This is a genomic window from Citrobacter sp. CK180 (assembly GCF_030333655.1).
Lineage (GTDB): Bacteria > Pseudomonadota > Gammaproteobacteria > Enterobacterales > Enterobacteriaceae > Citrobacter_B > Citrobacter_B koseri.
In genome coordinates this window covers 228,475-286,145 of sequence record NZ_JAOWFM010000044.1, presented here as the reverse complement: position 1 = coordinate 286,145, position 57,671 = coordinate 228,475, and the positions used below count along the sequence as shown (strand labels likewise).

General features: G+C 54.4%; 52 protein-coding genes (2 of these 52 only partly in view). 28 read left to right on the top strand and 24 right to left on the bottom strand.

The window, feature by feature from the left end:
- Positions 1 to 340, bottom strand: partial view of an efflux RND transporter periplasmic adaptor subunit gene (locus OGV50_RS10330; RefSeq protein ID WP_047460889.1) — the start only. The gene continues 818 nt to the left of window position 1, outside the view; only the first 340 of its 1,158 coding nucleotides appear in the window; it begins with the start codon at positions 338 to 340; the stop codon falls past the left edge of the window.
- Between the two features lie 406 nt (positions 341 to 746).
- On the opposite strand from OGV50_RS10330, the gene envR reads away from it, so the two are divergent.
- The gene (envR, locus tag OGV50_RS10325; RefSeq protein ID WP_286458944.1) at positions 747 to 1,409 is read left to right on the top strand and encodes an acrEF/envCD operon transcriptional regulator; all 663 of its coding nucleotides are present in this window, start codon (positions 747 to 749) and stop codon (positions 1,407 to 1,409) included.
- A 52-nt stretch (positions 1,410 to 1,461) separates the two neighbouring features.
- Here envR and OGV50_RS10320 read toward each other — a convergent pair whose 3' ends face one another.
- From OGV50_RS10320 to acuI, 14 genes are all read right to left on the bottom strand, one after another.
- The gene (locus OGV50_RS10320) at positions 1,462 to 1,626 is read right to left on the bottom strand and encodes a DUF2556 family protein (RefSeq protein ID WP_047460895.1); all 165 of its coding nucleotides are present in this window, start codon (positions 1,624 to 1,626) and stop codon (positions 1,462 to 1,464) included.
- 82 nt (positions 1,627 to 1,708) lie between these two features.
- The gene (gene yhdJ / locus OGV50_RS10315) at positions 1,709 to 2,593 is read right to left on the bottom strand and encodes an adenine-specific DNA-methyltransferase (RefSeq protein ID WP_047460898.1); all 885 of its coding nucleotides are present in this window, start codon (positions 2,591 to 2,593) and stop codon (positions 1,709 to 1,711) included.
- An 86-nt stretch (positions 2,594 to 2,679) separates the two neighbouring features.
- The gene (fis, locus tag OGV50_RS10310; protein WP_000462905.1) at positions 2,680 to 2,976 is read right to left on the bottom strand and encodes a DNA-binding transcriptional regulator Fis; all 297 of its coding nucleotides are present in this window, start codon (positions 2,974 to 2,976) and stop codon (positions 2,680 to 2,682) included.
- A gap of 23 nt (positions 2,977 to 2,999) precedes the next feature.
- Positions 3,000 to 3,965: a tRNA dihydrouridine synthase DusB gene (gene dusB / locus OGV50_RS10305; RefSeq protein WP_047460900.1), complete on the bottom strand. Its 966-nt coding sequence runs from the start codon at positions 3,963 to 3,965 to the stop codon at positions 3,000 to 3,002.
- Positions 3,966 to 4,257: 292 nt separating this feature from the next.
- Positions 4,258 to 5,034 carry a carbonic anhydrase gene (locus OGV50_RS10300; RefSeq protein WP_286488531.1) on the bottom strand — a complete coding sequence of 259 codons (777 nt, stop codon included), beginning with the start codon at positions 5,032 to 5,034 and terminating at the stop codon, positions 4,258 to 4,260.
- 141 nt (positions 5,035 to 5,175) lie between these two features.
- Positions 5,176 to 6,057, bottom strand: a complete 882-nt coding sequence (prmA, locus tag OGV50_RS10295) for a 50S ribosomal protein L11 methyltransferase (RefSeq protein ID WP_047460904.1) — start codon at positions 6,055 to 6,057, stop codon at positions 5,176 to 5,178.
- An 11-nt stretch (positions 6,058 to 6,068) separates the two neighbouring features.
- Positions 6,069 to 7,520 carry a sodium/pantothenate symporter gene (gene panF, locus OGV50_RS10290; RefSeq protein ID WP_047460907.1) on the bottom strand — a complete coding sequence of 484 codons (1,452 nt, stop codon included), beginning with the start codon at positions 7,518 to 7,520 and terminating at the stop codon, positions 6,069 to 6,071.
- Entirely contained in the window at positions 7,510 to 7,752 is a 243-nt protein-coding gene (locus tag OGV50_RS10285) for a YhdT family protein (protein WP_012135393.1), read from the bottom strand. The genes panF and OGV50_RS10285 overlap by 11 nt, the downstream gene beginning before the upstream one ends.
- Before the next feature lie 106 nt (positions 7,753 to 7,858).
- A complete protein-coding gene (accC, locus tag OGV50_RS10280; protein ID WP_012135392.1) occupies positions 7,859 to 9,208 on the bottom strand; it encodes an acetyl-CoA carboxylase biotin carboxylase subunit in 1,350 nt (449 codons plus the stop codon).
- Positions 9,209 to 9,218: 10 nt separating this feature from the next.
- A complete protein-coding gene (gene accB, locus OGV50_RS10275) occupies positions 9,219 to 9,689 on the bottom strand; it encodes an acetyl-CoA carboxylase biotin carboxyl carrier protein (RefSeq protein ID WP_012135391.1) in 471 nt (156 codons plus the stop codon).
- Between the two features lie 22 nt (positions 9,690 to 9,711).
- Complete coding sequence (aroQ, locus tag OGV50_RS10270) at positions 9,712 to 10,164, bottom strand: type II 3-dehydroquinate dehydratase (protein ID WP_058668166.1); 453 nt, start codon at positions 10,162 to 10,164, stop codon at positions 9,712 to 9,714.
- A gap of 235 nt (positions 10,165 to 10,399) precedes the next feature.
- Positions 10,400 to 11,020 carry a protein-methionine-sulfoxide reductase heme-binding subunit MsrQ gene (gene msrQ / locus OGV50_RS10265; protein WP_012135388.1) on the bottom strand — a complete coding sequence of 207 codons (621 nt, stop codon included), beginning with the start codon at positions 11,018 to 11,020 and terminating at the stop codon, positions 10,400 to 10,402.
- Positions 11,021 to 12,022: a protein-methionine-sulfoxide reductase catalytic subunit MsrP gene (gene msrP / locus OGV50_RS10260; RefSeq protein WP_391511487.1), complete on the bottom strand. Its 1,002-nt coding sequence runs from the start codon at positions 12,020 to 12,022 to the stop codon at positions 11,021 to 11,023.
- A gap of 77 nt (positions 12,023 to 12,099) precedes the next feature.
- The gene (gene acuI / locus OGV50_RS10255; RefSeq protein WP_047460914.1) at positions 12,100 to 13,074 is read right to left on the bottom strand and encodes an acrylyl-CoA reductase (NADPH); all 975 of its coding nucleotides are present in this window, start codon (positions 13,072 to 13,074) and stop codon (positions 12,100 to 12,102) included.
- A 203-nt stretch (positions 13,075 to 13,277) separates the two neighbouring features.
- Between acuI and csrD the strand changes: the two genes are divergently transcribed.
- The 8 genes from csrD (at position 13,278) to tldD (ending at position 25,701) form a co-directional block, all read left to right on the top strand.
- Positions 13,278 to 15,218 (top strand): RNase E specificity factor CsrD, encoded by a 1,941-nt coding sequence (csrD, locus tag OGV50_RS10250; RefSeq protein ID WP_286488530.1) that lies wholly within the window; start codon positions 13,278 to 13,280, stop codon positions 15,216 to 15,218.
- Positions 15,219 to 15,525: 307 nt separating this feature from the next.
- The gene (gene mreB / locus OGV50_RS10245; RefSeq protein WP_000913396.1) at positions 15,526 to 16,569 is read left to right on the top strand and encodes a rod shape-determining protein MreB; all 1,044 of its coding nucleotides are present in this window, start codon (positions 15,526 to 15,528) and stop codon (positions 16,567 to 16,569) included.
- Between the two features lie 64 nt (positions 16,570 to 16,633).
- Positions 16,634 to 17,653: a rod shape-determining protein MreC gene (mreC, locus tag OGV50_RS10240; RefSeq protein WP_012135384.1), complete on the top strand. Its 1,020-nt coding sequence runs from the start codon at positions 16,634 to 16,636 to the stop codon at positions 17,651 to 17,653.
- Positions 17,653 to 18,141 (top strand): rod shape-determining protein MreD, encoded by a 489-nt coding sequence (gene mreD / locus OGV50_RS10235; protein WP_012135383.1) that lies wholly within the window; start codon positions 17,653 to 17,655, stop codon positions 18,139 to 18,141. Before mreC ends, mreD begins: the two co-directional genes overlap by 1 nt.
- 8 nt (positions 18,142 to 18,149) lie before the next feature.
- Positions 18,150 to 18,743 (top strand): Maf family protein, encoded by a 594-nt coding sequence (locus OGV50_RS10230; protein ID WP_012135382.1) that lies wholly within the window; start codon positions 18,150 to 18,152, stop codon positions 18,741 to 18,743.
- Positions 18,733 to 20,202, top strand: coding sequence for a ribonuclease G (rng, locus tag OGV50_RS10225; RefSeq protein WP_012135381.1), 1,470 nt, complete (start codon positions 18,733 to 18,735; stop codon positions 20,200 to 20,202). The genes OGV50_RS10230 and rng overlap by 11 nt, the downstream gene beginning before the upstream one ends.
- A gap of 67 nt (positions 20,203 to 20,269) precedes the next feature.
- Positions 20,270 to 24,070, top strand: coding sequence for an AsmA2 domain-containing protein YhdP (gene yhdP, locus OGV50_RS10220; protein WP_200092967.1), 3,801 nt, complete (start codon positions 20,270 to 20,272; stop codon positions 24,068 to 24,070).
- A gap of 185 nt (positions 24,071 to 24,255) precedes the next feature.
- On the top strand, positions 24,256 to 25,701 hold the full coding sequence (tldD, locus tag OGV50_RS10215; RefSeq protein ID WP_012135378.1) for a metalloprotease TldD: 1,446 nt from the start codon (positions 24,256 to 24,258) through the stop codon (positions 25,699 to 25,701).
- A 102-nt stretch (positions 25,702 to 25,803) separates the two neighbouring features.
- Here tldD and aaeR read toward each other — a convergent pair whose 3' ends face one another.
- Positions 25,804 to 26,733 (bottom strand): HTH-type transcriptional activator AaeR, encoded by a 930-nt coding sequence (gene aaeR, locus OGV50_RS10210; protein ID WP_049010571.1) that lies wholly within the window; start codon positions 26,731 to 26,733, stop codon positions 25,804 to 25,806.
- Positions 26,734 to 26,916: 183 nt separating this feature from the next.
- Here aaeR and aaeX point away from each other — a divergent pair, with 183 nt between their 5' ends.
- The 5 genes from aaeX to OGV50_RS10185 all read left to right on the top strand — a co-directional run bounded on the left by aaeX (position 26,917) and on the right by OGV50_RS10185 (position 31,877).
- Entirely contained in the window at positions 26,917 to 27,120 is a 204-nt protein-coding gene (gene aaeX / locus OGV50_RS10205; protein ID WP_000051840.1) for a p-hydroxybenzoic acid efflux pump operon protein AaeX, read from the top strand.
- Between the two features lie 7 nt (positions 27,121 to 27,127).
- Entirely contained in the window at positions 27,128 to 28,060 is a 933-nt protein-coding gene (aaeA, locus tag OGV50_RS10200; protein WP_012135375.1) for a p-hydroxybenzoic acid efflux pump subunit AaeA, read from the top strand.
- Positions 28,061 to 28,065: 5 nt separating this feature from the next.
- Complete coding sequence (aaeB, locus tag OGV50_RS10195; RefSeq protein ID WP_012135374.1) at positions 28,066 to 30,033, top strand: p-hydroxybenzoic acid efflux pump subunit AaeB; 1,968 nt, start codon at positions 28,066 to 28,068, stop codon at positions 30,031 to 30,033.
- Between the two features lie 90 nt (positions 30,034 to 30,123).
- Positions 30,124 to 31,572, top strand: a complete 1,449-nt coding sequence (locus tag OGV50_RS10190) for an NAD-dependent succinate-semialdehyde dehydrogenase (protein WP_115625961.1) — start codon at positions 30,124 to 30,126, stop codon at positions 31,570 to 31,572.
- 29 nt (positions 31,573 to 31,601) lie between these two features.
- On the top strand, positions 31,602 to 31,877 hold the full coding sequence (locus OGV50_RS10185; protein ID WP_012135372.1) for a barstar family protein: 276 nt from the start codon (positions 31,602 to 31,604) through the stop codon (positions 31,875 to 31,877).
- A 61-nt stretch (positions 31,878 to 31,938) separates the two neighbouring features.
- Here the strand turns inward: OGV50_RS10185 and yhcN are convergent, their stop codons facing one another.
- The gene (gene yhcN, locus OGV50_RS10180; RefSeq protein ID WP_012135371.1) at positions 31,939 to 32,202 is read right to left on the bottom strand and encodes a peroxide/acid stress response protein YhcN; all 264 of its coding nucleotides are present in this window, start codon (positions 32,200 to 32,202) and stop codon (positions 31,939 to 31,941) included.
- 377 nt (positions 32,203 to 32,579) lie between these two features.
- Positions 32,580 to 33,050: a transcriptional regulator ArgR gene (gene argR / locus OGV50_RS10175; protein ID WP_012135369.1), complete on the bottom strand. Its 471-nt coding sequence runs from the start codon at positions 33,048 to 33,050 to the stop codon at positions 32,580 to 32,582.
- A 436-nt stretch (positions 33,051 to 33,486) separates the two neighbouring features.
- On the opposite strand from argR, the gene mdh reads away from it, so the two are divergent.
- Positions 33,487 to 34,425 carry a malate dehydrogenase gene (gene mdh, locus OGV50_RS10170; protein WP_012135368.1) on the top strand — a complete coding sequence of 313 codons (939 nt, stop codon included), beginning with the start codon at positions 33,487 to 33,489 and terminating at the stop codon, positions 34,423 to 34,425.
- Positions 34,426 to 34,528: 103 nt separating this feature from the next.
- Here mdh and degS read toward each other — a convergent pair whose 3' ends face one another.
- The 3 genes from degS to zapG all read right to left on the bottom strand — a co-directional run bounded on the left by degS (position 34,529) and on the right by zapG (position 37,622).
- A complete protein-coding gene (gene degS / locus OGV50_RS10165) occupies positions 34,529 to 35,596 on the bottom strand; it encodes an outer membrane-stress sensor serine endopeptidase DegS (protein WP_012135367.1) in 1,068 nt (355 codons plus the stop codon).
- Between the two features lie 91 nt (positions 35,597 to 35,687).
- Positions 35,688 to 37,055 carry a serine endoprotease DegQ gene (gene degQ, locus OGV50_RS10160; RefSeq protein WP_058668160.1) on the bottom strand — a complete coding sequence of 456 codons (1,368 nt, stop codon included), beginning with the start codon at positions 37,053 to 37,055 and terminating at the stop codon, positions 35,688 to 35,690.
- A gap of 168 nt (positions 37,056 to 37,223) precedes the next feature.
- On the bottom strand, positions 37,224 to 37,622 hold the full coding sequence (gene zapG / locus OGV50_RS10155; RefSeq protein WP_042292056.1) for a Z-ring associated protein ZapG: 399 nt from the start codon (positions 37,620 to 37,622) through the stop codon (positions 37,224 to 37,226).
- A 192-nt stretch (positions 37,623 to 37,814) separates the two neighbouring features.
- Here zapG and zapE point away from each other — a divergent pair, with 192 nt between their 5' ends.
- The 11 genes from zapE to nanQ all read left to right on the top strand — a co-directional run bounded on the left by zapE (position 37,815) and on the right by nanQ (position 47,159).
- On the top strand, positions 37,815 to 38,939 hold the full coding sequence (gene zapE / locus OGV50_RS10150; RefSeq protein WP_049010584.1) for a cell division protein ZapE: 1,125 nt from the start codon (positions 37,815 to 37,817) through the stop codon (positions 38,937 to 38,939).
- A gap of 302 nt (positions 38,940 to 39,241) precedes the next feature.
- Positions 39,242 to 39,670 carry a 50S ribosomal protein L13 gene (gene rplM / locus OGV50_RS10145; RefSeq protein ID WP_000847556.1) on the top strand — a complete coding sequence of 143 codons (429 nt, stop codon included), beginning with the start codon at positions 39,242 to 39,244 and terminating at the stop codon, positions 39,668 to 39,670.
- Positions 39,671 to 39,685: 15 nt separating this feature from the next.
- Entirely contained in the window at positions 39,686 to 40,078 is a 393-nt protein-coding gene (gene rpsI / locus OGV50_RS10140; protein WP_000829818.1) for a 30S ribosomal protein S9, read from the top strand.
- A 315-nt stretch (positions 40,079 to 40,393) separates the two neighbouring features.
- Positions 40,394 to 41,032, top strand: a complete 639-nt coding sequence (gene sspA / locus OGV50_RS10135) for a stringent starvation protein SspA (protein WP_012135361.1) — start codon at positions 40,394 to 40,396, stop codon at positions 41,030 to 41,032.
- A 5-nt stretch (positions 41,033 to 41,037) separates the two neighbouring features.
- Positions 41,038 to 41,538, top strand: coding sequence for a ClpXP protease specificity-enhancing factor (gene sspB, locus OGV50_RS10130; protein ID WP_012135360.1), 501 nt, complete (start codon positions 41,038 to 41,040; stop codon positions 41,536 to 41,538).
- Positions 41,539 to 41,653: 115 nt separating this feature from the next.
- Positions 41,654 to 42,442, top strand: a complete 789-nt coding sequence (gene nanR, locus OGV50_RS10125; RefSeq protein ID WP_012135359.1) for a transcriptional regulator NanR — start codon at positions 41,654 to 41,656, stop codon at positions 42,440 to 42,442.
- 137 nt (positions 42,443 to 42,579) lie between these two features.
- On the top strand, positions 42,580 to 43,473 hold the full coding sequence (gene nanA / locus OGV50_RS10120; protein ID WP_200092966.1) for an N-acetylneuraminate lyase: 894 nt from the start codon (positions 42,580 to 42,582) through the stop codon (positions 43,471 to 43,473).
- 120 nt (positions 43,474 to 43,593) lie between these two features.
- Positions 43,594 to 45,084, top strand: coding sequence for a sialic acid transporter NanT (gene nanT, locus OGV50_RS10115; protein WP_012135356.1), 1,491 nt, complete (start codon positions 43,594 to 43,596; stop codon positions 45,082 to 45,084).
- A 49-nt stretch (positions 45,085 to 45,133) separates the two neighbouring features.
- A complete protein-coding gene (locus tag OGV50_RS10110; RefSeq protein WP_049012039.1) occupies positions 45,134 to 45,823 on the top strand; it encodes an N-acetylmannosamine-6-phosphate 2-epimerase in 690 nt (229 codons plus the stop codon).
- A complete protein-coding gene (nanK, locus tag OGV50_RS10105; RefSeq protein ID WP_130028153.1) occupies positions 45,820 to 46,692 on the top strand; it encodes an N-acetylmannosamine kinase in 873 nt (290 codons plus the stop codon). The genes OGV50_RS10110 and nanK overlap by 4 nt, the downstream gene beginning before the upstream one ends.
- Positions 46,692 to 47,159 carry an N-acetylneuraminate anomerase gene (gene nanQ, locus OGV50_RS10100; protein ID WP_142502781.1) on the top strand — a complete coding sequence of 156 codons (468 nt, stop codon included), beginning with the start codon at positions 46,692 to 46,694 and terminating at the stop codon, positions 47,157 to 47,159. Before nanK ends, nanQ begins: the two co-directional genes overlap by 1 nt.
- A gap of 130 nt (positions 47,160 to 47,289) precedes the next feature.
- Here the strand turns inward: nanQ and OGV50_RS10095 are convergent, their stop codons facing one another.
- The 3 genes from OGV50_RS10095 to gltB form a co-directional block, all read right to left on the bottom strand.
- The gene (locus OGV50_RS10095; protein ID WP_200092964.1) at positions 47,290 to 48,375 is read right to left on the bottom strand and encodes a PDDEXK nuclease domain-containing protein; all 1,086 of its coding nucleotides are present in this window, start codon (positions 48,373 to 48,375) and stop codon (positions 47,290 to 47,292) included.
- 209 nt (positions 48,376 to 48,584) lie between these two features.
- On the bottom strand, positions 48,585 to 50,003 hold the full coding sequence (gene gltD, locus OGV50_RS10090) for a glutamate synthase subunit GltD (RefSeq protein WP_071257730.1): 1,419 nt from the start codon (positions 50,001 to 50,003) through the stop codon (positions 48,585 to 48,587).
- 11 nt (positions 50,004 to 50,014) lie between these two features.
- A complete protein-coding gene (gene gltB / locus OGV50_RS10085; RefSeq protein ID WP_047460959.1) occupies positions 50,015 to 54,475 on the bottom strand; it encodes a glutamate synthase large subunit in 4,461 nt (1,486 codons plus the stop codon).
- Between the two features lie 673 nt (positions 54,476 to 55,148).
- On the opposite strand from gltB, the gene mnmL reads away from it, so the two are divergent.
- Complete coding sequence (gene mnmL / locus OGV50_RS10080; protein ID WP_047463893.1) at positions 55,149 to 56,078, top strand: tRNA modification radical SAM protein MnmL/YtqA; 930 nt, start codon at positions 55,149 to 55,151, stop codon at positions 56,076 to 56,078.
- 198 nt (positions 56,079 to 56,276) lie between these two features.
- Positions 56,277 to 57,671 carry the 5' portion of an aerobic respiration two-component sensor histidine kinase ArcB gene (arcB, locus tag OGV50_RS10075; protein WP_012135343.1) on the top strand. Its footprint extends 942 nt past the window's final position, so the window shows 1,395 of its 2,337 coding nt (coding positions 1-1,395); it begins with the start codon at positions 56,277 to 56,279; the stop codon falls past the right edge of the window.

Here is a 57,671-nt window from a genome sequence, read left to right as displayed (position 1 = left end):
TTTTTGCCAGCTCGCCTTTGGCGCTGTCGTAATCAGCCTGATAAGTCGCCGGGTCAATCTGATAAAGCGACTGGCCTGCTTCGATATCGCTACCTTCGGTGAAATTCCTTTTCAGTACAATGCCGCTGACCTGAGGCCGGACTTCCGCAATACGAAATGGCGTCGTGCGCCCCGGCAGCTCGGTCGTCACCGCTAAGGGAGCAGATTCGACTACGTGGACGGTGACTTGCGGCTCAGCAGGGTGAGCTTGCGTATCTCCCTGATCGTTACAACCGGCGAGTAACGCTGCGGAGATTATGATGAATGAGGGCAGGAGTGCAAACCTGGCATGTTTCGTCATTACTGTTCCTTAGAAAACCGAAGCTCGTTATTTACCGGATAACGGTAAGGCGTTAACGCGCACAAATAAAATAGCAGTTGGCTATCCTACAAATTATCAGCTCGTGATGTAAGCAATACTTATTTCTGGTCGTCATGCACGGCACGTAAAAGCAAAAAAAGATTAATATCCCGTCGTTTCATAATGCGGTGGAAAAGTAAAACCCTGTCTTTCATTAACACAAATAGAAATATACATTCTTTTGGTGAATAGTTTTATTTGATTCATTTGTATTTATTATTTATTTGGATGTATTGTGCGTAATAATACACGAGGACTCTCGTTTAAATAAAAATGAAGTGATACATTTGCGCGTTATCCCTGAACAGTATTTACTGTCATCCTCCGGTTTCAGACACATTTCATTATGGCCAGGAAAACAAAAGCGGACGCCCTCAGAACCCGACAACACTTGATTGAAACAGCGATCGTACAGTTCGCCTTGCACGGGGTCGGCAGCACCACGCTAAACGACATTGCAGACGCCGCGAATGTTACGCGGGGCGCTATCTATTGGCATTTTGAGAACAAGACGCAGTTGTTTAATGAGGTATGGGGTCAGCAACCGCCGCTACGCGATCTCATTCAGGACAGGTTAACAACGTGTGGGGGCGATAATCCGCTACAGAATTTGCGTGAAAAACTGATTGCCGCTTTGCAATATATTGCTGAGGTGCCCCGACAACAGTCATTGATGCAGATTTTATATCATAAATGTGAATTTCATAATGATATGATATCAGAGCAGGATATTCGGGAAAAAATAGGTTTCAGTTATCAGATAATGCGTGAAGCATTACAGCAATGTATGAATAAAGGACTGATTGCGACCGGTCTTGATGTCGAAGTTAATTTAATTGTGCTTCATGGCAGTTTTAGCGGGATTGTAAAGAACTGGTTAATGAATCCTTCCACTTATGATCTCTATAAGCAGGCGCCACAATTAGTGGATAATGTATTAAAAATGTTAGTTCCGAATGGCAATGTGATGGTATTAACGCAGAATAATAACCCGATCGGGGAAGCGTAACGGTTATCCCCAACTGTGCGTCGGCATAATTTGCATAGAATTGGCTGGCGTGCTACTCAAGGTCGGCGCAGTTGACGAGTTTGAGCGGGTTAACCGAATTCATGTTGCGGCATTTATCGTATTCCGTTGTCATCAGTTCGATCCACTGCATGAGTAATGCGTCAAAAAGGAAAACGGAGACTGCGAAAACAACCAGCCACCAATACTTACGAATCATTGCCAAATCCTGTGTATTCATGCCCAAGCGTGCAAGGAATATACACGAAACAACGCGGCAGAAAAGCAGACTTACAATGCTTTTACTTCACCTGAGACGTATCCGTCATTTCGGTCATTCGGCTCTTTTTGGACAGGTTTGTTGTCTTGCGCTTTTTCACCTTTGCCAGCTCGTTTTCCGCATAGTGAGAGGTGACGTTCAGCCTTCTGATGCCCATTTTTACGTATTCATTGTTGATTTCGATGCCGACAAATTTTCGTCCGGTTTCCACGGCTACGGCGCCCGTCGTGAAGCTTCCGGCGAAGGGATCTAACACCGTGTCGCCCGGGTTTGAGGAGGCCAGGATGATCCGGCTCAACAGCGCTCTGGGTTTTTGCGTGGGATGGTTCTCATACTCATCCATTAAGTAGCGGACGCGGGGAAAATCCCAGACGTTTCCGGGGACTTTTTGCGTGTTGTAGGGCTGGGGCGGATTTTTGCGGTAATCGATCAACGCTCTTTTTGCGCCGGTTTTGGTTTCAACCAGGATGTCATCACGATTAAACGTATAGTTCTTCGCATCTTTTACCATCATCAGAATGGGTTCATACATTGAGCCAAAATACTTTTTGGCCTGCACGCCTGAGCTGTCGTACGACCATATGATGCGGCTTTTGATATCGAACAGTTTCCTGCATTTGAGGTCGAGATAGGGCATGTTCTCTGTGCTGTTCATGATGTACATCGTGCCGTGTTTTTTCAGCACCCGATGGCACTCATCAATGCATTCAAACAGCCAGGCCAAAAAGGTCTCTTCGTCCCAGGACTCCACCAGACCGTCAAAATTTTTTCCGATGTTGTAGGGCGGGTCGGCAAAAATTAAATCGGCACTTTCCGGGGGCAGTTTTTTCAATTCTGAAAGCGCATCACCGTGAATGATCTTCTTCGATTCATCGCCAAAATATTGCGGCTCAAATCCGACATTCATGAACAAACTCCTGTCTGACGCGAATAAAAAAGGCGCTTCCCCATGCCGAGTAGCGCCTTTTTAAACAAGCAATTAGCTAATCGAAATTAGTTCATGCCGTATTTTTTCAATTTTTTACGCAGCGTACCACGGTTGATGCCCATCATCAGGGCAGCACGGGTCTGGTTACCACGGGTGTATTGCATCACCATGTCCAACAGGGGCTGTTCTACTTCAGCCAGTACCAGCTCATAGAGGTCATTAACATCCTGACCGTTCAGTTGAGCAAAATAGTTCTTCAGTGCCTGTTTAACCGAGTCACGCAGGGGCTTTTGAGTCACCTGATCCTGAGAGTTAACGGTAGAAACGGTCAGTACGTCAGAATTTACGCGTTGTTCGAACATAGTTCTGTCAGCTCTTTATTTCATTACGCAAAATTTTCGAAGTATGCCTCCAACGCCTCCAGCTGTTCGCTGGCATCCTCAATGGCGTTGAATGTGCGCCGAAACTGGTCATTTGGAGCGTGCTCCTGGAGATACCAGGAGACGTGTTTACGTGCAATTCGGTACCCTTTTGCCTGGCCATAAAAGTCATGCAGTTCCCGAACATGCGCGCAAAGCAAGCGCTTAACCTCTGCCAAAGGCAGGGGGGGTAGCAACTCCCCAGTGTCCAGATAATGCTGGATTTCCCGAAAGATCCAGGGTCTTCCCTGAGCTGCGCGGCCTATCATCAGGGCATCCGCCCCCGTATAGTTGAGCACAGCTCTGGCTTTATGCGGGTCAGTAATGTCGCCATTCGCGATAATCGGAATGGAAACTTTCTGCTTAACTGCCCGAATACTGTCGTATTCAGCATCTCCATTGAACAAACAGGCGCGGGTGCGTCCATGAATGGTCAGAGCCTGAATGCCACAGTCTTCAGCCAGTTGGGCAATCTCTACGCAGTTACGGTGTTCCGGGGCCCAGCCGGTGCGAATCTTCAGGGTGACAGGAACGTCCACTGCACTCACGACCTCGGTTAGTATCGACTTCACTAAATCCGGGTACTGCAAGAGGGCTGAACCTGCGAGCTTGCGATTCACTTTTTTAGCCGGACACCCCATATTGATATCAATAATCTGGGCGCCGCTTTCCACGTTAATACGTGCGGCATCGGCCATCTCAACAGGGTCGCTACCGGCGATTTGCACCGTGCGAACGCCTGGCTCATCAACGTGCACCATCCGTAAACGAGATTTGTCGCTTTCCCAAACCTGCGGGTTAGAAGACATCATCTCGGATACCGTCAATCCTGCTCCCATCTCATAGCACAGCGTCCGAAAAGGTCTGTCAGTAATGCCAGCCATGGGCGCTGCGATCAGGCGATTTCTAAGCTGGTATTGTCCGATGCGCATGAGTTAAGAAATGACCATACTGTGACTGCAAGGCGGCGTATATTACGCATTTTTTGCACGAGATGAAAGGCCAAACTTTGACCAATCCTCTGAGGTGGATCAAAGAATCGCAGTTAAGATGAACGATGAGAATTAATTAACTTTATAAATCATTGCGTTATAAAATGAGGCCGAATTTTTATACGCTTACAATTTTGCGTAACTTCTCATTTTTTCTTCTATGGCTGACGGCTGGACAACATAATCTGCTGATTTAACCAGCAGATTATCGTTTCATAGTGTGATCGTCGCCTCATTTCAGGACAGGATCGCGAAGCGTCGGTATCGACCATTCGTTAATGACGCGGCCATTCAAAGGCTGGACAGGGCGATTGTTGGCAGGGTGTATCGTATGGCGAAATTTTTCCAGTTGACCGGCAGAAAGCGTCATAGGCTGTTTCAGGACAATCCAGGTTACGCCTTCGCTACAGGGAGGCGTCGTTAATGAGCCGCTAAAGCGCCAGTAGGTTCTGTCTTCCGGCAACAGCAGATTGATATCGACGGGGGAAAGCAGCGGTATGCTGTCGCCCGGAATTGCCGGGATGGATTGCCATAAACGTTCAATTGCCTCATTTGGCTCACCGATATCAAACATGACGGCAACGACGGCAATCTCACCTTCCTGGTTTTTGTGCGTCAGGTGCAGCTCCATCGCATAGTGTTTACCATTGATGGTATTTTCACTTGGGGCATGAAAATGAAATTCTGCTAAAGCATAAGGCTGATCGTCAATCTGAGCGAAAGCAGAAGAATAGGGGGGCATTGTTGCCTGAAGAGTGTGGTCAACGTTCAGGAGCATGTCGGCGCGATCGATGTACTGTACGTTAAGCGGCGGGAGCTGGATTTCATTCGTGGTGAGAATATCAACAGGGGACTGGCTCATCCCGGTCTGGCACAGTTTGTATGCTTTATTGATTTCACCCCAGTGCGCGGGAGAGGTGTCGCCTTCATAGCTCCAGTCAGTTGCCGAACCGGAGACGGGCATCATACAGATTGCCAGAAAGGCAGTGGCCAAAGAAATTAACTTCATGCATTTACCCGATGAATTGAAAACAACATAACATTATATAAATCAATCAATTATAAAGAATATTGTATCGGTGACGAGCAGGAGAGGAAAGCGAATCGTGTGAAAAAGGCGTGGCCAGATGACCACGCCGGAAAGGACTGATTATTTTTTACGACCGGTAATGCGGCACCACTCTTCTTTCTCTACCACCGGGTCGAGCGTAAAGAGTTCGGTATAGGCTTCGCATACGCTTTCCGCCTGGCTGGCCAGGATGCCGGAAAGCCCCAGTAAACCGCCCTCAACGGGCAGTACGCTGATTAACGGGGCCAGTTCACGTAATGGGCCAGCCAGGATGTTAGCGACCACCACATCGGCTTTCATGGCTTCTGGCTGGTCTTTGGGGAGATAGAGCTCCAGACGCTCAGATACGCCGTTGCGCTCTGCGTTATCACGGCTGGCCTGGATCGCCTGCGGATCGATATCGATCCCGATAGCTTTCGCAGCGCCCAGCTTTAATGCGGCAATTGCCAGGATGCCGGAACCGCAGCCAAAGTCGATCACCGTCTTACCGTTCAGATCAAGCCCGTCGAGCCATTGCAGGCAGAGGGATGTGGTGGGATGCGTGCCGGTACCGAAGGCCAGACCCGGGTCCAGCATGACGTTGACGGCGTTCTCATCCGGTACATCGCGCCAGCTCGGGCAAATCCACAGACGCTCGCCAAAGCGCATCGGGTGAAAGTTGTCCATCCATTCGCGTTCCCAGTCTTTATCTTCCAGTTGCTCAATCTTATGCGCGAAACCCGCGCCCAGCAGCGGATGATGCTCAAGGATTGCCACCACCTCTTTCATGTCGGTTTCGGCATCGAACAGGCCGATAACGTCGGTATCGCCCCACAGACGCGTTTCACCTGGCAGCGGCTCAAATACCGGCGTGTCGTGCGTGTCCTGGAAGGTCACAGAGACCGCGCCGGTTTCCACCAGCGCATCGCTAAGTTCTTCGGCGTTCGTACCGGTCGTATTCAGTTTCAGTTGGATCCACGGCATGGCAAAACTCTTTATTTATCAGTAGTCAATAAGGTGGCTTGCTGGGCAGATGAACCAAAACGGTTTCCGGCCAGAAAAGCCAATAAACTGAGCAGTAGCGAGGGCACGATGGGGTGAAAGCCCAGGTACTGAACGTTAAAGGTGGCGAGCACGGCATACAACACGCCGCCAATGATCATGGCGCTTAGCGCGCCTGTCGCGTTTGCACGTTCCCAGTACAGACCCAGCACCAGCGGCCACAAGAACACTGCTTCCAGGCCGCCGAAAGCCAGCAGGTTAAGCCAGATAATCATTTCCGGCGGTTTCCAGGCCGCGAGCAGCAGCAACGCGCCTAACAGCAGCGTGATGATGGCTGACATCCGCTTCAGGCGAGTTTCGTTATGCATTTGCTCCGGGCGAATATTCAGATAGAGATCTTTAATGATCGTAGCGGAACTTTGCAGCAACTGGGCATTGATTGTCGACATAATGGCCGCCATCGGCGCGGCGAGAAAGATGCCGGCGGCAATCGGCGGCAGAACCTTAACCATCAGCGTTGGAATGACCAGATCCGGTACGGTCAGGTCAGGAATCACCGCCCGCCCCAGCGCGCCCGCCAGGTGCATACCGAACATCAGGATCGCCACCACAATCGTGCCGATGATAATGCCGCGATGCACCGCTTTACTGTCTTTATAGGAGATGCAACGCACGGCAGTATGCGGCAGGCCGATCACGCCAAAGCACACCAGCACCCAGAATGAGGTCATAAAGGTCGGTGACAGAATGTCATCCGCGCCCTGCGGCGTCACCAGTTTCGGGTCTATCGTTTGCAGGGTTTCGACCGCGTGTCCGAGGCCGCCTGCCGCATGAACCACGCCGACCAACAGGACGATGGTGCCAATTAGCATGACCATGCCCTGCATCGTATCGTTGAGCACGCTGGCGCGAAAACCGCCAAATGCGGTATACAACGCGATGCTGACGCCAAAGATTAACAGCCCTGTTTCGTAGGGGATGCCCGCTGCGGTCTCAAGCAGACGCGCGCCACCAATAAACTGTACGGTCATCGCCCCGACGAAAGCCACCAGCAGGCTGAGGCTTGCCAGCCAGACCAGCAGACGGCTTTGATAGCGGGCAAACAGCATATCGTTAAGAGTGACGGCGTTGTAGCGCCGCGCCAGAATAGCGAACTTCTTACCCAGAATACCCAGCGAGAGCCAGACGGCGGGTAACTGGATCATCGCCAGCAATACCCAGCCCAGGCCGTATTTATAGGCCGCGCCCGGGCCGCCGATAAATGAGCTGGCGCTGATGTAGGTGGCGGTCAGCGTCATCGCCAATACAATTCCGCCCATCGAACGGCTACCGAGGAAATACTCATTCAGGAAGGTGCCCGTCGTCCTTTTTCGCATGGCATAGACCGACAGACCAAACACCACCAGCAGATAGGCGATAAGCGGCAGAATGACTTCAAGCTGCATCATCGTCCTCCAGAGGAATGTCGCGATAGATAAATTTCACCATAGCCCAGCACAGTAAAATGAAAACAAGCGGCGTCAGCAGGCAGGCCATTTCAAACCAGTGCGGAAGGCCCGTTATGCCGGGTGCCGCGCCTGGTAAGTAAGCAGTCACCAACCACGCAGCCAGATACAGAAGGGTCAGCCACAGCGCCCAACGCGCCTCTTTGTTGGCCTGAACAAAACGCGTGTCCATTTTTTGTCCCTTGTGGATGAAGAAAGCGGGGATTGTACCTTATGGGATGTACCGGAGGGAAAAAAACAAAAGGCCGGAAAACCGGCCTTTTTTAGTTAACGCACGCTTATTTTTCCTGAAGACCGAGTTTCTTCTCCAGATAGTGGATGTTGGTGCCACCGTGCTGGAAGTGCTCGTCGTTCATGATGCGGGTTTGCAGGTCAATGTTGGTTTTGATGCCATCAATGATCAGTTCCTGCAATGCGTTTTTCATACGGGCAATCGCCACGTCACGGTTTTCACCGTAGCAGATCAGCTTGCCGATCATGGAGTCATAGTACGGCGGTACGGTGTAACCCGCGTAGATATGGGACTCCCAGCGTACGCCAAAGCCGCCCGGCGCGTGGAAGCGCGTGATTTTACCCGGGCTTGGCAGGAAGGTGTTCGGGTCTTCGGCGTTGATACGGCATTCTACCGCATGGCCTTTCACCACAACTTCTTCCTGCTTGATGGACAGCGGCTGGCCCGCAGCGATACGCAGCTGTTCTTTGATCAGGTCAACGCCGGTGATCATTTCAGTAACCGGGTGTTCTACCTGAATACGGGTGTTCATTTCGATGAAATAGAACTCGCCGTTTTCGAACAGGAACTCAAACGTACCTGCTCCGCGATAGCCGATATCGACACACGCTTTGGAGCAACGCTCGCCGATGTAACGACGCAGTTCCGGGGTAATGCCCGGCGCTGGCGCTTCTTCGACCACTTTCTGGTGACGACGCTGCATGGAGCAGTCACGTTCTGCCAGATAGATAGCGTTACCCTGACCGTCAGCCAACACCTGAATTTCGATGTGGCGTGGGTTTTCCAGGTATTTTTCCATGTACACCATGTCATTGCTGAAGGCTGCTTTCGCTTCCGCTTTGGTCATGGAAATGGATTGCGCCAGTTCGGCATCGCCGCGCACAACGCGCATGCCGCGACCGCCGCCGCCGCCGGACGCTTTGATAATAACCGGGTAGCCGATGCGTTTTGCAATGGCGCGGTTTTTATCCATATCGTCGCCCAACGGGCCGTCAGAACCCGGTACGCATGGAACGCCAGCCTGCTTCATTGCGCTGATTGCGGACACTTTATCGCCCATCAGGCGGATGGTGTCGGCCTTCGGGCCAATGAAGATAAAGCCGGAGCGTTCAACCTGCTCAGCGAAGTTGGCGTTCTCAGACAAGAAGCCGTAACCCGGATGGATTGCCACCGCGCCGGTGATTTCAGCGGCGCTGATGATAGCCGGGATGTTCAGATAGCTTTTTACGGACGGAGCCGGGCCAATACAGACCGTCTCATCCGCCAGCAATACGTGTTTTAAATCGCGATCCGCGCTTGAGTGCACAGCCACGGTCTTGATACCCAGTTCTTTACAGGCACGAAGAATACGCAGTGCAATCTCGCCACGGTTGGCGATGACAATTTTATCCAGCATGTTCGCCTCGTTATTCGATGACGACCAGCGGCTCGTCAAATTCTACCGGCTGACCACTTTCGACCAGAATTGCTTTCACCACGCCGGATTTATCGGCTTCGATCTGGTTCATCATTTTCATGGCTTCAACGATGCACAGGGTATCGCCCGCGTTAACTTTCTGACCGACTTCGACGAATGCTTTCGCATCCGGGCTCGGGGTGCGGTAGAAAGTACCAACCATTGGGGAACGTACGATGTGACCACTGATTTCCGCTGATGCAGCAGGCGCTTCCATTGCTGGAACAGCCGCCGGAGCGACAGCGTTAGACAGAGCTGGCTGCTGCATTGGCGCAGCATAAGCTTGTTGCATCACCGGAAAACCTGCGTTTGGCGCGGTGCGGCTGATGCGCACAGACTCTTCGCCTTCAGAAATTTCCAGTTCGGAGATGCCTGATTCTTCAACCAGCTCGATCAGTTTTTTAATCTTACGAATATCCATGAGTGGGTTCCGTACTCTTTGTTTAGTGTGATTGTGACAGGCGTTTTACCGCCGTCTGTAAAGCGTATGAGTAACCGTCAGCGCCGAATCCGCAAATGACGCCAGCCGCAATATCGGAAAGATACGAATGCTGGCGAAACGGTTCCCGCGCATGTACGTTGCTCAGGTGAATCTCGATAAACGGGATACTCACCGCGAGCAGCGCATCGCGAATCGCAACACTGGTGTGCGTAAACGCGGCCGGATTAATCAGGATATAGTCCACAGTGTCTTTAGCCTGATGAATACGGTCGATGAGTGCGTACTCCGCGTTAGACTGCAAATGATCCAGCGTCACATTCAGCGCGTCGGCCTCTGCATTCAAACGGTTAACAATTTCCGTTAGTGTCAGGGTGCCGTACTTATCGGGTTCACGGGTGCCGAGCATATTAAGGTTCGGACCGTTTAAAAGCAAAATGTGTGATTTGTCGGCCATCGTGCAGCTATCTCCTGCGATTCTCCGGTAAAAAACAAAATATACCTTTGATGCGCGATTGTCACCCTTTCAGCGGCTTAAAAACCCTGTCCGGGAAACCAAGGTCGCACATTATAACGATTTCGTAGCATTTGGCAGCTAAATACTGGTCTTATCAGGGAAGATTATCAACTGCTAACACGCAAAGACCCAAGGCGAGTCCTGGTTTTGCAACAAACCGCACATAACGGAGGCGTTACAGCATTTTGCCCGCAAACGACCGCCACCACTGGCGAAATGTCTTGTAGCGCCAGGCTAAAAGCACCAGCGCCAGCAGGGCATAAATGACTGGCTGCGGCGATAAAATTTTTACCGACCACAGATAATGAATGGGAGCCAGAATCGCGACAAGATAAACGAAGTTATGCAAACGTTGCCAGCGTTTCCCCAGTTTTCGTTGCGCCGCCTGCGTGGAGGTCAACGTAAGGGCGAATAAAATGAACCAACTGATAATGCCCAACGTTAAATAAGGACGAGTGATTAACTCCTGGCCCAGCAGCGCCAGATTATTTATGCCCAGTTCAAGTAGCGCATAGCTGGTTAAATGCAGCGTGGCCCAGGCGAAGCACCATAACCCTAACAAGCGGCGGGTGCGGATCAATAATGGCTGTTTAGCGTAGCGCGCCAGCGGTGAAACCAGCAAGGTGGCGAGCAAGAATTTCAGCGCTGTCCTACCGGTAAAGTGTTGAATATCTTTGACCGGATCGGCGCTGAGCCCTCCCTGATTCACCGCCCAGACGAGCCAGAGAAACGGTAATAATCCGGCAAGATGCAGCAGTACTTTTAGCCAGACGATCTGTTTTTGTGTCAGACGCACTTAGAAATTCTCCCGCAGATCCAGACCTCGATATAAAAACGCCACTTCACTGGCATAGCCGTTAAACAGCAGCGTCGGCTGTCTTTGTACATCCAGAATGCCGCCCGCGCCAATAAAACGCTCGGTCGCCTGTGACCAGCGCGGATGATCAACGTGCGGATTCACGTTGGCGTAAAATCCGTATTCGTTTGGCGCGGCCAGATTCCAGGTGGTCGGCGGGCGTTCGCGGGTCAGTTTAATACTGACGATCGACTTAATCCCCTTGAACCCGTATTTCCACGGCACCGTCAGACGGATGGGGGCGCCGTTTTGCGGCGGCAGCGCTTTACCATAGACGCCGACAGTCAGCAGCGTGAGCGGGTGCATTGCCTCGTCCAGACGCAATCCTTCGACGTAAGGGTATTTTAGCCCGCCGCCGATAAAGCGGTCTTTTTGTCCCGGCATATCATCGGGCGCGTAGATCGTTTCGAACGCCACATAGTTGGCATTGCTGGTGGGTTCGACCAGTGCGAGCAGTTTATGTAAGGGGAAGCCAATCCAGGGAACCACCATCGACCATGCCTCAACGCAGCGCATACGATAGATTCGCTCTTCCAGCGGGAAACGCGTCGTGAGCGCATCGTGATCGAGCGTTAAGGGTTTCGCTACTTCGCCGCTAATTTTCAACGTCCAGGGATCGGTTTTCAGGCTACCCGCGTTGGCGGCCGGGTCTGCTTTATCGAGGCCGAATTCATAGAAATTATTATAACCGGTGACTTTGTTTTCCGGCGTTAACGGGAGGTCGTTTTGCCAGGCTGCGGGTTTGCTGAAATCAAGCGGCTTACCGGCAGGCGCAGGGGGACGATCGTTGCCTTTAAACCAGCTCAGCAGGTCGGCCTGGGCGGTGGCAGGCAGAGAAAGGGCGGCCGCGCTGATACCTAAAGCTTTCAGTACCTGGCGGCGCTGCAACATAAAAACGGACTCCGCGGTTACGTCGGCTTCCGTCAGTTTTTTCATTTTCATAGCATCCTCCGTCATGCGTTTTTTTAAGCATGACGGAGGCGAAACGTTAACGCGAATATGTCACGAAAATTTGAAGATTAGGCAATCTTCACCAGCGTACGGCCCTGTGCCTGGTTATTGATGATGGCATCGGCGAATTTCGGCGCGTCTGCCAGCGTGATTTCTGTTGCAGCCTGCGCATAGAAAGAGGCTGGCAGGTCGTTGACCAGGCGTTTCCAGGCTTCTGCGCGGCGGGCAGGTGGGGTCATCACGGAATCCACGCCCTGCAAGCGGACATTACGCAGAATAAACGGCATGACCGTGGTGGGGAGTGCGAAGCCGCCCGCCAGACCACAGGCCGCAACGCAGCCGCCGTAGTTCATCTGCGCCAACACTTTCGCCAGCACTTTATCGCCAACGGTGTCGATGGCACCGGCCCAGAGTTGTTTTTCCAGCGGGCGGGATTCGGCAAACTCATCGCGCCCCAGAATGCGGTTGGCGCCCAGGCTACGCAGGTAGTCGTGAGTGCTTTCGCGTCCTGACACGGCCACAACCTGGTAGCCCAGCTTATGCAGCAATGCAACGGCAGTGCTGCCCACGCCGCCGCTGGCGCCGGTCACGACAATCTCGCCATCTTCAGGACGAATGCCCGCGTCTTCCAGCGCCATCACGCACAGCATGGCGGTAAAACCGGCGGTGCCGATAATCATCGCATTTCGGCTATCAAGACCTTTCGGGAGAGCAACCAGCCAGTCGCCTTTTACGCGGGCGCGCTCAGCCAGACCGCCCCAGTGGTTTTCGCCCACGCCCCAGCCGGTCAGTAAAACCTCCTGACCGGCATGGAAGCGGGGATCTTCACTGGCGCGTACGGTTCCGGCGAAATCGATGCCAGGAATCATCGGAAAGTTACGGATGATTTTCCCCTTCCCGGTGATGGCCAGAGCATCTTTATAGTTCAGGCTGGACCAGTGGACATCTACCGTTACATCCCCTTCCGGTAGCCGACTTTCTTCAAGGGTCTGAACGGAAGCAAGGGTTTTACCGTCCTGCTGTTCTAAGATCAAAGCCTGCATAACCTGTCCTCAATTTGCATAGTGGATTGGAAAAATATTTATGAAGACTATACTCGCTAATCAAAACGTGATGCCGATTCAACGCAATAAATTGCCAGATAGACCTGATTTGGTAGTATGCCCGCTTAGCTGTGCAATTTAACGGACTTCGCGTTCAGAGTTGCTCTTTCATGTCGTTTATAACTGTCGGAGTTAACACACGGATGCGATTAACGACGAAATTCTCAGCCTTTGTCACGCTGCTTACCGGGTTAACGATTTTCGTTACGCTCATCGGCTGCTCGCTGAGTTTTTACAATGCCATCGAGAATAAATTCACCAGCCGCATTCAGGCGGTCGCCACCGCTATTGACACGCATCTTGTCTCCTCTGATTTTGTCACGCTAACGCCGCAGATTAATGAACTGATGGTATCGGTCGATATCGTGCGCGTCGATTTGTTGCAGGATGGCCGCCAGGTGTATAGCCATTCGCGCAACAGCAGCTATCGGCCAGCGGGAAGCAACAACCTGTATCGTGAGCTGACGATTCCGCTGGTAAAACATCCCGGCACCTCGCTGCATGTGGTGTTTCAGGACCCGATGGGCAACTATTTTCACTCGCTCGTGACCACCGCGCCGCTCACGCTGGCGATCGGCTTTATCGTTCTCATCCTGTTCTTATCGGTACGCTGGCTACAGCGCCAGCTGTCCGGGCAGGAGCTGCTGGAAATTCGTGCAACGCGTATTCTGAACGGCGAACGCGGGCCGAATGCGCGAGGGTCGGTCTATGAATGGCCCGCGCGCACCAGTAGCGCGTTGGATATGCTGCTGTCTGAAATTCAGTTTGCCAGCGAACAGCGCAGCCGTTTGGATACGCTTATCCGTTCTTATGCGGCGCAGGATGTCAAAACCGGGCTGGGCAATCGCCTGTTTTTTGATAACCAACTGGCGACGCTGCTGGAAGATCAGGAAAAAGTGGGATCGCATGGCGTGGTGATGATGATCCGCCTGCCAGACTTTAACCTGCTTCACGACAGCTGGGGGCGCGATCTCGCGGAAGAACAGCTGTTTGCGCTGATTAATCTGCTGTCGACATTTATTATGCGCTACCCGGGTTCGCTGCTGGCGCGCTACCACCGCAGCGACTTTGCCGTCCTGTTGCCGCACCGCACATTGAAAGAAGCGGAGAGCATCGCCGGGCAGTTATTAAAAGCGGTAGATGCATTACCGGTTAATAAAAAGCTCGATCGTGACGATATGGTACATATCGGCATTTGCGCATGGCGTAGCGGTCAGTCAACGGAGCAGGTGATGGAACATGCCGAAGCCGCGACCCGAAATGCCGTGTTGCAGGGAGGGAACAGTTGGGCGGTGTATGACGATTCGCTGCCGGAAAAAGGCCGTGGCAATGTACGCTGGCGCACCCTTATTGAGCAGATGCTCAGCCGGGGCGGGCCGCGGATTTATCAGAAACCGGCGGTAATGCGTGAAGGACGCGTACACCACCGGGAGCTGATGTGCCGTATCTTTGACGGCGCCGAAGAGGTGATTTCGGCGGAATACATGCCGATGGTATTGCAGTTCGGTTTATCGGAAGAGTATGACCGCTTGCAAATTAGCCGTTTGATCCCGCTGCTGAAATACTGGCCGGAGGAAAATCTGGCGATGCAGGTAACGGTAGAATCGTTGATCCGCCCACGGTTTCAGCGCTGGCTGCGTGATACGTTGATGCAGTGCGAAAAATCGCAGCGAAAACGTATTATTTTTGAACTTGCCGAGGCAGATGTTTGTCAACACATCAGTCGGTTACAGCCTGTTATTCGTTTAATGAATGCGCTTGGCGTTCGGATCGCGGTGACACAGGCGGGTTTGACGCTGGTGAGTACCAGTTGGATTAAAGAACTTAATGTGGAATTACTGAAACTTCATCCGAGTCTGGTAAGAAACATTGAGAAACGAACGGAAAACCAGTTACTGGTACAGAGCCTGGTGGAAGTCTGCACGGGAACGCATACGCAGGTTTACGCGACAGGCGTCCGTTCGCGTAGCGAGTGGCATACGCTGACGGGGCGCGGAGTGGCGGGCGGACAGGGGGATTTTTTTGCCTCCTCCCAACCACTTGACACCAACGTGAAAAAATATTCGCAAAGATACTCGGTTTAACCTGCCGTTTAATTTGTTTTCACGTAGAATAACGCGCGCTGTGCCTCATGGGGGTGTGCTTGTCTGCTCGCCAGATTGTTGCAGCAAATATGCAGGTAAACGACCTTTTACAGGTTGCAAATGAAGGCCAGGATTGCTGCTGATGTATTCAGTTCTGATGGACCCAGACAGAGATTTGTAACAAAGGAAACGTACTGCGCTAATTTTCACCGTAGCAGATGATTTTTGCGCCTTGTCGCTGCTGCGTGTGGTTGGTAAAGTAAGCGGATTTTGTTTTCCGCCCCAGCTTTCAGGATTATCCCTTAGTATGTTGAAAAAATTTCGTGGCATGTTTTCCAATGACCTGTCCATTGACCTGGGTACTGCGAATACCCTCATTTACGTAAAAGGACAAGGCATCGTATTGAATGAGCCTTCCGTTGTGGCCATTCGTCAGGATCGTGCCGGTTCACCGAAAAGCGTGGCCGCAGTAGGTCATGATGCGAAGCAGATGCTGGGTCGTACGCCGGGCAATATCGCTGCTATTCGCCCGATGAAAGACGGCGTTATCGCTGACTTCTTCGTGACTGAAAAAATGCTCCAGCACTTCATCAAACAAGTGCACAGCAACAGCTTTATGCGTCCAAGCCCTCGTGTGCTGGTGTGTGTACCGGTAGGAGCGACCCAGGTAGAGCGTCGTGCGATTCGTGAATCCGCACAGGGCGCTGGCGCTCGTGAAGTGTTCCTGATCGAAGAGCCGATGGCTGCGGCAATCGGCGCCGGTCTGCCGGTGTCTGAAGCAACCGGTTCAATGGTTGTCGATATCGGTGGCGGTACGACGGAAGTGGCCGTTATCTCTCTGAACGGCGTGGTTTACTCTTCTTCTGTGCGTATTGGCGGCGACCGCTTCGACGAAGCGATCATCAATTACGTGCGCCGTAACTACGGTTCTCTGATCGGCGAAGCGACCGCAGAGCGTATCAAACACGAAATCGGTTCTGCGTATCCGGGCGACGAAGTGCGTGAAATCGAAGTTCGCGGGCGTAACCTGGCGGAAGGCGTTCCACGCGGCTTTACCCTGAACTCCAACGAGATTCTGGAAGCGTTGCAGGAGCCGCTGACCGGTATTGTGAGCGCGGTGATGGTTGCGCTGGAACAGTGCCCGCCGGAACTGGCGTCTGATATCTCCGAGCGTGGCATGGTGCTCACGGGCGGCGGCGCGCTGCTGCGTAACCTTGATCGTCTGTTAATGGAAGAAACCGGCATTCCTGTCGTTGTTGCTGAAGATCCGCTGACCTGCGTGGCGCGCGGCGGCGGCAAGGCGCTGGAAATGATCGATATGCACGGCGGCGACCTGTTCAGCGAAGAGTAATCGGATACCGGCAGGGTGATGGTTTGATTACCCTGCCGACTCTGATACGAGAATACGCAAACTTATGAAGCCAATTTTTAGCCGTGGCCCGTCGCTACAGATTCGCCTTATTCTGGCGGTGCTGGTGGCGCTCGGCGTGATTATAGCCGACAGCCGTCTGGGGACGTTCAGCCAAATCCGCACGTACATGGATACCGCCGTCAGCCCTTTCTACTTTATTTCCAATGGTCCCCGTGAATTACTCGACGGCGTGTCGCAAACGCTGGCTTCGCGTGACCAACTCGAACTTGAAAACCGGGCGCTGCGCCAGGAACTGTTGCTGAAAAACAGCGAATTGCTGATGCTGGGGCAATACAAACAGGAGAACGCGCGTTTGCGCGAGCTGCTGGGTTCGCCGCTGCGTCAGGACGAACAAAAAATGGTGACTCAGGTCATCTCCACGGTTAACGATCCTTACAGCGATCAGGTGGTGATCGACAAAGGAAGCGTGAACGGGGTCTATGAGGGGCAACCGGTCATCAGCGACAAAGGCGTAGTGGGCCAGGTCGTTGCGGTGGCGAAACTGACCAGCCGCGTTCTGCTTATTTGCGATGCGACACATGCGTTGCCGATTCAGGTGCTGCGTAACGATATCCGCGTCATTGCCGCCGGTAACGGCTGTACAGACGATTTACAGCTTGAGCATTTACCGGCAAACACCGACATTCGCGTTGGCGATGTGCTGGTAACGTCGGGTCTGGGCGGCCGTTTCCCGGAAGGGTATCCGGTGGGCGTGGTTTCGTCCGTCAAGCTGGACACCCAACGTGCTTACACCGTGATTCAGGCGCGTCCGACTGCGGGTTTACAGCGTTTGCGTTATCTGCTGCTGCTGTGGGGAGCCGATCGCAACGGCGCTAATCCGATGACGCCGGAAGATGTGCATCGCGTCGCTAACGAACGACTGATGCAGATGATGCCGCAGGTTCTGCCTTCGCCAGATGCGATGGGGCCGCCAGCGCCAATGCCGGACCCTGCCACGGGGATTAGCCCGGCGCCTGCCGCGCCTCAACAACCGTCGGCTACGCGCGCAACGGGGGGGCAATAGTGGCAAGTTATCGTAGCCAGGGTCGCTGGGTTATCTGGCTCTCGTTTCTTATTGCGCTATTGCTGCAAATCATGCCCTGGCCGGATGACATCATCGTTTTCCGGCCAAACTGGGTGCTCCTTATCTTGCTGTACTGGATACTCGCACTGCCGCACCGCGTAAATGTGGGTACAGGTTTTGTGATGGGTGCCATACTGGATCTGATCAGCGGCTCCACGCTTGGCGTGCGGGCCTTGTCGATGAGTATCATTGCTTATCTGGTTGCACTGAAATTCCAGCTATTCCGTAACCTGGCGCTCTGGCAACAGGCGCTGGTGGTGATATTGCTCTCACTGGTCGTGGACATTATTGTTTTCTGGGCCGAGTTTTTAGTGATCAACGTCTCTTTCAGACCGGAAGTGTTCTGGAGTAGTGTAGTAAACGGTGTGCTCTGGCCCTGGCTTTTCCTGCTGATGCGCAAAGTGCGCCAGCAGTTTGCTGTGCAGTAAAGGTTTCTATGACTGACGTTTATCTTGCTTCCGGTTCACCTCGCCGCCAGGAGCTGCTTGCGCAGCTGGGCGTCTCTTTTGTACGTATCGTTACGGGAATTGAAGAAACGCGTGGCGAAGGCGAAAGCGCGCAACAGTATGTCTCCCGTCTGGCGCGGGAAAAGGCGCAGGCAGGCGTGGCGCAAACGGCGCGCGACTTGCCGGTGCTGGGCGCCGATACTATCGTGATTCTTAACGGTGAAGTGCTGGAGAAACCGCGCGATGCAGAACACGCGGCGCATATGCTGCGCAAACTGTCGGGGCAGACGCATCAGGTGATGACGGCCGTCGCGCTGGCGGACAGCCAGTACGTTCTGGATTGTCTGGTGGTGACGGAGGTGACGTTCAGAACACTGAGTGATGAGGACATCGCGGGCTATGTCGCCAGCGGTGAGCCTATGGATAAAGCTGGAGCATACGGTATTCAGGGGCAGGGTGGCTGTTTTGTCAGGAAGATAAACGGCAGCTATCACGCCGTGGTCGGCTTACCGCTGGTTGAAACGTATGAGTTGCTGAGCAATTTTAACGCACTGCGTGAGAAAAGGGATAAACATGACGGCTGAATTGTTGGTAAACGTAACGCCATCGGAAACACGCGTGGCGTACATTGATGGCGGTATTCTTCAGGAAATTCATATTGAGCGTGAAGCGCGACGAGGCATCGTAGGCAATATCTACAAAGGCCGTGTAAGCCGTGTACTTCCGGGTATGCAGGCGGCTTTTGTAGATATTGGACTGGAGAAAGCCGCGTTTCTTCATGCTTCAGACATTATGCCGCATACCGAATGCGTGGCGGGTGAAGAGCAAAAGAACTTCACCGTACGCGACATCTCTGAGCTGGTGCGTCAGGGGCAGGATCTGATGGTGCAGGTGGTAAAAGATCCGCTTGGCACCAAAGGCGCGCGCCTGACGACGGACATCACGCTGCCTTCCCGCTACCTCGTCTTTATGCCCGGCGCGTCGCACGTTGGCGTTTCTCAGCGTATTGAAAGCGAAACCGAACGTGAACGCCTGAAGAAGGTGGTGGCGGAGTATTGCGACGAGCAGGGCGGATTTATCATCCGTACGGCGGCGGAAGGGGTGTGCGAAGAGGATCTGGCGTCGGATGCCGCTTACCTCAAACGCGTCTGGACGAAAGTCATGGAGCGTAAAAAGCGGCCGCAAACGCGCTATCAGATGTACGGCGAACTGGCGCTGGCGCAGCGCGTACTGCGTGATTTTGCCGATGCCGAGCTGGACAGAATCCGCGTGGATTCGCGTCTGACGTACGAGGCATTGCTGGAATTTACTGCGGAATATATCCCTGAGATGACCAGCAAGCTCGAACACTACAGCGGTCATCAGCCGATTTTCGATCTCTTTGATGTTGAAAATGAGATTCAGCGCGCGCTGGAACGCAAGGTGGAACTGAAATCCGGCGGTTATCTGATTATCGATCAAACCGAAGCCATGACCACCGTTGATATCAATACCGGGGCGTTTGTCGGGCACCGTAATCTCGATGACACGATCTTCAATACCAATATTGAGGCGACGCAGGCGATTGCGCGGCAGCTGCGTCTGCGCAATCTGGGCGGTATCATCATCATCGATTTTATCGACATGAATAATGAAGATCATCGCCGTCGGGTACTGCATTCTTTGGAGCAGGCGCTGAGCAAAGATCGCGTGAAAACCAGCATCAACGGCTTTTCGCAACTGGGTCTGGTAGAGATGACCCGCAAGCGTACCCGCGAAAGCGTGGAACATGTGCTATGCAATGAATGTCCAACGTGTCATGGACGCGGTACGGTGAAAACGGTGGAAACCGTCTGCTATGAAATTATGCGTGAAATCGTGCGTGTGCATCATGCCTACGACTCCGATCGTTTCCTCGTTTATGCCTCTCCAGCGGTGGCGGAAACGTTAAAAGGCGAAGAGTCGCACGCGCTGGCAGAGGTGGAAATTTTTGTCGGCAAGCAAGTTAAAGTCCAGATTGAACCGCTCTATAACCAGGAGCAATTTGACGTCGTAATGATGTAAAAGACCGCCGTTTCCAGGCCGGATAACGGGTTTGTGAGTCACATTTTTGGCAGACAAGGAGAGACGCGTGAGGCGATTGCCGGGGATATTACTGCTCACTGGAGCCGCGCTCGTCGTCGTCGTTGCGCTGCTGATCAGTGGATTGCGCCTTGCGCTCCCCCATCTGGATAGCTGGCGTCCGGCGATCCTCAGCAAAATTGAATCTGCCACGGGTATTCCTGTTGCCGCCAGCCAGTTGCATGCGAACTGGCAAACCTTTGGCCCCACGCTTGAAGCCCGGGACATCCATGCCAGTTTGAAAGATGGCGGCGAGCTTTCAGTAAAGCGCGTCACGCTGGCGCTGGATGTCTGGCAAAGCCTGTTGCATATGCGCTGGCAGTTTCGCGATCTCACCTTCTGGCAACTGCACATCCGCACCAATACGCCGATCCAACGCAGCGACGGCGACGAAGGCATTGAAACCAACCGTATTAGCGATCTTTTCCTGCGTCAGTTTGATCACTTCGATCTCCGGGACAGCCAAATTAGCTTTCTGACCTTATCAGGCCAGCGAGCCGAACTGGCGATCCCGCAGCTTACCTGGTTGAACGGCAAAGACAGGCACCGCGCGGAAGGTCAGGTCAGTCTCTCCAGCCTGACCGGGCAGCATGGCGTGATGCAGGTTCGTATGGATCTGCGTGACGACGACGGGCTGCTGAACAACGGTCGGGTCTGGCTACAGGCCGACGATATTGATGTGAAGCCGTGGCTGGGCAAATGGATGCAGGATAACGTGGCGCTGCAAACCGCGCGCTTTAGCCTGGAAGGCTGGATGACTCTCACGAAAGGCGAAGTCTCCAGCGGCGATATCTGGCTTAAACAGGGCGGCGCGAGCTGGCAGGGCGATAATCATTCGCACACGCTTTCCGTTGATAACCTGACCGCGCACATTACGCGTGAACAGCCGGGCTGGCAGTTTTATATTCCTGACACGCGTATCACGCTGGATAGCAAACCCTGGCCGCGCGGCGCGTTAACGCTGGCCTGGGTGCCGGAACAAGAAGTTGGCGGTCAGAACAACATACGCAGCGATGAATTGCGTATTCGCGCCAGCAACCTTGAACTGGCTGATATGGACGGGCTGCGTCCGGTGGCGGCGAAACTCTCGCCTGCGCTGGGCGACATCTGGCAGGCCACACAGCCACGCGGAAAAATAGACACTCTCGCGCTGGATATCCCGCTACAGGCGACGGAGAAAACGCGTTTCCAGGCGTCGTGGGATAACCTTGCCTGGAAGCAGTGGAAGCTCTTACCGGGCGCGGAACACTTCTCCGGTACCTTGTCCGGCAGCGTGGAAAACGGCGCGCTGACCGCCTCGATGCAGCAGGCCGAAATGCCGTATGAAACCGTCTTTCGCGCACCGCTGGAAATTGAAAACGGCGTGGCGACGCTCACCTGGCTGAAGAATGACAAAGGGTTTCAGCTGGACGGGCGCAACATCGATGTGAAAGCGAAAGCCGTACATGCGCGCGGCGGTTTTCGTTATCTGCAACCCGCCGGAGAGGAGCCCTGGCTGGGGATTCTGGCGGGGATCAGCACCGATGACGGTTCACAGGCCTGGCGTTATTTCCCGGAAAACCTGATGGGCAAAGAGCTGGTTGATTACCTTAGCGGCGCGATTCAGGGCGGCGAAGCGGATAACGCCACGCTGGTGTATGGCGGCAATCCACATCTTTTCCCCTACAAACATAATGAAGGTCAGTTTGAAGTGCTGGTGCCGCTGCGTAACGCGAAGTTTGCTTTCCAGCCTGACTGGCCCGCGCTGACCGACCTCAACATTGAGCTGGACTTCCTGAACGATGGCCTGTGGATGAAGGCGGATAGCGTCAATCTGGGCGGTGTTAAGGCCAGCAATCTGACCGCGATCATCCCGGACTATGCCAAAGAAAAGCTGCTGATTGATGCCGATATCAATGGGCCGGGTAAAGCGGTCGGCCCGTATTTTGACGACACGCCGCTGAAAGATTCTCTCGGCGCTACGCTGGAGCAACTCCAGATTGACGGCGATGTGAATGCTCGCTTACATCTTGATATTCCGCTGGATGGCGAGCTGGTCACCGCCAAAGGGGACGTCTTGCTGCGTAATAATAGTTTGTTCATTAAGCCGCTCGACAGCACGCTGAAGAACCTGAGCGGTAAGTTCAGCTTCAACAACGGCAATCTTAAGAGCGAACTGTTAACGGCAAACTGGTTTAATCAGCCGTTGAACGTGGATTTCTCCACCAATGAAGGGGAAAAGGCCTATCAGGTCGACGTCAACCTTAACGGCAACTGGCAGCCGGGCCGTATGGGCGTGCTACCTGCGCAGGTGAACGATGCTATAAGCGGCGGTATGGCGTGGAACGGTAAAGTGGGCATTGCGCTTCCTTATCACTCTGGTGCGACATACAACGTAGAACTGAAAGGCGACCTGAAGAATGTGAGCAGTCACTTACCGTCACCGCTCGACAAGCAGGCCGGGGAATCCTTGCCGGTGAGCATTAAGGCTGACGGTAACTTGCGTGGCTTCGCGCTGACCGGTAGCGCCGGGAAAAATAATCACTTTAACAGCCGCTGGCTGCTGAATCAGAAACTGACGCTGGATCGGGCAATCTGGACAACGGATAGCCGCACCACGCCGACATTGCCTGACCGACAAGGCGTTGAGCTTAATCTTCCGGCAATGGATGGCGCAGAGTGGCTGGCGCTGTTCCAGAAAGGCGCGGCGGATAACGTTGGCGCAAAGACCAGTTTGCCGCAGCGCGTGACGCTACGAACGCCTTCTCTGTCGCTGGGCGGGCAACAGTGGAATAACCTGAGCATTGTCTCTGAGCCGTCGCTGAATGGTCAGAAGGTCGAAGCGCAGGGGCGCGAGGTTAACGCCACGCTGGCGATACGCAATAATGCCCCGTGGCAGGCGAACATCAAATACCTGTATTACAACCCGAGCGCGGCGAAGCGTACAGACGGCGCGCAGGCGACCTCGCCGTTCTCCTCCCTTGAGCGAGCCAGTTTCCGCGGCTGGCCTGATGTGCAGTTACGCTGCGTTGAATGCTGGCTGTGGGGGCAAAAATATGGGCGTATTGACGGCGACGTCGCGATTCAGGGAAATACGCTGACCCTGAGTAACGGGCTGCTGGATACGGGCTTCTCCCGGCTGACGGCTGAGGGGGTCTGGGTGAACACGCCGGGTAGCGAGCGCACGTCGCTGAAGGGGAAACTGCGCGGCCATAAAATTGATGCCGCAGCGGGATTCTTTGGCGTTTCAACCCCTATCCGCAACGCCTCGTTTAACGTGGACTATGACTTACACTGGCGTAACCTGCCCTGGCAGCCGGATGAGGCTTCCCTTAATGGCATTTTACGTACCCGCCTGGGGAAAGGTGAAATTACCGAGCTGAGCACCGGTCATGCGGGGCAGCTTCTGCGTCTGCTGAGTTTTGACGCACTGCTGCGTAAGCTGCGTTTTGATTTTAGCGATACGTTCAGCGACGGTTTCTACTTTGACTCTATTCGCAGTACGGCGTGGATCAAAGACGGTGTGATGCACACTGACGATACGCTGGTGGATGGGCTGGAGGCCGACATCGCCATGAAAGGTTCTGTCAATCTGGTGCGTCGGGAACTCGATATTGAAGCCGTCGTCGCACCGGAAATCTCCGCCACGGTAGGGGTTGCCGCCGCGTTTGCGGTGAACCCGATTGTCGGGGCGGCGGTATTTGCCGCGAGTAAAGTGTTGGGGCCGTTGTGGAGCAAAGTCTCCATTCTGCGCTATCGCATCACGGGCCCGGTAGACAAACCGCAGATTAACGAAGTCCTGCGCCAGCCGCGTAAAGAAAGCCAGCAATGATTTGACGGGGGCGAGTAATTGCCCCAATCTCAGTAAATAGAAATGAATGACGAACTGCAAAAGCCGGATGGCGCTGCGCTTATCCGGCCTACATAACTTCTACCGCAGTCCGGTATTGAAGCGCCTGATGGCGACGCAGGCGCGTCTTATCAGGCCTACAACAGTAACTAACGAGTAGCAAAACGATGAGTCTGAACCTGGTAAGTGAACAATTGCTAGCGGCGAACGGCCTGAACCATCAGGATTTGTTTGCCATTCTGGGCCAACTGGCCGAACGCCGTCTCGATTACGGCGATCTCTATTTTCAGTCGAGCTATCACGAATCCTGGGTTTTAGAAGATCGCATCATCAAAGATGGTTCTTACAACATCGATCAGGGCGTTGGCGTGCGCGCTATCAATGGTGAAAAAACAGGGTTTGCCTATGCCGATCAGATCAGCCTGCAAGCGCTGGAGCAGAGCGCGCAGGCCGCGCGTACCATCGTGCGCGACAGCGGCGACGGCAAAGTAAAAACACTGGGCGCGGTAGAGCACCCGATGCTTTATACCGCTATTGACCCGCTACAGAGCATGAGCCGCGAAGAGAAACTCGACATTCTGCGTCGCGTGGACAAGGCGGCGCGTGAAGCCGACAAGCGCGTACAGGAAGTGACGGCCAGCCTGACCGGTGTGTATGAGCTGATTCTGGTGGCGGCGACCGACGGTACGCTGGCGGCGGATGTGCGCCCGCTGGTGCGTCTGTCTGTCAGCGTACAGGTAGAGGAAGACGGTAAACGCGAGCGTGGCTCCAGCGGCGGCGGCGGTCGTTTTGGTTATGACTTTTTCTTAGGCGATTTGGACGGTGAAGTACGCGCCGATGCCTGGGCGAAAGAGGCGGTGCGCATGGCGCTGGTGAATCTGTCGGCGGTTGCCGCTCCGGCGGGAACATTACCCGTTGTGCTGGGCGCGGGCTGGCCTGGTGTGCTGCTGCACGAAGCGGTAGGCCACGGACTGGAAGGGGATTTCAATCGTCGCGGTACGTCGGTGTTCAGCGGTCATATCGGTGAACTGGTCGCGTCTGAACTGTGTACCGTGGTTGATGACGGCACGATCGCCGATCGCCGTGGTTCGGTCGCCATTGATGATGAAGGTACGCCGGGCCAGTACAACGTGTTGATTGAAAACGGCATCCTGAAAGGGTACATGCAGGATAAACTCAACGCGCGTCTGATGGGCGTTTCACCGACCGGTAACGGACGTCGTGAATCATATGCGCATCTGCCGATGCCGCGTATGACCAACACCTATATGCTGGCCGGGAAATCCACGCCGCAAGAGATTATCGAGTCTGTGGAATACGGTATCTATGCGCCTAACTTTGGCGGCGGGCAGGTGGATATCACCTCCGGGAAGTTTGTGTTCTCGACTTCAGAAGCGTACCTGATCGAAAACGGTAAGGTGACGAAACCCGTGAAAGGGGCGACGCTAATTGGTTCTGGTATCGAAGCGATGCAGCAGATCTCTATGGTCGGGAACGATCTGAAACTGGATAACGGCGTTGGCGTCTGCGGTAAAGAAGGGCAGAGTCTGCCGGTAGGCGTGGGCCAGCCGACGTTAAAAGTGGATAACCTGACCGTGGGCGGCACCGCGTAAAGTCGTTTTGTAGGCCCGATACGCCGTTACGTTATCGGGCATTTTGCCGGGTGCGGCGTGAACGCCTTATCCGGCCTGCCTGTTCTGTAGTCGGGCCGTTGATCACTTCTCTTTCCCTCGACCGTACATTCCCTGAAATAACTGCGCGACATCGACAAAATAGTCTGTCAGATAGTTAATCACCACCTGCACCTTCAGCGGCAACTTATCTTTTTCGGTATACAGCGCGTAAACCGGGCGTGGATCGGACTGGTAGCGGGGCAGCAGGATCTCCAGCTCTCCGCTGTTGATCTCATTGATCACCCACATCAGCGGAACGTAGGCGATCCCGGCGCCTGCGGTCAGCCAGCGGCTGAGCGTCATCGGATCGTTGGTGACGAAGCGCCCTTGTGGGATCAGCCGGGTGGAGATCCCTTCCGGCGCAATCAACTCAAACTCGTTATCCGGGCGCACGCTGTATTCCAGCCATGAGTGATTGCTGAGGTCGGCGGGTTTTTCCGGTACGCCAAATTGCGCGAGATAACTTTTGGCGGCGCACACCACCATCGGCATTGCCCCCAGACGGCGTGAAAACAGGCTGGAGTCCTGCAACGCACCGACGCGGATCACCACGTCCAGACCATCAGCGATCAGGTCCGGCGCCGGGATGCCGGTCACCAGGTTAACCGTCAGGCCAGGGTACTCTTTCAGCATTTTGGCCGTTAACCCGGCGAGGACATTTTGTGCCATGGTTGAAGAACAACCAATTCGCAAGGTGCCGATAGGCGTGTTGTTGAAGGCATAAAGCTGCTCATGGACATCCTGCACTTCGTGCAGCATCCGACGGCAACCCTGATAATAAATTTTACCGGCCTCGGTCAGCCCAATGCTGCGCGTACTGCGGTTTAGCAGCTTAACCTGTAGCTCATCTTCCAGTTTTGCCACGGTCTGGCTGATAGAGGAAACGCTCATTTGTAGCTGTCTGGCAGCGGCGGTAAAGGAGCCAAATTCAACGACTTTGGCGAACACCGACATGCGTTTTAATCTTTCCATTATTCACTCTGGCTTAAAAGTGATTTAGATCACATATTATAGATAACAGCATAACAGTTACGTTAATATATTATTATTCAAATAACCGCTATGCCGCTCTCGCCTGGTTTTCCACGCCCTTCCCTGCGGTGGCATTGGCTGAAAACTGTATCGCCTGCACTCTCTTTATAAATCAAGGTCAACATGAGTCTGTTTCCCGTTATCGTGGTGTTTGGTCTCTCCTTCCCACCGATATTTTTCGAATTGCTTTTGTCACTGGCGATTTTCTGGCTGGTGCGCCGGATGCTGGTTCCAACCGGCATTTATGACTTCGTCTGGCATCCGGCTCTGTTTAATACCGCGCTGTATTGCTGCCTGTTCTATTTAATATCGCGCTTGTTCGTTTGAGGTAGAAGTGAAAACACTAACAAGAAAACTCTCTCGTACGGCCATCACGCTCGTACTGGTCATTCTGGCCTTCATCGCAATTTTCCGTGCCTGGGTCTATTACACCGAGTCGCCGTGGACGCGTGACGCGCGCTTCAGCGCCGACGTGGTTGCCATTGCGCCAGACGTCGCGGGCCTTATCACCAACGTGAGTGTGCATGATAACCAGCTGGTGAAGAAAGACCAGATACTGTTCACCATCGATCAGCCGCGCTATAAAAAAGCCCTCGAAGAAGCGGAAGCTGATGTTGCCTACTACCAGGTGCTGGCACAGGAAAAACGTCAGGAGGCTGGCCGCCGTAACCGCCTTGGCGTCCAGGCGATGTCGCGTGAAGAGATCGATCAGGCCAATAACGTTCTGCAAACCGTATTACATCAGCTTGCCAAAGCGCAGGCGACGCGCGATCTGGCAAAATTAGACCTCGAACGTACCGTGATTCGCGCCCCTGCTGACGGTTGGGTCACCAACCTGAACGTCTACACCGGCGAGTTTATTACCCGTGGCTCAACGGCGGTTGCGTTGGTGAAACAGCACTCTTTCTACGTGCTGGCCTATATGGAAGAGACCAAACTGGAAGGCGTCCGTCCAGGCTATCGCGCAGAGATAACGCCGCTTGGCAGTAACAAAGTGTTGAAAGGCACCGTTGACAGCGTGGCGGCTGGGGTCACTAACGCCAGCAGCACGCGTGACGCCAAAGGGATGGCGACCATCGACTCCAATCTGGAGTGGGTACGTCTGGCGCAGCGTGTTCCGGTACGTATCCGTCTGGACGATCAGCAGGACAACCTGTGGCCTGCCGGGACAACCGCAACCGTTGTGATTACCGGCAAGCAGGATCGTGATGAAACGCAGGACTCCTTCTTCCGTAAAATGGCGCACCGTCTGCGCGAGTTTGGTTAATCACCATGGGTATCTTCTCCATTGCCAACCAGCATATCCGCTTTGCGGTAAAACTGGCATGCGCCATCGTCCTGGCGCTGTTCGTTGGCTTTCACTTTCAGCTTGAGACGCCGCGCTGGGCGGTGCTGACCGCCGCGATTGTCGCCGCAGGCCCGGCATTCGCCGCCGGTGGGGAACCCTATTCCGGCGCGATTCGCTATCGCGGGATGCTGCGTATCATCGGGACATTTATTGGCTGTATCGCCGCGCTGACCATTATCATCACCATGATTCGCGCGCCGTTATTAATGATTCTGGTGTGCTGTATCTGGGCGGGATTTTGTACCTGGATCTCCTCGCTGGTACGGGTTGAAAACTCCTATGCATGGGGGCTGTCCGGGTATACGGCGCTGATCATCGTCATTACCATTCAGGCGGAGCCACTACTGACGCCGCAGTTCGCGGTTGAACGTTGCAGCGAGATCGTGATTGGTATCGTCTGCGCTATTATGGCGGATCTGCTCTTTTCGCCGCGTTCAGTGAAACAGGAAGTGGATCGTGAAGTCGACGGCCTGCTGGTGGCGCAATACCAGCTGATGCAGCTGTGTATTAAGCACGGCGACAGTGAGGAAGTGGACAAAGCCTGGGGCGATCTGGTGCGGCGGACGGCGGCGCTGGAAGGTATGCGCAGCAATCTCAATATGGAGTCATCGCGCTGGGGGCGCGCCAACCGCCGCCTGAAAGCGCTGAATACGCTCTCGTTGACGCTGATCACCCAGTCCTGTGAAACATACCTGATTCAGAACACTCACCCGGAGTTGATCACCGACACTTTCCGCGAGCTGTTCGAAACGCCCGTCGAAACCGCGCAGGACGTACATAAACAGCTTAAGCGGATGCGCCGCATCATCGCCTGGACCGGCGAACGTGAAACGCCCGTAACCCTTTACACCTGGGCCGGTGCGGCGACGCGCTATCTGCTGCTAAAGCGCGGCGTGATTGGCAACGCCAAAATCAGCGTGACGGAAGAGGAAGTGTTGCAGGGCGAGCCCGTCGTGAAGGTGGAATCTGCCGAGCGCCATCACGCGATGGTTAACTTCTGGCGTACCACGCTGTCCTGTGTGCTGGGCACCTTATTCTGGCTGTGGACGGGCTGGACGTCGGGAAGCGGCGCGATGGTGATGATTGCGGTCGTCACGTCGCTGGCGATGCGCTTACCCAACCCGCGCATGGTCGCAATCGACTTTATTTACGGGACGCTGGCGGCGCTGCCGTTGGGTCTGCTCTATTTTTTAGTGATCATCCCGAATACGCAGCAAAGCATGTTGCTGCTGTGTCTGAGCCTGGCGGTGCTGGGATTCTTCCTCGGGATCGAAGTCCAGAAACGGCGGTTGGGTTCGATGGGGGCGCTGGCCAGTACCATTAACATCATCGTGCTGGACAACCCGATGACCTTCCACTTCAGCCAGTTCCTTGACAGCGCGCTCGGGCAGATTGTGGGGTGCATGATGGCGTTTATCGTCATTCTGTTAGTTCGTGATAATTCACGCGACAGAACCGGACGTGTGCTGCTTAACCAGTTCGTTTCCGCAGCGGTGTCTGCGATGACCACCAACGTTGTGCGCCGTAAAGAGAACCACCTTCCGGCGCTGTATCAGCAGTTGTTCTTGTTAATGAACAAATTCCCGGGCGACCTGCCGAAGTTTCGTCTGGCGCTGACGATGATCATTGCGCACCAACGTCTGCGTGATGCGCCCATCCCGGTCAATCATGATTTATCTGCTTTTCACCGCCAGCTCCGGCGTACGGCCGATCATGTGATTTCAGCCGGAAATGACGATAAGCGTCGGCGCTACTTTGGACAACTGCTGGATGAGCTTGATGTCTATCAGGAAAAATTGCGAGTCTGGGAAGCGCCGCCGCGGGTGACGGAGCCGGTAAAACGGCTATCCGGCATGTTGCACAAATATCAGCACGCCTTGACGGATAACTAACACTCAGGAGCCGACGCCAAAAGCGTCGGTTTTTTTGTGGCTATACTTATCTGACGTGCGGAAAACATGACATCAGGAGGAGAAAGAACCATGCAAACGCTCCAGGACAACGAACTTTTTCAGACGGGATATCTGGTTGATGGACTTTGGAAAACGCTGGATAACACCTTTGATGTTCTTAATCCGGCAACCGGTGAAACGATAGCCGCGGTTGCCAAAGCCGGTAAAAAAGAGACCGAAGAGGCGATTGCGGCGGCGGCAAAAGCCTTCCCTGCCTGGCGGGCCAAAACGGCAAAAGAGCGCTCGGCCATTCTGTATCGCTGGTATGAACTGATCATTGAGCATAAATCCTGGCTGGGCCGTCTGATGACCACTGAGCAGGGGAAGCCGTTGAAAGAGGCGGAAGGCGAAGTGGAGTACGCCGCCAGTTTCATCCAGTGGTTTGCTGAACAGGCGAAGCGGGCAAATGGCGAAATAATCCCGCCGATCAAACCCGGATCGCGGATCTTTGCCACTCGTGAACCGATTGGCGTCGTGGCGGCGATTACGCCGTGGAACTTCCCGATGGCAATGTTGACCCGTAAATTAGGCCCGGCGCTGGCGGCAGGCTGTACGGGGGTCATTAAACCGGCGAATAACACGCCGCTTAGCGCATTCGCCTTGCTGACGCTGGCGAAGAAAGCTGGCGTACCTGACGGCGTGCTGAACGCCGTCGCGGGCAATACCCCAGAGATCAGCGACGCCATTATGGCCAGCCACGAAGTGCGCAAAATCTCCTTTACCGGATCGACCGCCGTGGGGAAAACGCTGGTGCGTAACGCGGCTGACACGATGAAGAAAGTCTCGATGGAACTGGGGGGCAATGCGCCGTATATCGTGTTTGACGATGCGGATATTGACGCTGCGGTACAGGGGGCGATCGCCAATAAATTCCGCAACGCGGGGCAGGTGTGCGTCAGCGTTAACCGTTTCTATATCCATGAGTCGGTCTATGACGAATTTACCCGCAAGCTGGCGGATGCCGTACAAAAACTGAAGGTCGGAAATGGTCTGGAGGAGGGCGTGATCGTCGGCCCGCTGATTGAACCGGCGGCCGTCGATAAAGTGCGTGAGCACGTTGAGGACGCTATCGCAAAAGGGGCGAAGGTACTGGCAGGCGCTAAAGCGCATTCGTTAGGCGGGAATTTCTGGCAGCCCACTGTACTGGGCGACTGTAGCGATGGGATGAAACTGGCCAGTGAAGAGACCTTCGGGCCGGTCGCGGCCTGCTTTCGTTTTACCAGTGAAGAAGAGGTCATTCAGCGCGCCAACAATACGCCGTTTGGCCTGGCGGCTTACTTCTACACGCAAAATTTACAACGCGTATTCCGTGTTTCCCAGGCGATTGAAAGCGGCATGATTGGGATTAATGAATGCGCCGTATCAACCGAGCTGGGGCCATTTGGCGGGGTGAAAGAGTCGGGTCTGGGACGTGAAGGATCGGTGCTGGGGCTTGAAGAGTTTCTGGAAGTGAAGACCCTGCACATCGGCGGCCTGTAATGTGACTGCGTCGGGGGTGGTGGCTGGCTATGAACATCTATACCTTTGATTTTGATGAAATAGAAGACCAGAACGATTTTTACCGCGAGTTTACGCGGATGTTTGGCCTTGCCAGAGAGAAAGTCGGCGATCTTGATTCTCTATGGGATGCTCTTATGAGCGAGGTGCTGCCATTGCCGCTGGAGATTGAGTTTGTTCATCTGCCGGAAAAACTGCGCAGGCGCTACGGCGCGCTGATTTTGCTGTTTGATGAAGCAGAAGAGGAACTGGAAGGACAGCTGCGGTTTAATGTTCGCCATTCGTGATGACAAACATAAAAAAGCCCCCGGCAGTCGGGGGCAAGTCGTCGGACTAGACGACGAGGGTTTATTTGTAAAGTTCTGCCGTAGCGTGCCAGTTGTCGCCGCTACGTGCTTCAGTAATCTGATAGGCGGATGCGCCGTTTGCTTCTGCTTTTTTGTTCAGCATTTCATGCATATCCATCGGGGAAGAACCGATAGCGCTTACGGAAACAGAGCCGATAGCCTGACGGCCTTGCGCTTGTTCTGCGTTGATGGATTCGGCTGCGAATGCGCCAAAAGAGAGAACGGACAGAACGCTTAATGCTGCAACAGTAGTTTTGATTTTCATGATTTTTACCTCGTCGAATTCTTTTATTAGGGTCTGTGTTTCGTGACCCTCATCACAAAATCAAGTATACACTAATCACGCGATTAATTAATACCACGCTAATGGTTTCATGGGTTATTGTGCGTTAATGATTTGTTTTTTTATAACCGTATGGAATTAAAAACGTGTTAAAAAGCATGTTGTTAATATTAAATTCAATAAAATCATAAGGATATGAAATTTTGCAATTTGTGCGTTTTTTCCAATGCACATTCACCATGTAAATGATTTTTGACGGTTAAACGCACTATTTGTTAAGTGACAGACAGTGAAAAATGACGGCGGAAGAGGTGGCGGCAGGTTTTTTCCCCGTCGCGCTTAACGACGGGGAGAAGGGATTACAGCTCTTGTTCGAACAGTTCCAGAATGGCTTCGTACAGATCTTTCACCGTAAAGCCATTCGCGGGAGTGGTGAAAATGGTGTCGTCACCGGCAATGGTCCCGAGGATGCCTTCCGCTTTCCCCAGCGAGTCCAGCAGACGCGCGATCAGCTGTGCGGCGCCAGGACTGGTATGGATCACCACAACAGCATCGTTGTAGTCGATATCTAACACCAGATTCTTTAAAGGGCTGGAGGTGGTTGGCACGCCTAGCTCAGCCGGGAGACAGTAGACCATCTCCATTTTTGCGTTGCGGGTACGCACCGCGCCGAACTTGGTCAGCATGCGCGAGACCTTGGACTGGTTGATGTTATCAAAGCCCTGATCCTGTAACGCGAGGACGATTTCGCCCTGTGAACTGAATTTTTCTTCTTTGAGTAGCGCTTTGAACGCCTTGACTAATTCTTCTTGTTTAGCCGAGCTTCGCATAAGTCACCCGTAATATGAGGATGGAAACAACATTATTATGCATACAGATGAATTTTTATGCAAACAGTCTGCCTCACCGGAGGCTGAAATAATGTTATGAAAGAGCGGAATTCTATCAAATTCCGTTATCAAGAAACATGCCTGCGTCACGGCGCGCAAATAAGCTTAAAAGTAAATTAAATGTTATCAAATTGATGTTGTTTTGGAGGGGCAGTAGAGTATATTGTCAGCACCTGTTGGAAAGTTGTTCTGTGGTTCAGGCGCTTTTGAATTACGTAAATTAGCTTTTCTATTACGTAAGTTAAATGCATAAAAGCCAAATTTGCATGACTACGCATTCTTGACGCGTGGTGGTTGTATTCATTGGATTTGTGAATTATGGTCGCCGCCGCGGAGCAACAAACACTTAGCTTATCAATATAATAAGGAGTTTAGGATGAAAGTCGCAGTCCTCGGCGCTGCCGGCGGTATCGGCCAGGCGCTTGCACTACTGTTAAAAACCCAACTGCCTTCAGGTTCAGAACTCTCCCTGTACGACATCGCTCCAGTGACCCCAGGTGTGGCCGTTGACTTGAGCCATATCCCTACAGCAGTAAAAATCAAAGGTTTCTCCGGCGAAGACGCGACCCCGGCGCTTGAAGGCGCAGACGTCGTACTGATCTCGGCTGGCGTGGCGCGTAAACCGGGTATGGATCGTTCCGACCTGTTTAACGTTAACGCAGGTATCGTGAAGAACCTGGTACAACAGATCGCAACGACCTGTCCGAAAGCCTGTGTGGGCATCATCACCAACCCGGTGAACACTACCGTCGCTATCGCTGCTGAAGTGCTGAAAAAAGCAGGCGTTTACGACAAGAACAAACTGTTTGGCGTGACCACGCTGGACATCATCCGCTCCAACACCTTTGTCGCGGAACTGAAAGGCAAACTGCCGACCGACGTTGAAGTTCCGGTTATCGGCGGTCACTCTGGCGTGACCATTCTGCCGCTGCTGTCGCAGATCCCGGGTGTCAGCTTCACCGAGCAGGAAGTGGCTGACCTGACCAAACGTATCCAGAATGCGGGTACGGAAGTGGTTGAAGCGAAGGCTGGCGGCGGATCGGCAACCCTGTCTATGGGTCAGGCTGCTGCGCGCTTTGGTCTTTCTCTGGTGCGCGCGCTGCAAGGCGAGAAGGACGTGGTGGAATGTGCCTACGTTGAAGGTGACGGCCAGTATGCGCGCTTCTTCTCTCAGCCGCTGCTGCTGGGTAAAAACGGCGTGGAAGAGCGCAAGTCTATCGGCAAACTGAGCGCGTTTGAACAGAATGCGCTGGAAGGTATGCTGGATACGCTGAAAAAAGATATCGCCCTGGGCGAAGAGTTCGTTAACAAGTAAGCGCTTTTGTGCAGGCCGGATGGCGGTGTAAACACCTTATCCGGCCTACAAGTTAACCGAGACACAGTAAAAAACCGGAGATGACTCCGGTTTTTTTATTACGTTAATTTGTCGCCGGGTATTCCTGAATGGTGACCTGGAGCGTCAGCTTTTTATCGTCACGCATCACAATCACCGGGATCACCGAACCTGGACGTATTTCAGCAACCTGATCCATGGTCTCCAGAGCGGAAACAGCAGGTTTGTTGTTGACTGAAATGATCACATCATTGACCTGAATACCCGCCTGCGCAGCCGGGCCGTCCGGCGACACTTCATTGACCACAATCCCCTGGATTTGATCCATCCCGGCGCCCTGCGCATGCAGCGGCGCGATTTCTCGCCCACCGATGCCGATATAACCGCGAATCACGCGACCATCGCGGATCAGCTTATCCATAATCTTGGTCGCTAACTGGAACGGGATTGCAAAACCGATCCCTTCCGGCGTCTCGCCGTCGTTACTCTTATCAAATGACAGGGTGTTAATACCCATCAGTTCGCCCAGCGAGTTAACCAGCGCTCCGCCGGAGTTACCGTGGTTGATGGAGGCGTCCGTTTGCAGGAAGTTTTGTCGTCCGGTCGGGTTCAGACCGATACGCCCGGTGGCGCTGATGATCCCCTGAGTAATGGTCTGCCCCAGGTTATACGGGTTGCCGATGGCCAGAACCACATCACCAATATGCGGTGAGCGTTTCGTGTTGATCGGGATCGTCGGCAGACCGCCTGTGGCATTAATCTTTAACACCGCCAGATCCGTCAGCGTATCCGAACCAACCAGCAGCGCTTCAAACACGCGTCCATCCTGTAGGGCGACGATGATCTGATCCGCATCGTTGATCACATGCTTATTGGTGATGATGTAACCGCGCTGATCCATGATCACGCCCGATCCCAGCGTGCGGATCTCAAGCTGATTATGCGTGGTGCTGTTCATACTGCGGTTATAAACGTTGACGACGGCAGGCGCGGCGCGGCGAACCGCCGAATTATAGCTGGCTGGCGTCTCATCCGCGCTGTCGAATTGCGGTGTGGTCAGGGTATTTATTTTGCGCAGCGAGGGCATGGCCGCCAACAGAATGGCACCCACAATAAGACCAATTGCGACCGAACGTAAGATCTTCACAAACATGATGGAGGCGTCATTAAAAAAGGGAACGGCAGCAGCATACCACGAGTTAACCGGACATCGCACGCGGGGCTGATGTCCGGTTAACGATGACTTAACGCAGGAGCAGGTAAATGTTCTCGTTACCGCGTACGACCTGTAGCGCAATAATCGACGGTTTCGCTTCCAGCACTTTGCGCATTTCCGCAATCGAGTGCACGCGATCGCGGTTAACGCTAATGATCACGTCATCTTTGTGCAAACCGGCCTGGGCGGCGGGACTGCTTTTTTCAACGTTATCAATTTTGATGCCTTTATTGCCGTCTTTTAACTGACCATCGCTCAGCGTTGCGCCCTGCAATGCCGGGGCGATCATCTCCGCGCTGGCGGAGGATGACGTGCTGGTGTCGAGGGTGACTTCGACTTCCAGCGGTTTGCCGTCGCGTAACAGACCGAGCTTCACTTTCGTGCCGGGTTCCGTCGTTGCGATGCGTGAGCGCAGTTCGGCAAAGCTGCTCAGCGGCTTGCCGTTGAGACTGGTGATCACGTCGCCGGATTTCACACCCGCTTTCGCGGAACCTGAACCCGGGAGCACTTCGCTGATGAACGCCCCGCGCTGTACATCCAGCTTGAAGGCTTTGGCGATATCGGCGGTCAATTCCATGCCTTTAATTCCCAGCAGGCCGCGTTTAATTTCACCAAACTGAATCAGCTGTTGCGCCAGCGTGCGCGCCATATTACTCGGAATCGCAAACCCAATGCCGATGCTACCGCCGCCAGGTGCCAGAATAGCGGTGTTGATGCCGATCAGCTCGCCGTTGAGATTCAGCAGCGCGCCGCCGGAGTTGCCGCGGTTAATCGAGGCGTCGGTCTGAATAAAGTTTTCCAGCCCTTCCAGATTCAGCCCGCTCCGGCCAAGCGCGGAGACAATGCCGGAGGTGGCGGTTTGCCCCAGACCAAACGGGTTGCCTACCGCGACGGCAAAGTCGCCGACGCGCAGTTTGTCGGAGTCGGCGATGGCGATTTGCGTCAGGTTGCTGGCGTTCTGGATTTGCAGCAGCGCGATGTCGCTCTGGTCGTCGCTGCCGATCAGTTTAGCGTCAAACTCGCGTCCGTCATTTAACTGAACGCTGATCTTCTGTGCCTGATTAATGACATGGTTATTGGTCAGAACGTAGCCTTTGGCGGCGTCAATGATGACGCCCGACCCCAGCCCTTCGAACGGCTGAGAGGGTTGATCAGGCAACTCGTCGCCAAAAAACTTTTTAAACTCTTCTGGAACCTTCTGGCTTTGGGTCGCGGTTCCCTCAACCTTCACGCTAATCACGGCCGGCAGCACTTTTTCCAGCATTGGCGCGAGACTGGGGAGCGCCGCCTGACCGGGAATCTGCGCGGGTATCGATGCGACGGCCTGAAACGGTGCCGAGAGCGTTAACCCGACACTTAACGCTAATGCACTTAACAACGGGGTTTGTTTTTTCATGGAGCCTGCTCTCGTACCTTGAGTGAACGGAAAGACGATTCAAAACAGTTTGATGTTATTGAATTTTCGGCCTGGTAACAATGAGGTTAATGACTAAATAATAGCTGGGACAGGAGAGAAGAGACGGGCGCAATCGCTGCGCCCGAAAAATTTCTTAACGATGTGCGATTAGTCGCGTTTTGCGCCACTACGCAGCAGGCCGGAAGCGCCTTCGGAATAGTCACGCGGCATCTGGACCGGCGCCTGATCGTTACTGGCTTCAGACTCCGCCAGACGGTTACGGAACGGGTTCGATTCCGCAGACAGTTCCGGCAGCAGGCTACTGGAGCTTTTCGCCATGTGCTGATACAGCTGACGATAATCATGCGCCATGGTATCCAGCAGCTCGGCGCTGCGGGCAAAGTGGCTGACCAGCTCTTCACGATACTCTTCCAGCTCAGCTTTATTCTTTTCCAGTTCGTACTGCAATGCCTGCTGTTGGCGTAATTTACGATTACCAAAACGCATGGCTACGGCACCAATGATGATACCGACGACTAACCCAATTAGCGCATATTCCCAGGTCATGAACATCTCCCGTTGTCTTTTGTTTCCGTAGGGTGTTGGCTTTAGGCTCCATGCCTGCGCCTGATTATGCCACTATAACCGCTAATCCCGTAGAAGTGGAATCCCGTGTTTATATCACGTAATGTAGAACGGCCTTTTTTTCGTCAGCCGTGAACGTCGGCACATCGATTTTCAAGGAATAACAATAACATCATGCAAAGCATTTCCCCCACATCGCGTTACCTTCAGGCCCTCAACGATGGCAGCCATCAACCCGACGACGTGCAAAAAGATGCGGTCAACCGACTGGAGTCGATTTACCAGGCGCTGATCGCCAAAACGCCTCCGGCGCCGCAAACCGGCGGACTGATGGCCCGTTTCGGTAAACTGCTTGGCAAACGTGAACCGTCAGCGAATGCGCCGGTGCGTGGTCTGTATATGTGGGGTGGGGTCGGGCGAGGGAAAACCTGGCTGATGGATCTCTTCTATCATAGTCTGCCGGGCGAGCGGAAACAGCGTCTGCATTTCCACCGCTTTATGCTGCGTGTGCATGAGGAGCTAACGGCGCTACAGGGGCAGACCGACCCGCTGGAGATTATTGCCGATCGTTTCAAAGCCGAAACGGATGTGCTCTGCTTTGATGAGTTTTTTGTTTCCGACATCACCGACGCGATGCTGCTTGGCGGCTTAATGAAAGCGCTGTTTGCCCGCGGCATTACCCTGGTGGCGACCTCGAACATCCCGCCGGATGAGCTGTACCGCAATGGCCTGCAACGTACCCGCTTCCTTCCGGCTATCGACGCTATCAAAGCGCATTGCGACATCATGAATGTGGATGCCGGGGTGGATTATCGTCTGCGCACGCTGACGCAGGCGCATCTGTGGCTTTCGCCGCGTAATAACGAAACGCAGCAACAGATGGATAAACTCTGGCTGGCGCTGGCCGGTGCGAAACGTGAGAATGCGCCAACGCTGGAGGTGAATCATCGTCCGTTACCGACGATGGGGGTGGAAAACCAGACGCTGGCGGTTTCCTTCATCACCTTATGCGTGGACGCTCGCAGCCAGCATGACTATATTGCGCTGTCGCGCCTGTTCCACACGGTTCTACTGTTTGATGTGCCGGTCATGACGCCGCTGATGGAAAGCGAAGCGCGCCGTTTTATCGCGCTGGTGGATGAATTCTACGAGCGCCATGTGAAGCTGGTGGTGAGCGCCGACGCGCCTTTATATGAGATCTATCAGGGCGAACGCCTGAAGTTTGAGTTCCAGCGCTGTTTGTCGCGTTTGCAGGAGATGCAGAGCGAGGAGTATCTGAAACGTTCGCATATGCCGTAGGCCGGATAAGGCGTTTCTCCGCCATCCGGCGCAGGTTGCCTGGTGGCGCTTCGCTTATCAGACCGGCAGAAATGCCCCGCACAAAACCCATTGCAAATCACAAAAAGGGGTCGATCTTTGCCCCTGACTTCTCTATAATCCTGCGACCCCACGTTACAAGAAAGTTTTTTTCCCAAAACTTTTTGTGTGCTGGCATTGGCTATTCGAAGGGGTAGGTTTGCCGGACTTTGTCGTGTGAACCTCAACAATTGAAAACGTTTGGGTGTTCACCAACGTGTAACTATCTATTGGGTAAGCTTTTAATGAAAACTTTTACAGCTAAACCAGAAACCGTAAAACGCGACTGGTACGTTGTTGACGCGACCGGTAAAACTCTGGGCCGTCTGGCTACTGAACTGGCTCTTCGCCTGCGCGGTAAGCACAAAGCGGAATACACTCCGCACGTCGATACCGGTGATTACATCATCGTTCTGAACGCTGACAAAGTTGCTGTAACCGGCAACAAGCGTACTGACAAAGTGTACTATCACCACACCGGTCACATCGGTGGTATCAAACAAGCGACCTTTGAAGAGATGATTGCTCGCCGTCCTGAGCGTGTGATTGAAATCGCGGTTAAAGGCATGCTGCCAAAAGGCCCGCTGGGTCGTGCTATGTTCCGTAAACTGAAAGTTTACGCTGGCAACGAGCACAACCACGCGGCACAGCAACCGCAAGTTCTTGACATCTAATCGGGATTATAGGCAATGGCTGAAAATCAATACTACGGCACTGGTCGCCGCAAAAGTTCCGCAGCTCGCGTGTTCATCAAACCGGGCAACGGCAAAATCGTTATCAACCAACGTTCTCTGGAACAGTACTTCGGTCGTGAAACTGCCCGCATGGTAGTTCGTCAGCCGCTGGAACTGGTCGACATGGTTGAGAAACTGGATCTGTACATCACTGTTAAAGGTGGTGGTATCTCTGGTCAGGCTGGTGCGATCCGTCACGGTATCACCCGCGCTCTGATGGAGTACGACGAGTCTCTGCGTTCTGAACTGCGTAAAGCTGGCTTCGTTACTCGTGACGCTCGTCAGGTTGAACGTAAGAAAGTCGGTCTGCGTAAAGCACGTCGTCGTCCGCAGTTCTCCAAACGTTAATGGGTTTCTGCTCCGGCAGATTACCATTGGCGAAAAAACCCGCTTCGGCGGGTTTTTTTATGGAAAAAATGCGCGTGTGTCCAAAGTAATCCTCTGATTGCCACCTCTTTTTCCCCATTTCCAGAATCGACTCACCACAAAGGTCACAAAATCTGGTAAACTATCATCCAATTTTCTGCCCAAATAACGGGTATTGTTCATTTTTTGTTTGCTTTTTGAACAATAATGACTTTTCCGCAGGCGGGTGACATAACTTCTGGCTGGCCACGCGGTGGCTGGTAGCAGTAAAAATTCTGAATATACCTGGAGGTTTTCATGGCTGTCGCTGCCAACAAACGTTCGGTAATGACGCTGTTTTCTGGTCCTACTGACATCTATAGCCATCAGGTCCGCATTGTGCTGGCGGAGAAAGGTGTTAGTTTCGAGATCGAGCATGTGGAGAAGGATAACCCACCTCAGGATCTGATTGACCTCAACCCGAGTCAGAGCGTACCGACCCTGGTGGATCGTGAGCTGACCCTGTGGGAATCTCGCATCATTATGGAATACCTGGATGAGCGTTTCCCTCATCCGCCGCTGATGCCGGTTTACCCGGTTGCGCGTGGCGAAAGCCGCCTGTACATGCACCGTATCGAAAAAGACTGGTACACGCTGATGAACGTCATCGTGAACGGGTCCGCTTCTGAAGCTGACGTTGCGCGTAAACAACTGCGTGAAGAGTTGCAGGCGATCGCGCCTGTGTTTGGTCAAAAACCGTATTTCCTGAGCGATGAGTTCAGCCTGGTTGATTGCTATCTGGCGCCGCTGCTGTGGCGTTTGCCGCAACTGGGTATTGAGTTCAGCGGTGCGGGCGCTAAAGAGCTGAAAGGCTATATGACCCGCGTCTTTGAACGTGACTCGTTCCTCGCTTCTTTAACTGAAGCTGAACGTGAAATGCGCCTCGGTCGGGGTTAATCAGTATGGATTTGTCACAGCTATCCCCACGCCGTCCATATTTGCTGCGTGCATTCTATGAATGGTTGCTGGATAACCAGCTCACGCCGCACCTGGTGGTGGATGTGACGCTGCCTGGCGTGCATGTCCCTATGGAATATGCGCGCGACGGGCAAATTGTTCTGAACATTGCTCCCCGTGCGGTTGGCAATCTGGAGTTGGCCAACGACGAAGTGCGTTTCAACGCGCGCTTTGGCGGCGTCCCACGCCAGGTCTCCGTACCGCTGGCTGCGGTACTGGCGATCTATGCGCGTGAAAACGGCGCAGGCACAATGTTTGAACCTGAAGCCGCTTACGATGAAGACGTCGCCAGCTTAAATGATGACGATGTAACGCCGGGCGCGGAGAGCGAAACGGTCATGTCCGTGATTGATGGTGATAAGCCCGATCATGACGATGACAACAATCCTGATGACGATCCGCCGCCGCCGCGTGGTGGTCGACCCGCATTACGCGTAGTGAAGTAACCAAGACAGACAGGCCCTGAGGGCCTGTTTTTTTTCACGCCTGCCACGATTTCACCCCACTTTCGATCCTGTGATAGGATGGCCCTAGTTGCTGTTTTCCTCGACGATTTACATAATGGACGCTATGAACGCATTTGATTCGCAAGCAGAAAATTCTCCGCCAACCATCGGCCGTAGTTTGCGCAGCCGTCCGCTGGCGCGTAAAAAACTGTCGGAAATGGTAGAAGAAGAACTGGAGCAGATGATTCGTCGCGGTGAATTCGGCGAAGGGGAGCAGCTGCCGTCTGAGCGGGAGTTGATGACCTTCTTCAACGTGGGCCGCCCGTCGGTGCGTGAAGCGCTTGCCGCGCTCAAGCGTAAAGGTCTGGTGCAAATCAATAACGGCGAACGCGCCCGCGTGTCGCGGCCTTCTGCTGATACCATCATCAGCGAACTTTCCGGCATGGCGAAAGATTTCCTCTCGCACCCCGGCGGTATCGCCCACTTTGAGCAACTGCGCCTGTTCTTTGAATCAAGCCTTGTGCGCTATGCGGCGGAACACGCGACGGATGAGCAAATTGATCTGCTGGCGAAAGCCCTGGAGATCAACAGCCAGTCGCTGGACGATAACGCGCTCTTCATTCGTTCCGACGTCGAGTTTCACCGCGTGCTGGCGGAAATCCCCGGCAATCCGATCTTCATGGCGATTCATGTCGCGCTGCTGGACTGGCTGATCGCTGCGCGTCCTGCGGTTTCCGGGCAGGAGTTACATGAGCATAATAGCGTGAGCTATCAAGAGCATATCGCTATTGTCGATGCCATTCGTCGGCGCGATCCAGATGAAGCTGACCGCGCGCTGCAAACCCACCTCAATAGCGTATCCGCCACCTGGCACGCCTTCGATCAAAAGAAAAAATTGCGTTAGCGATCGCGATCCTGACGATCGTTTAGTGAAGTAGATCGCACTCTGTGCGTTCTGTACTGGGGTGCTGCTTATTTGATCTGGTATAACAGGTATAAAGGTATGTAGTCAGATAACACTAATCATCGACAGAGGTCGTTATGGCAAAAGATTTACGAGGCGTAATGCCAGCGTTGTTAACTCCTTTTGATAACCAGCAGAAACTGGATATTGAGAGCCTGCGCCGTCTGGTGCGTTTCAACATTGCGCAGGGCATTGATGGGCTGTACGTCGGTGGCTCGACCGGGGAAGCGTTCGTTCAGAGCCGCGCAGAAAGAGAGCAGGTCCTGGAAATTGTGGCGGAAGAGGCGAAGGGCAAGGTGACGCTGATTGCCCATGTCGGTACGGTCAGTACCGAAGAGAGCCAGCAACTGGCCAGCGCGGCGCATCGTTACGGTTTTGATGCCGTTTCCGCCGTGACGCCGTTTTATTATCCGTTTAGCTTTGAAGAGCATTGCGATCACTACCGCGCCATTATCGATTCCGCTGAAGGATTACCAATGGTGGTGTACAACATTCCTGCGCTGAGCGGCGTGAAGCTGACGCTGGAGCAAATCAACACGCTGGTCACGCTGCCCGGCGTTGGCGCGCTGAAACAAACCTCCGGCGATCTCTATCAGATGGAGCAGATCCGCCGTGCGCATCCTGATCTGGTGCTCTACAACGGTTATGACGAAATCTTCGCTTCCGGTCTGCTGGCAGGCGCAGACGGGGGAATCGGCAGCACTTACAACATTATGGGCTGGCGTTATCAGGGGATTGTTAAGGCCTTGCAGGAAGGCGATGTAGCGAAAGCGCAGCATCTGCAAACCGAGTGCAATAAGGTCATCGATCTGCTCATTAAAACCGGCGTGTTCCGTGGGCTGAAAACGGTGCTGCACTACATGGACGTGGTCTCCGTACCGCTGTGCCGTAAGCCGTTTTCGCCGGTTGATGAGAAGTATCTGCCTGAACTGAAAGCGCTGGCGCAGCAGTTAATGCAGGAACGCGGTTGACCGGTTGCCGGATAGCGCTAACGCTTATCCGGCCTACAAAATATGAAACGTAGGCCGGGTAAGGCGAGGCGAAGCCGCCATCCGGCAAAGCGACAATAAAAATCGTCGGGAGAATGAAAAATGAGTACTTCTACCCAGAATATCCCGTGGTATCGCCATCTCAACCGGGCGCAGTGGCGGGCATTTTCCGCCGCCTGGCTGGGATATTTGCTTGATGGTTTTGATTTTGTGTTGATTGCTCTTGTTCTGACGGAAGTGCAGGGCGAGTTTGGGTTAACGACGGTTCAGGCGGCCAGCCTGATCTCGGCGGCGTTTATTTCCCGCTGGTTTGGCGGGCTGATGTTAGGCGCAATGGGTGACCGCTATGGCCGACGTCTGGCGATGGTCACCAGTATCATTCTTTTCTCTATGGGGACGCTGGCCTGCGGTTTTGCGCCCGGCTATACCACCATGTTTATCGCCCGTCTGGTGATCGGTATGGGAATGGCGGGCGAATATGGCTCCAGCGCCACCTATGTCATTGAAAGCTGGCCGAAGCACTTACGTAATAAAGCCAGTGGATTCCTGATTTCCGGTTTCTCCGTCGGGGCGGTCGTGGCGGCGCAGGTTTACAGCCTGGTGGTTCCGGTCTGGGGCTGGCGCGCGCTGTTCTTCATTGGCATTCTGCCGATCATTTTCGCGCTCTGGCTGCGTAAAAACATCCCTGAAGCGGAAGACTGGAAAGAGAAACACGAAGGCAAAGCGCCGGTGCGCACGATGGTGGATATTCTCTACCGGGGCGAACATCGCGTCGTCAATGTGCTGATGACGATCGCCGCCGCAACCGCGCTGTGGTTCTGCTTTGCGGGCGACCTGCAAAACGCGGCGATTGTGGCGGTGTTAGGGTTACTGTGCGCCGTTATCTTCATCAGTTTTATGGTGCAAAGCAGCGGCAAGCGCTGGCCAACGGGCGTGATGCTGATGATCGTGGTGCTCTTTGCTTTCCTCTATTCATGGCCGATTCAGGCGCTGCTGCCAACGTATCTGAAAACTGAACTGGCTTACGATCCTCACACCGTTGCGCAGGTGCTTTTCTTTAGCGGCTTTGGGGCGGCAGTCGGCTGCTGCGTGGGCGGTTTCCTCGGCGACTGGCTGGGTACGCGTAAAGCCTACGTTTGCAGTTTGCTGGCTTCCCAGGTGCTGATCATTCCGGTATTTGCGATTGGCGGCGCAAACGTCTGGGTACTGGGTCTGCTACTGTTTTTCCAGCAGATGCTGGGGCAGGGGATCTCCGGGATCTTACCGAAACTCATTGGCGGTTATTTTGATACCGACCAACGAGCGGCAGGTCTGGGCTTTACCTATAACGTCGGCGCACTGGGCGGCGCGCTGGCCCCTATCCTCGGGGCGCTGATCGCACAGCGTCTGGATCTGGGCACCGCGCTGGGATCGCTCTCCTTCAGCCTGACCTTTGTGGTGATCCTGTTGATTGGGCTGGATATGCCGTCCCGCGTACAGCGATGGCTGCGTCCTGAAGCATTGCGTATGCATGATGCTATCGACGGAAAACCGTTCAGCGGGGCCGTGCCGTTTGGCGGCGACAAAAGCGCCTTTGTAAAAACCAAAAGCTGATGAGGTTTGCCCGGCCAGTTTGCCGGGCGACCTGCGTAAGGAAGTGGATATGTCGTTACTTGAACAACTGGATAAAAACATTGCCGCCAATGGCGGGTTGATTGTCTCCTGCCAGCCGGTTCCTGGCAGCCCGCTCGATAAACCGGACATCGTGGCTGCGATGGCGCTGGCGGCGGAGCAGGCTGGAGCCGTCGCGCTACGCATTGAAGGCGTGGACAATTTGCGGGCGACCCGTGCGCTGGTCTCCGTACCGATTATCGGTATTCTCAAGCGTGACCTTGACGACTCCCCGGTTCGCATCACGCCATTCCTTGAGGATGTGGATGCGCTGGCACAGGCCGGGGCGGATATTATTGCGGTTGACGGTACTGACCGCGTACGTCCGGCGACCGTCGATGCGCTGCTGGCGCGTATTCATCAGCACCAGTTGCTGGCGATGACCGACTGCTCGTCACTGGAAGATGGCTTAGCCTGTCAGCGACGTGGCGCGGAAATTATCGGCACGACGCTGTCGGGATACACCACGCCGGACACGCCGGACGAACCTGACCTCGCGCTGGTCAAAGTCCTGCATGATGCCGGATGCCGGGTGATTGCCGAGGGGCGTTACAACACGCCGGCACAGGCCGCTGAAGCCATGCGTCACGGCGCGTGGGCGGTGACAGTGGGATCTGCCATTACGCGGCTGGAACATATTTGTCAGTGGTACAACGCGGCATTGAAAAAGGCGACGTCATGAGCACGCTGGCGATCGATATTGGCGGCACCAAGCTGGCTGCCGCGCGGGTGGATGATGATTTACGCATCCGCGAACGACGTGAATTGCCGACCCCCGCCAGCAAAACGCCGGATGCGCTGCGAGAGGCGCTAAAAGCGCTGGTTGAACCGCTGCAAACGACCGCGCAGCGGGTGGCGATAGCCTCTACCGGCATTATCAGAGAAGGCGCGCTACTGGCGATAAATCCGCATAACCTGGGTGGTCTGCTGCATTTTCCGTTGGTGCAGACGTTAGAAGATCTTACCGGTCTGCCGACGCTGGCGGTGAATGACGCGCAGGCGGCGGCATGGGCGGAATACCATGCCCTTGCGTCTGATGTCCGCGATATGGTGTTTATTACTGTGTCGACCGGCGTTGGCGGCGGCGTGGTGAGCGACGGCAGATTGCTCACCGGGATGAGCGGTCTGGCCGGGCATCTGGGGCATACGCTGGCCGATCCGCAGGGGCCGGTTTGCGGTTGCGGACGACGCGGCTGTGTGGAGGCTATCGCCTCAGGACGCGGCATTGCGGCAGCGGCGCAGGGTTCCCTGGCCGGGTGCGACGCCAGAACTGTCTTTGCACATGCGGCTGCCGGGAACGAACAGGCTGTGCGTCTGGTTCAGCACTCCGCGCAGGTTGTCGCGCGGTTAATTGCCGATGTTAAAGCGACAACGGATTGCCAGCAGGTGGTTATTGGCGGCAGCGTAGGGTTAGCTGAGGGATATCTGGCGCAGGTACGCCACTTTCTGGCGCAGGAACCGGCGGTTTATCAGGTGGCGTTAAGCGCAGCGCATTACCGACATGACGCGGGGCTACTGGGCGCCGCGTTGTTAGCTCAGGGAGATAAATGATGTTGATGGGAGAAATTCAGTCGTTACCGTCTGCCGGGCTGCATCCGGTATTGCTGGATGCGTTAACCCTGGCGCTGGCGGCAAGGCCGCAGGAGAAAACGCCCGGGCGCTACGAATTGCAGGGCGACGATGTGTTTATGAATGTGATGCAGTTTGCCACGCAGTCGCCGCAGGAGAAAAAAGCGGAGCTGCATGTGCAGTACATCGACATTCAGCTGTTATTGACGGGTGAGGAGCGCATTCTGTTCGGCGTAGTCGGGTCAGCGCGCGAATGCGAGGAGCTGCATGATGAAGAGGATTACCAGCTTTGCCGCCGCATCCATGAACAGCAGTCCATTACGCTGACACCGGGGATGTTCTCCGTGTTTATGCCGGGGGAACCCCATAAGCCCGGATGTATGGCTGGCGAGCCAGGGGAGATTAAGAAAGCTGTGGTGAAGGTGCGCGCCAGCTTATTAGAGGCATGAAAATACCGGATGGTTTATAGCCATCCGGTGTAACGCTTTATATCTCCCGATAGTGCATAATCCCGTCAGTCGAGTTGTTGAAAATTCAGCTCGTGACGCAGTGCTTTTCCTGATGTGCAAAGTAAATTGGTTATTCAGTTGATTCAACTTGCTGTGCAGTCAGTGCTATTTGTGAACGAATGAGCTCATCTGCCAGTAGTTTTTCGTCAGGCAACTGCACTTTGTACTCGCTCGCCATGATGGTATTCGGCAGGCCGTTCAGCGCGTAATGCGCTTCCCCCGCGCCTTTTCCTGCGCACAAAACCAACCCGACGGGCGGGTTTTCTCCCGGCATTGTCCAGTGCTCTTTGGCATAGTTCAGGTACATATTCATCTGCCCGGCATCCGCATAACTGAATTTGCCGACCTTCAGGTCAACGAGCAACAGGCAACGCAAGCGGCGATGGAAGAACAACAGATCGACGCGGAACCAGCTATCGTCTATGCGTAATCGGCGCTGGCGGCTGACAAAAGCAAAATCGTCACCAAGTTCCAGCATAAAGTCCATCAGGTGACTGAGCAGCGCCTCTTCGAGATCCGACTCGGAATACTCGTCCTTCAGGTTAAGAAATTCCAGAATGAACGGGTCGCGTATGGCTCGCTCCGGCAAGACTGTTGGCTCGGCGGGCGCAGGCTGCTGCAACATGGCGGATTTGTCATGGGACAGTAGCGTCCGTTCGTAGAACTGGGTGGAGATTTGCCGATCGAGTTGCCGCACAGACCAGCCGTTACGTAGCGTCTCTTTCTCGTAAAAAGTGCGGGCATCGGGATTTTTTACCGATAGTAAACGCACGTAAGCTGACCAGGGAAGCGGAAAAACTTTAGCGAGGTAAATGAGATTTGAAGATTCACCAGACAGTGTCTGCTGAATTTCAATATCTTGAAAATAAAGATAAAACATGCGCATTTGTCGTAGGTTTGCGGTGGAGAACCCACGCTTATAGCGCTGGCTTAAATCTGCGGATAACCGCTCAATGAGTTGAATACCATAAGCCGCTCGTGCTTCGCCGCCTTGTTCAAACTCGACAATTCTCCTGCCGATTTCCCAGTAGGTTGCCGTCATCAAAGCATTAATACTGCGGACGGCCTCGGTATGGGCATTGTCCACTAATCGAATAATACCGTCATGGATTTGCTGATAATCGTCAGCGTGTTGAAGTGGTGTTGGTACAGTCATGTCATCCCTGGCGCGATAGTTGCGAAATGAAAAATATATCGCTACCAATACGCTTCAGGCATATCCCGGTCAATCCAGGAGAGGTGTATTACATTGAGTTACAGCCGTATTTGCGAGCGGCTTTCGAAGAACGAATTCGCATATATTTAGCAGAGAAATATTGGCTCCCCATCCATTAGCGTCAGGTTGTGGCAGGGGAGCCAGAAGTATTACACTTCCAGGTAGTTCAGGATACCGTCTGCCGCTTTACGGCCTTCGGCAATTGCCGTGACCACCAGATCCGAGCCGCGCACGATGTCGCCACCGGCGAAGATTTTCGGGTTGCTGGTCTGGAAGGCGTTTTCATTGCCTTCCGGCGCGATAATCCGCCCCTGGGAGTCCAGCTCCACGCTGTGTTTCGCCAGCCACGCCATGTTGTGCGGGCGGAAACCAAACGCCATTACCACCGCATCAGCCGGGATCACATGCTCGGAACCGGCGACGATTTCCGCACGACGACGACCTTTCGCGTCCGGCGCGCCCATTTCGGTACGCACCATCTTCACGCCGCTTACTTTACCGTTGGCATTCACTTCTACACCCAGCGGCTGCACGTTGAACTGGAATTCGACCCCTTCTTCGCGCGCGTTTTTTACTTCGCGTCTGGAGCCAGGCATGTTCTCTTCGTCACGACGATAGGCGCAGGTGACGTGCGTTGCGCCCTGGCGAACCGAGGTACGCACGCAGTCCATCGCGGTGTCGCCGCCGCCCAGTACCACGACGCGTTTGCCTTCCATACTGACGAACGGTTCGTCAGTGGTTTCGCCAAAGCCCATGATCTGTTTGGTGTTGGCAATCAGGAATGGCAGGGCATCGAACACGCCGTCGGCATCTTCGTTTTCCAGCCCGCCGCGCATTGATTGATAGGTGCCAACGCCGAGGAACACCGCATCGTACTCTGCCAGCAAGTTGTCCAGCTGCACGTCGCGACCCACTTCGGTATTCAGTTTGAACTCAATGCCCATGCCGGTGAAGATCTCACGACGGCGGGTCATCACCTCTTTTTCCAGCTTGAAAGCCGGGATGCCGAACGTCAGCAGACCGCCGATTTCCGGGTGACGGTCAAAGACCACCGCCTTCACGCCGTTACGGGTGAGTACGTCGGCACAGGCCAGCCCTGCCGGGCCCGCGCCGATAATCGCCACGCGTTTGTCGGTCTGACGCACGCCAGTCATGTCCGGGCGCCAGCCCATTTCGAACGCTTTATCGTTGATATAACGCTCGATGTTGCCGATAGTCACTGCGCCGAACTCGTCGTTGAGCGTACAGGAGCCCTCGCACAAACGATCCTGCGGGCAGACGCGGCCGCACACTTCCGGCAGCGTGTTGGTCTGGTGAGACAACTCCGCCGCTTCGAAAATACGTCCTTCGTTCGCCAGCTTCAGCCAGTTCGGGATGTAGTTATGTACCGGACACTTCCACTCGCAGTACGGGTTGCCGCAGGAGAGGCAGCGATCCGCCTGCGCTTTGGCCTGGCCTTCGGAAAACGGTTCGTAAATTTCAACAAACTCGATTTTGCGGATCTTCAGCGCCTTCTTCGGCGGATCAACACGTTGCAGGTCGATAAATTGGTATACGTTCTGACTCATTGCTCTACCCCTTACTGCGCCTGCACACGCAGCTCAGCTGCGCTACGACTACGGTGACCCAACAGTGCTTTCACATCACTGGACTTCGGCTTAACCAGCGCGAATTTGGTTGAGAATACTGACCAGTTAGCCAGGATCTCTTCACCGCGCTGGGAACCGGTATGCTGCACATGCTCGGTAATCAGACCGCGCAGATGTTCTTCGTGGATGGCCAGGTCATCGACGTTCAGCACTTCCACCAGCTCCGGGTTCACGCGTTTGCGGAACTCGCCGTCTTCATCCAGCACGTAGGCGAAGCCGCCTGTCATGCCAGCACCGAAGTTAACGCCCGTTTTGCCCAGTACACAGACAATACCGCCCGTCATGTATTCACAACCGTTGTCGCCAATGCCTTCTACCACGGTGATGGCCCCGGAGTTACGTACTGCGAAACGTTCGCCCGCGCGGCCCGCCGCATACAGACGACCGCCGGTCGCGCCGTACAGACAGGTATTGCCGATGATGCTGGCCTCATGACTGCGAAACGCTGAACCCACCGGAGGACGCACCGCCAGCAGACCGCCTGCCATGCCTTTACCGACGTAGTCGTTGGCATCGCCCGTCAAATACAGCTCCACGCCGCCCGCGTTCCAGACGCCGAAGCTCTGACCTGCGGTGCCGCTGAAGTGTGCCTTGATCGGGTCAGAGGCCAGCCCCTGATCGCCATGCGTCTGAGCGATATAGCCAGAGAGCGACGCGCCCACGGAGCGGTCGGTGTTGCGAATGTCGAACCAGAAGGTTTTGCTCTGGCGTTCATCGACAAACGGCTTCGCCTGTTGCAGCAGTTGCGCGTTCAGCACGCCGTTATCAAACGGCGGGTTATGTTCGGTGCAGTACAGCGCTTTACCCGGATGAGGCTCAGCGGTTTCCAGCAGTCGGGACAGTTCCAGCTTCTGCTGCTTAGCGGTAAACCCTTCCAGCTCTTTCAGCAGGTCGGTACGGCCAATCAGATCCACCAGACGCTTCACGCCAAGCTGCGCCATCAGCTCGCGGGTTTCGCGGGCGATAAACTCAAAGTAGTTGGTCACTTTGAACGGCAGGCCGTGGTAGTGGTTCTTACGCAGTTTGTCATCCTGAGTCGCCACGCCCGTCGCGCAGTTGTTCAGGTGGCAAATACGCAGGTATTTACAGCCCAGCGCCACCATCGGGCCGGTGCCGAAGCCAAAGCTTTCCGCGCCGAGAATCGCCGCTTTGATGATGTCGAGGCCAGTTTTCAGGCCGCCGTCCACCTGCAAACGGATCTTGTGACGCAGACCGTTAGCCACCAGCGCCTGCTGGGTTTCCACCAGGCCCAGCTCCCACGGACAGCCCGCATATTTCACGGAGGAGAGCGGGCTGGCACCGGTGCCGCCGTCATATCCGGCGATAGTGATCAGGTCTGCATAGGCTTTCGCCACGCCGGTAGCGATGGTGCCGACGCCCGGTTCAGAAACCAGCTTCACGGAGATCATCGCTTTTGGGTTGACCTGTTTCAGGTCGAAAATCAGCTGCGCCAGATCCTCGATAGAGTAGATATCGTGGTGCGGCGGCGGAGAAATCAGCGTCACGCCCGGTACGGAATAGCGCAGTTTGGCGATGTACGGGGTCACTTTGTCACCCGGCAACTGGCCGCCTTCGCCCGGCTTCGCGCCCTGAGCGACTTTAATCTGAATGACGTCAGCATTGACCAGATACGCTGGCGTTACGCCGAAGCGGCCGGAAGCGACCTGTTTGATGCGCGACACTTTGTTGGTGCCGTAGCGCGCCGGGTCTTCGCCGCCTTCGCCGGAGTTGGAGTTACCGCCGATGCTGTTCATCGCTTCCGCCAGCGCTTCGTGCGCTTCCGGGCTCAGCGCGCCGATGGACATCGCGGCGGTATCGAAGCGTTTAAACAGCTCGTTTGCCGGTTCAACATCGTTGATGCTGATGGCGTTATCGCCAGGATTGAGCGCCAGCAGATCGCGCAGCGTTGCCGCCGGACGTTCGTTAACAAGCGCGGCATATGCCTGGTAATCGCGGTACTCGCCGCTCTGCACCGCCTGTTGCAGGGTGCGCACCACATCCGGGTTATAGGCGTGGTATTCGCCGCCGTGCACGTATTTCAGCAGACCGCCCTGATCCAGCGGTTTACGCGCCAGCCAGGCACGTTTCGAGAGGTTCAGCAGATCCTGCTGGAAGTCGGCAAAACCGGCGCCGCCAATGCGGCTGACCACGCCCTGGAAGCAGTGGCTCACCACGTCGTCATGCAGACCGACCGCTTCAAACAGCTTGGAGCAGCGGTATGAGGCGATGGTCGAAATGCCCATTTTGGACATGATCTTGTACAGACCTTTATTGATGCCGTTACGGTAGTTCAGCATCACGGTACGGTAGTCTTTGGCGATGGCCTGGGTGTCGATCAGACGGCCCAGCGTTTCATAGGCGAGATACGGATAGATCGCCGTGGCGCCAAAGCCCAGCAGCACGGCAAAGTGGTGCGGGTCACGCGCGCTTGCGGTTTCTACGATGATGTTGGCATCGCAGCGCAGGCTCTTATCCACCAGACGAGTCTGTACCGCCCCGACAGCCATCGGCGCCGGAACCGGTAAACGGTTTTTCCCGATGTTACGGTCAGAGAGCACCAGCAAGACGGTGCCGTTACGCACCATCTGTTCAGCCTTATCGCACAGCGCTTTCACCGTTTCTTCGAGCGAGGTTTCCGTCACATCGAAGGTGATATCCAGCGTATCGGCGCGGTAGTGCTCCTCTTTCATGGTGGTGAGCTGTTTGAAATCGGAGTACAGCAGAATTGGCGATTTAAAGCTCAGACGGTGCGCCTGTCCTTCCGCTTCGCAAAAGACGTTCATCTCGCGGCCAATGCTGGTGGCCAGCGACATGACGTGCGCTTCACGCAGCGGGTCGATTGGCGGGTTGGTCACCTGCGCAAACTGCTGGCGGAAGTAGTCGTAAATAATGCGCGGCTGGCTGGAAAGCACGGCGAAGGGGGTGTCATCACCCATTGAACCGACCGCTTCCTGGCCGTTTTCGCCCAGTACGCGGATGACGGAATCCAGCTCTTCGGCGCTGTAGTTAAACTGTTTCTGATAGCTGGCGAGCATGTCGTCGTCCAGCTCGCGGTTTCCGACCTGATCGTCGGCCAGATCTTCAAACGGCACCAGGCGGCGGACGTTCTTCTCCATCCACTCTTTATACGGATGGCGGCTTTTCAGATCGTCATCGGTTTCCGCAGAGTGCAGGATGCGCCCGCCACGGGTGTCGATCACCATCAGTTCACCGGGGCCGACGCGGCCCTTTTCCACGACTTCGTCAGGCTGGTAGTCCCAGATCCCCACCTCAGAGGCGCAGGTGATCAGTTTATCTTTGGTGATGACGTAGCGCGCCGGACGCAGACCGTTACGGTCGAGGTTACAGGCAGCGAAGCGACCGTCGGACATCACGATGCCCGCCGGGCCATCCCACGGCTCCATGTGCATGGAGTTAAAGTCAAAGAAGGCGCGCAGGTCCGGGTCCATATCCGGGTTGTTCTGCCATGCGGGCGGCACCAGCAGGCGCATGGCGCGCACGATGTCCATCCCGCCTGCCAGCAGCAGTTCCAGCATGTTATCCAGCGAGCTGGAGTCGGAACCGGTCTCGTTGACGAACGGCGCGGCAGATTGTAAATCCGGGATCAGCGGCGTCTGGAATTTATAAGTACGGGCGCGCGCCCACTGACGGTTGCCGGTAATGGTGTTGATTTCGCCGTTGTGCGCCAGGTAGCGGAACGGCTGCGCCAGCGGCCAGCGCGGCACGGTATTGGTGGAGAAGCGCTGGTGGAACAGGCAAATGGCCGATTCCAGACGCAAATCCGCCAGGTCCAGGTAGAAGCGCGGCAGATCCGCCGGCATACACAGACCTTTATAGATGTTCACCAGGTTCGACAGGCTACAAACGTAGAAGTCTTTATCGTCCTGAAGGCGTTTCTCAATGCGGCGGCGGGCGATAAACAGGCGGCGTTCCATATCCCGGGGACGCCAGCCCGCAGGGGCGTTAACAAAAATTTGCTCAATACGTGGCAGGGAGGAGAGGGCGATTTCACCGAGGACACCTTCGTTGGTCGGCACATCGCGCCAGCCCACAATCGACAGGGTTTCCCGCTGTAATTCTTCTTCGACGATACGACGTGATGCCGCCGCCAGCTCAGGGTCCTTATTCAGGAAGAGCATACCGACAGCGTAGTTTTTGGCTAAACGCCAGCCGCGCTCTTCTGCAACGATGCGAAAAAAGCGATCGGGTTTTTGCAGCAGCAAACCGCAACCGTCGCCGGTTTTACCGTCAGCGAGGATCGCGCCACGGTGCTGCATACGGGCCAGTGCGTGTATGGCGGTACGCACTACCTTGTGGCTAGGTTCGCCTTCTATGTGGGCGATCAGGCCGAAACCACAGTTATCCCTCTCAAGGGATTTATCGTACAACATATCAGTGAACCTCCCCAGGCTCTGCGGGACTCCCATCCGATACCGATTGCGCACGGGCACAGAAAGAGCGTGGCGACGGGGGTTGCGTATCATACGCTTACCTCGCATTCGCCCTCTTTTATCCTTTTCGCATCGGTAAATACGTTTAAGAGGGAATCTCAATTACTGCATAAATATGATGAGCAGGCTGCTCATCCAGAAAGCTTCCAGCGGATTTCCAACTTATCGGGAATCCACACACAGGTCAAATGGCAATCTTATTTATGCAAAAATGTGCTATAGGTCTATTAACTTTATGAATGTATTGAAAATAATGACTTTTTTACATTGATTTGATGCGGCATAAGCGCAGGGGAGAGTGTGATCTGTCTCACTATCATAACGGCCTGTTAACCCTTATCTCACCTTGATTATCCGTAATGCTTAGCATTTTATGCTGGTTTAAGCGGCGCAGGCATTTCATGATACTGTTTTTTAGCCAGTGTCATCAGAAGATAAAAAAAGTGTGCAGTTATAAGGAAAAGTAATTAGCTATGGAGTGAATGAAATTTCGGTAATTTTGCTTGATTATGCAATAAATAAAAGCCTGCCGGAGCGATTGATCCAGGTCATCGCCGACAAAGGCTAAAAATGGCAGGCTTTGGCCTCTTTTCAAGGCGCGGTCTATCAGATTATGCAGTTACAGAAATTAGTCAATATGTTTGGTGGGGATCTTTCTCGTCGTTATGGGCAAAAAGTTCATAAACTGACGTTGCACGGCGGATTTAGCTGTCCAAACCGCGATGGCACCATCGGACGTGGCGGGTGTACTTTCTGTAATGTCGCCTCTTTCGCCGATGAGGCGCAGCAGTATCGCTCTATTGCCGAACAACTGGCGCATCAGGCGCATCTGGTCAATCGCGCCAAACGTTATCTGGCCTATTTCCAGGCGTACACCAGTACCTTTGCCGAAGTGCAGGTGCTGCGTTCTATGTATCAGCAGGCGGTAAGCCAGACCAGCATTGTCGGGCTGTGTGTCGGGACGCGCCCCGACTGTGTACCGGATGCGGTGCTCGATCTGCTCTGCGAATATAAAGACCAGGGCTATGAAGTGTGGCTGGAACTGGGATTGCAAACCGCGCATGACAAAACGCTGCGCCGTATTAATCGCGGCCATGATTTTGCCTGTTATCAGCGAACCACCCAACTGGCGCGCGAGCGTGGGCTGAAAGTGTGCTCGCATCTGATTGTGGGTTTACCCGGCGAAGGGCAGACGGAATGCCTGCAAACGCTGGATCGCGTGGTGGAAACGGGCGTGGATGGCATTAAGCTGCACCCGCTGCATATTGTAAAAGGCAGCATTATGGCGAAAGCCTGGGAAGCGGGGCGCCTGAACGGTATTGCGCTGGAGGCGTATACGCTGACGGCGGGGGAGATGATCCGCCATACGCCGCCGGAGGTTATTTATCATCGCATTTCCGCCAGCGCCCGTCGTCCGACGTTGCTCGCCCCGCTATGGTGTGAGAATCGCTGGACGGGCATGGTGGAGCTGGACCGCTATCTTAACGAACATGGCGCGCAAGGCTCCGCGCTTGGTACGCCGTGGGTGCAGCCGGAGAGCTAACCATCCGTAGGCGTGTAGGCCTGATAAGCGAAGCGCCATCAGGCAGCCTGGCGCACATTGCCGGATGGCGGCTATGCCTTATCCGGCCTACCGCCTACCCGGTCATTTCACCGATAACCTCCGCATTTATTGCACAATTTTCAACGTACTGCTCAGAATTGAGTATTATTGTGCGAAGTTGTCGTGAAGGAATCCCCTATGAAGCAAATTCGTATGCTGGCGCAATACTATGTCGACCTGATGATGAAGCTGGGTCTGGTGCGCTTTTCGATGCTGTTGGCGTTAGCGCTGGTGGTGCTGGCGATAGTGGTGCAGATGGCGGTCACCATGGTGTTGCATGGTCAGGTCGAAAGTATTGATGTCATCCGCTCCATCTTTTTTGGCTTGTTAATCACGCCCTGGGCCGTCTATTTCTTGTCGGTGGTGGTGGAGCAACTGGAGGAGTCCAGGCAGCGCCTGTCACGGCTGGTACAAAAGTTGGAAGAGATGCGCGAGCGCGATCTCAAACTCACGGTACAACTGAAAGACAATATTGCTCAGCTTAATCAGGAAATTGCCGATCGCGAAAAAGCGGAGGCTGAGCGCCAGTCGACCTTCGAACAGCTAAAAGTGGAAATCAAGGAGCGTGAAGAGACGCAGATTCAGCTTGAACAGCAATCCTCTTTCTTACGCTCTTTCCTCGATGCGTCGCCGGATTTGGTTTTTTATCGCAATGAGGATAAAGAGTTTTCCGGCTGTAACCGCGCGATGGAACTGCTGACCGGCAAGAGTGAAAAACAGCTCGTCCATTTAAAACCGGCTGACGTCTATTCTCCCGAAGCGGCGGAAAAAGTGATTGAGACCGACGAAAAAGTCTTCCGCCATAACGTCTCGCTGACCTATGAACAGTGGCTCGATTACCCGGACGGGCGCAAAGCGTGCTTTGAAATTCGCAAGGTGCCCTATTACGACCGCGTTGGTAAACGTCATGGCCTGATGGGCTTTGGGCGCGATATTACGGAACGTAAGCGTTATCAGGACGCGCTTGAACGCGCCAGCCGCGACAAGACCACGTTTATCTCTACGATCAGCCACGAGCTGCGTACGCCGCTGAATGGCATTGTCGGCTTAAGCCGCATTCTGCTGGACACCGACCTTACCAGCGAGCAGGAAAAATACCTGAAAACCATCCATGTCTCTGCGGTCACGTTGGGGAATATTTTCAACGATATCATTGATATGGATAAGATGGAACGGCGTAAAGTCCAGCTGGATAACCAGCCGGTAGATTTCACCAGTTTCATGGCGGATCTGGAGAATCTCTCCGGCCTGCAAGCGCAGCAAAAAGGGCTACGCTTTGTGCTCGATCCGACGTTGCCGCTGCCGCATAAGGTGATCACCGACGGCACGCGTTTGCGCCAAATTCTGTGGAACCTGATCAGCAACGCCGTGAAGTTTACCCAGCAAGGGCAGGTGACGGTGCGTGTACGCTATGATGAAGGCGATGTGCTGCATTTTGACGTGGAAGATTCCGGCATCGGTATTCCGCAGGATGAGCAGGATAAAATCTTCGCCATGTATTATCAGGTGAAAGACAGTCATGGCGGTAAACCC

Excerpts from the sequence above, each read along its gene's own strand:
- envR (WP_286458944.1), top strand. The coding sequence starts at position 747 with ATGGCCAGGAAAACAAAAGCGGACGCCCTCAGAACCCGACAACACTTG.
- OGV50_RS10320 (WP_047460895.1), bottom strand. The coding sequence starts at position 1,626 with ATGATTCGTAAGTATTGGTGGCTGGTTGTTTTCGCAGTCTCCGTTTTC.
- yhdJ (WP_047460898.1), bottom strand. The coding sequence starts at position 2,593 with ATGAATGTCGGATTTGAGCCGCAATATTTTGGCGATGAATCGAAGAAG.
- fis (WP_000462905.1), bottom strand. The coding sequence starts at position 2,976 with ATGTTCGAACAACGCGTAAATTCTGACGTACTGACCGTTTCTACCGTT.
- dusB (WP_047460900.1), bottom strand. The coding sequence starts at position 3,965 with ATGCGCATCGGACAATACCAGCTTAGAAATCGCCTGATCGCAGCGCCC.
- OGV50_RS10300 (WP_286488531.1), bottom strand. The coding sequence starts at position 5,034 with ATGAAGTTAATTTCTTTGGCCACTGCCTTTCTGGCAATCTGTATGATG.
- prmA (WP_047460904.1), bottom strand. The coding sequence starts at position 6,057 with ATGCCGTGGATCCAACTGAAACTGAATACGACCGGTACGAACGCCGAA.
- panF (WP_047460907.1), bottom strand. The coding sequence starts at position 7,520 with ATGCAGCTTGAAGTCATTCTGCCGCTTATCGCCTATCTGCTGGTGGTG.
- OGV50_RS10285 (WP_012135393.1), bottom strand. The coding sequence starts at position 7,752 with ATGGACACGCGTTTTGTTCAGGCCAACAAAGAGGCGCGTTGGGCGCTG.
- accC (WP_012135392.1), bottom strand. The coding sequence starts at position 9,208 with ATGCTGGATAAAATTGTCATCGCCAACCGTGGCGAGATTGCACTGCGT.
- accB (WP_012135391.1), bottom strand. The coding sequence starts at position 9,689 with ATGGATATTCGTAAGATTAAAAAACTGATCGAGCTGGTTGAAGAATCA.
- aroQ (WP_058668166.1), bottom strand. The coding sequence starts at position 10,164 with ATGGCCGACAAATCACACATTTTGCTTTTAAACGGTCCGAACCTTAAT.
- msrP (WP_391511487.1), bottom strand. The coding sequence starts at position 12,022 with ATGAAAATGAAAAAACTGACGGAAGCCGACGTAACCGCGGAGTCCGTT.
- acuI (WP_047460914.1), bottom strand. The coding sequence starts at position 13,074 with ATGCAGGCTTTGATCTTAGAACAGCAGGACGGTAAAACCCTTGCTTCC.
- csrD (WP_286488530.1), top strand. The coding sequence starts at position 13,278 with ATGCGATTAACGACGAAATTCTCAGCCTTTGTCACGCTGCTTACCGGG.
- mreB (WP_000913396.1), top strand. The coding sequence starts at position 15,526 with ATGTTGAAAAAATTTCGTGGCATGTTTTCCAATGACCTGTCCATTGAC.
- mreC (WP_012135384.1), top strand. The coding sequence starts at position 16,634 with ATGAAGCCAATTTTTAGCCGTGGCCCGTCGCTACAGATTCGCCTTATT.
- OGV50_RS10230 (WP_012135382.1), top strand. The coding sequence starts at position 18,150 with ATGACTGACGTTTATCTTGCTTCCGGTTCACCTCGCCGCCAGGAGCTG.
- rng (WP_012135381.1), top strand. The coding sequence starts at position 18,733 with ATGACGGCTGAATTGTTGGTAAACGTAACGCCATCGGAAACACGCGTG.
- tldD (WP_012135378.1), top strand. The coding sequence starts at position 24,256 with ATGAGTCTGAACCTGGTAAGTGAACAATTGCTAGCGGCGAACGGCCTG.
- aaeR (WP_049010571.1), bottom strand. The coding sequence starts at position 26,733 with ATGGAAAGATTAAAACGCATGTCGGTGTTCGCCAAAGTCGTTGAATTT.
- aaeX (WP_000051840.1), top strand. The coding sequence starts at position 26,917 with ATGAGTCTGTTTCCCGTTATCGTGGTGTTTGGTCTCTCCTTCCCACCG.
- aaeB (WP_012135374.1), top strand. The coding sequence starts at position 28,066 with ATGGGTATCTTCTCCATTGCCAACCAGCATATCCGCTTTGCGGTAAAA.
- OGV50_RS10190 (WP_115625961.1), top strand. The coding sequence starts at position 30,124 with ATGCAAACGCTCCAGGACAACGAACTTTTTCAGACGGGATATCTGGTT.
- OGV50_RS10185 (WP_012135372.1), top strand. The coding sequence starts at position 31,602 with ATGAACATCTATACCTTTGATTTTGATGAAATAGAAGACCAGAACGAT.
- yhcN (WP_012135371.1), bottom strand. The coding sequence starts at position 32,202 with ATGAAAATCAAAACTACTGTTGCAGCATTAAGCGTTCTGTCCGTTCTC.
- argR (WP_012135369.1), bottom strand. The coding sequence starts at position 33,050 with ATGCGAAGCTCGGCTAAACAAGAAGAATTAGTCAAGGCGTTCAAAGCG.
- mdh (WP_012135368.1), top strand. The coding sequence starts at position 33,487 with ATGAAAGTCGCAGTCCTCGGCGCTGCCGGCGGTATCGGCCAGGCGCTT.
- degS (WP_012135367.1), bottom strand. The coding sequence starts at position 35,596 with ATGTTTGTGAAGATCTTACGTTCGGTCGCAATTGGTCTTATTGTGGGT.
- degQ (WP_058668160.1), bottom strand. The coding sequence starts at position 37,055 with ATGAAAAAACAAACCCCGTTGTTAAGTGCATTAGCGTTAAGTGTCGGG.
- zapG (WP_042292056.1), bottom strand. The coding sequence starts at position 37,622 with ATGACCTGGGAATATGCGCTAATTGGGTTAGTCGTCGGTATCATCATT.
- zapE (WP_049010584.1), top strand. The coding sequence starts at position 37,815 with ATGCAAAGCATTTCCCCCACATCGCGTTACCTTCAGGCCCTCAACGAT.
- rplM (WP_000847556.1), top strand. The coding sequence starts at position 39,242 with ATGAAAACTTTTACAGCTAAACCAGAAACCGTAAAACGCGACTGGTAC.
- rpsI (WP_000829818.1), top strand. The coding sequence starts at position 39,686 with ATGGCTGAAAATCAATACTACGGCACTGGTCGCCGCAAAAGTTCCGCA.
- sspA (WP_012135361.1), top strand. The coding sequence starts at position 40,394 with ATGGCTGTCGCTGCCAACAAACGTTCGGTAATGACGCTGTTTTCTGGT.
- sspB (WP_012135360.1), top strand. The coding sequence starts at position 41,038 with ATGGATTTGTCACAGCTATCCCCACGCCGTCCATATTTGCTGCGTGCA.
- nanR (WP_012135359.1), top strand. The coding sequence starts at position 41,654 with ATGGACGCTATGAACGCATTTGATTCGCAAGCAGAAAATTCTCCGCCA.
- nanA (WP_200092966.1), top strand. The coding sequence starts at position 42,580 with ATGGCAAAAGATTTACGAGGCGTAATGCCAGCGTTGTTAACTCCTTTT.
- nanT (WP_012135356.1), top strand. The coding sequence starts at position 43,594 with ATGAGTACTTCTACCCAGAATATCCCGTGGTATCGCCATCTCAACCGG.
- OGV50_RS10110 (WP_049012039.1), top strand. The coding sequence starts at position 45,134 with ATGTCGTTACTTGAACAACTGGATAAAAACATTGCCGCCAATGGCGGG.
- nanK (WP_130028153.1), top strand. The coding sequence starts at position 45,820 with ATGAGCACGCTGGCGATCGATATTGGCGGCACCAAGCTGGCTGCCGCG.
- nanQ (WP_142502781.1), top strand. The coding sequence starts at position 46,692 with ATGTTGATGGGAGAAATTCAGTCGTTACCGTCTGCCGGGCTGCATCCG.
- OGV50_RS10095 (WP_200092964.1), bottom strand. The coding sequence starts at position 48,375 with ATGACTGTACCAACACCACTTCAACACGCTGACGATTATCAGCAAATC.
- gltD (WP_071257730.1), bottom strand. The coding sequence starts at position 50,003 with ATGAGTCAGAACGTATACCAATTTATCGACCTGCAACGTGTTGATCCG.
- gltB (WP_047460959.1), bottom strand. The coding sequence starts at position 54,475 with ATGTTGTACGATAAATCCCTTGAGAGGGATAACTGTGGTTTCGGCCTG.
- mnmL (WP_047463893.1), top strand. The coding sequence starts at position 55,149 with ATGCAGTTACAGAAATTAGTCAATATGTTTGGTGGGGATCTTTCTCGT.